The 57,671-nt window shown below is 44.0% G+C and carries 41 protein-coding genes, 2 pseudogenes and 1 CRISPR repeat array (2 of these 44 cut by a window edge); of the genes and pseudogenes, 35 read left to right on the top strand and 8 right to left on the bottom strand.

From position 1 onward, the window contains the following. From ETP43_RS14310 to ETP43_RS14265, 8 genes and pseudogenes are all read left to right on the top strand, one after another. Positions 1-574, top strand: the 3' end of a protein-coding gene (locus ETP43_RS14310) for a galactose/methyl galactoside ABC transporter permease MglC (protein WP_118618764.1). Its footprint begins 1,079 nt before the window's first position; 574 of the gene's 1,653 nt are visible here — the last part of the coding sequence; the start codon falls outside the window, past its left edge; the stop codon is at positions 572-574. A gap of 321 nt (positions 575-895) precedes the next feature. Beyond that, positions 896-2,518, top strand: a complete 1,623-nt coding sequence (locus ETP43_RS14305; protein ID WP_129258854.1) for a response regulator — start codon at positions 896-898, stop codon at positions 2,516-2,518. A gap of 58 nt (positions 2,519-2,576) precedes the next feature. After that, the gene (locus ETP43_RS14300; RefSeq protein WP_129258852.1) at positions 2,577-4,421 is read left to right on the top strand and encodes a cache domain-containing sensor histidine kinase; all 1,845 of its coding nucleotides are present in this window, start codon (positions 2,577-2,579) and stop codon (positions 4,419-4,421) included. After that, complete coding sequence (locus ETP43_RS14295; protein WP_129258850.1) at positions 4,408-5,358, top strand: substrate-binding domain-containing protein; 951 nt, start codon at positions 4,408-4,410, stop codon at positions 5,356-5,358. The genes ETP43_RS14300 and ETP43_RS14295 overlap by 14 nt, the downstream gene beginning before the upstream one ends. Beyond that, on the top strand, positions 5,351-6,421 hold the full coding sequence (locus tag ETP43_RS14290) for a galactose ABC transporter substrate-binding protein (RefSeq protein WP_129258848.1): 1,071 nt from the start codon (positions 5,351-5,353) through the stop codon (positions 6,419-6,421). Before ETP43_RS14295 ends, ETP43_RS14290 begins: the two co-directional genes overlap by 8 nt. Positions 6,422-6,434: 13 nt before the next feature. Continuing rightward, the gene (locus ETP43_RS14285; RefSeq protein WP_243114305.1) at positions 6,435-7,067 is read left to right on the top strand and encodes a DUF6553 family protein; all 633 of its coding nucleotides are present in this window, start codon (positions 6,435-6,437) and stop codon (positions 7,065-7,067) included. 460 nt (positions 7,068-7,527) lie between these two features. Beyond that, a complete protein-coding gene (locus ETP43_RS14280) occupies positions 7,528-8,721 on the top strand; it encodes an ATP-binding protein (protein WP_129258846.1) in 1,194 nt (397 codons plus the stop codon). A gap of 416 nt (positions 8,722-9,137) precedes the next feature. Further along, positions 9,138-9,350: pseudogene (locus tag ETP43_RS14265) on the top strand (MATE family efflux transporter); the annotation flags it as partial. A 4-nt stretch (positions 9,351-9,354) separates the two neighbouring features. Here ETP43_RS14265 and ETP43_RS14260 read toward each other — a convergent pair. Further along, positions 9,355-10,011: a GntR family transcriptional regulator gene (locus ETP43_RS14260; RefSeq protein ID WP_129258844.1), complete on the bottom strand. Its 657-nt coding sequence runs from the start codon at positions 10,009-10,011 to the stop codon at positions 9,355-9,357. A 457-nt stretch (positions 10,012-10,468) separates the two neighbouring features. Here ETP43_RS14260 and ETP43_RS14255 point away from each other — a divergent pair, with 457 nt between their 5' ends. The 18 genes from ETP43_RS14255 (at position 10,469) to ETP43_RS14175 (ending at position 36,521) form a co-directional block, all read left to right on the top strand. Next, positions 10,469-12,409, top strand: a complete 1,941-nt coding sequence (locus ETP43_RS14255) for an FAD-dependent oxidoreductase (RefSeq protein WP_117525576.1) — start codon at positions 10,469-10,471, stop codon at positions 12,407-12,409. Further along, a complete protein-coding gene (locus ETP43_RS14250) occupies positions 12,406-12,687 on the top strand; it encodes an NADH-quinone oxidoreductase subunit I (protein ID WP_106493138.1) in 282 nt (93 codons plus the stop codon). The genes ETP43_RS14255 and ETP43_RS14250 overlap by 4 nt, the downstream gene beginning before the upstream one ends. A 175-nt stretch (positions 12,688-12,862) precedes the next feature. Continuing rightward, positions 12,863-14,254: an APC family permease gene (locus tag ETP43_RS14245; protein ID WP_164979732.1), complete on the top strand. Its 1,392-nt coding sequence runs from the start codon at positions 12,863-12,865 to the stop codon at positions 14,252-14,254. A 310-nt stretch (positions 14,255-14,564) separates the two neighbouring features. Beyond that, the gene (cas6, locus tag ETP43_RS14240) at positions 14,565-15,287 is read left to right on the top strand and encodes a CRISPR-associated endoribonuclease Cas6 (RefSeq protein WP_129258840.1); all 723 of its coding nucleotides are present in this window, start codon (positions 14,565-14,567) and stop codon (positions 15,285-15,287) included. A 16-nt stretch (positions 15,288-15,303) separates the two neighbouring features. Next, on the top strand, positions 15,304-16,983 hold the full coding sequence (locus ETP43_RS14235) for a Cas8a1 family CRISPR/Cas system-associated protein (RefSeq protein WP_129258838.1): 1,680 nt from the start codon (positions 15,304-15,306) through the stop codon (positions 16,981-16,983). Next, complete coding sequence (cas7i, locus tag ETP43_RS14230) at positions 16,980-17,855, top strand: type I-B CRISPR-associated protein Cas7/Cst2/DevR (RefSeq protein ID WP_129258836.1); 876 nt, start codon at positions 16,980-16,982, stop codon at positions 17,853-17,855. Before ETP43_RS14235 ends, cas7i begins: the two co-directional genes overlap by 4 nt. Continuing rightward, positions 17,839-18,552 (top strand): CRISPR-associated protein Cas5, encoded by a 714-nt coding sequence (gene cas5, locus ETP43_RS14225; RefSeq protein WP_129258834.1) that lies wholly within the window; start codon positions 17,839-17,841, stop codon positions 18,550-18,552. The genes cas7i and cas5 overlap by 17 nt, the downstream gene beginning before the upstream one ends. Before the next feature lie 22 nt (positions 18,553-18,574). Then, positions 18,575-20,821 carry a CRISPR-associated helicase Cas3' gene (cas3, locus tag ETP43_RS14220; protein ID WP_129258832.1) on the top strand — a complete coding sequence of 749 codons (2,247 nt, stop codon included), beginning with the start codon at positions 18,575-18,577 and terminating at the stop codon, positions 20,819-20,821. Between the two features lie 10 nt (positions 20,822-20,831). Then, the gene (locus tag ETP43_RS14215) at positions 20,832-21,326 is read left to right on the top strand and encodes a CRISPR-associated protein Cas4 (RefSeq protein WP_129258830.1); all 495 of its coding nucleotides are present in this window, start codon (positions 20,832-20,834) and stop codon (positions 21,324-21,326) included. A 15-nt stretch (positions 21,327-21,341) separates the two neighbouring features. Further along, positions 21,342-22,334 (top strand): type I-B CRISPR-associated endonuclease Cas1b, encoded by a 993-nt coding sequence (gene cas1b, locus ETP43_RS14210; RefSeq protein ID WP_129258828.1) that lies wholly within the window; start codon positions 21,342-21,344, stop codon positions 22,332-22,334. Positions 22,335-22,337: 3 nt separating this feature from the next. After that, entirely contained in the window at positions 22,338-22,616 is a 279-nt protein-coding gene (cas2, locus tag ETP43_RS14205; RefSeq protein ID WP_022172985.1) for a CRISPR-associated endonuclease Cas2, read from the top strand. 176 nt (positions 22,617-22,792) lie between these two features. After that, a CRISPR array of direct repeats spans positions 22,793-28,341; the repeat unit is 30 nt; unit sequence GTATTAATAGAAACATATTGGAATGTAAAG. Positions 28,342-28,459: 118 nt separating this feature from the next. After that, entirely contained in the window at positions 28,460-28,807 is a 348-nt protein-coding gene (locus ETP43_RS17775) for a transposase (RefSeq protein WP_071143926.1), read from the top strand. Then, positions 28,758-29,618: an IS3 family transposase gene (locus tag ETP43_RS14200; protein WP_330546545.1), complete on the top strand. Its 861-nt coding sequence runs from the start codon at positions 28,758-28,760 to the stop codon at positions 29,616-29,618. The genes ETP43_RS17775 and ETP43_RS14200 overlap by 50 nt, the downstream gene beginning before the upstream one ends. A 91-nt stretch (positions 29,619-29,709) precedes the next feature. Beyond that, positions 29,710-30,330 (top strand): amino acid permease, encoded by a 621-nt coding sequence (locus ETP43_RS14195; protein WP_129258825.1) that lies wholly within the window; start codon positions 29,710-29,712, stop codon positions 30,328-30,330. A gap of 306 nt (positions 30,331-30,636) precedes the next feature. Continuing rightward, positions 30,637-30,909 (top strand): hypothetical protein, encoded by a 273-nt coding sequence (locus tag ETP43_RS14190; RefSeq protein ID WP_118618776.1) that lies wholly within the window; start codon positions 30,637-30,639, stop codon positions 30,907-30,909. A 10-nt stretch (positions 30,910-30,919) separates the two neighbouring features. Further along, entirely contained in the window at positions 30,920-31,885 is a 966-nt protein-coding gene (locus ETP43_RS14185) for a hypothetical protein (RefSeq protein WP_129258823.1), read from the top strand. A gap of 290 nt (positions 31,886-32,175) precedes the next feature. Further along, positions 32,176-35,595, top strand: a complete 3,420-nt coding sequence (locus tag ETP43_RS14180) for an InlB B-repeat-containing protein (protein ID WP_181951951.1) — start codon at positions 32,176-32,178, stop codon at positions 35,593-35,595. Between the two features lie 230 nt (positions 35,596-35,825). Continuing rightward, a complete protein-coding gene (locus ETP43_RS14175) occupies positions 35,826-36,521 on the top strand; it encodes an N-acetylmannosamine-6-phosphate 2-epimerase (RefSeq protein ID WP_129258821.1) in 696 nt (231 codons plus the stop codon). A gap of 23 nt (positions 36,522-36,544) precedes the next feature. Here ETP43_RS14175 and ETP43_RS14170 read toward each other — a convergent pair whose 3' ends face one another. Next, positions 36,545-36,913, bottom strand: a complete 369-nt coding sequence (locus ETP43_RS14170) for a hypothetical protein (RefSeq protein WP_129258819.1) — start codon at positions 36,911-36,913, stop codon at positions 36,545-36,547. Between the two features lie 192 nt (positions 36,914-37,105). After that, positions 37,106-38,305: a Gfo/Idh/MocA family protein gene (locus ETP43_RS14165; protein WP_129258817.1), complete on the bottom strand. Its 1,200-nt coding sequence runs from the start codon at positions 38,303-38,305 to the stop codon at positions 37,106-37,108. A 332-nt stretch (positions 38,306-38,637) separates the two neighbouring features. On the opposite strand from ETP43_RS14165, the gene yicI reads away from it, so the two are divergent. Then, a complete protein-coding gene (yicI, locus tag ETP43_RS14160; RefSeq protein WP_129258815.1) occupies positions 38,638-40,887 on the top strand; it encodes an alpha-xylosidase in 2,250 nt (749 codons plus the stop codon). Positions 40,888-41,164: 277 nt separating this feature from the next. Here the strand turns inward: yicI and ETP43_RS14155 are convergent, their stop codons facing one another. Next, a complete protein-coding gene (locus ETP43_RS14155) occupies positions 41,165-41,620 on the bottom strand; it encodes a threonine/serine exporter family protein (protein ID WP_129258813.1) in 456 nt (151 codons plus the stop codon). 137 nt (positions 41,621-41,757) lie between these two features. Beyond that, the gene (locus tag ETP43_RS14150) at positions 41,758-42,552 is read right to left on the bottom strand and encodes a threonine/serine exporter family protein (protein WP_330546544.1); all 795 of its coding nucleotides are present in this window, start codon (positions 42,550-42,552) and stop codon (positions 41,758-41,760) included. Between the two features lie 453 nt (positions 42,553-43,005). On the opposite strand from ETP43_RS14150, the gene ETP43_RS14145 reads away from it, so the two are divergent. From ETP43_RS14145 to ETP43_RS14130, 4 genes are all read left to right on the top strand, one after another. After that, entirely contained in the window at positions 43,006-44,097 is a 1,092-nt protein-coding gene (locus ETP43_RS14145; RefSeq protein ID WP_129258809.1) for a hypothetical protein, read from the top strand. A gap of 58 nt (positions 44,098-44,155) precedes the next feature. After that, positions 44,156-45,403: a cytosine permease gene (gene codB / locus ETP43_RS14140; RefSeq protein WP_129258807.1), complete on the top strand. Its 1,248-nt coding sequence runs from the start codon at positions 44,156-44,158 to the stop codon at positions 45,401-45,403. A 221-nt stretch (positions 45,404-45,624) separates the two neighbouring features. Then, positions 45,625-46,809, top strand: a complete 1,185-nt coding sequence (locus ETP43_RS14135) for a serine hydrolase domain-containing protein (protein WP_129258805.1) — start codon at positions 45,625-45,627, stop codon at positions 46,807-46,809. A 29-nt stretch (positions 46,810-46,838) separates the two neighbouring features. Next, a complete protein-coding gene (locus ETP43_RS14130; RefSeq protein WP_181951950.1) occupies positions 46,839-48,161 on the top strand; it encodes a sodium-dependent transporter in 1,323 nt (440 codons plus the stop codon). A gap of 102 nt (positions 48,162-48,263) precedes the next feature. On the opposite strand, the gene ETP43_RS14125 is transcribed toward ETP43_RS14130, so the two are convergent. Then, positions 48,264-49,133 carry an AraC family transcriptional regulator gene (locus ETP43_RS14125; protein ID WP_129258801.1) on the bottom strand — a complete coding sequence of 290 codons (870 nt, stop codon included), beginning with the start codon at positions 49,131-49,133 and terminating at the stop codon, positions 48,264-48,266. Positions 49,134-49,500: 367 nt separating this feature from the next. Here ETP43_RS14125 and ETP43_RS14115 point away from each other — a divergent pair, with 367 nt between their 5' ends. The 4 genes and pseudogenes from ETP43_RS14115 to tnpC all read left to right on the top strand — a co-directional run. Further along, on the top strand, positions 49,501-51,690 hold the full coding sequence (locus ETP43_RS14115) for a leucine-rich repeat protein (protein WP_129258797.1): 2,190 nt from the start codon (positions 49,501-49,503) through the stop codon (positions 51,688-51,690). Next, positions 51,645-55,157 carry an InlB B-repeat-containing protein gene (locus ETP43_RS14110; RefSeq protein ID WP_129258794.1) on the top strand — a complete coding sequence of 1,171 codons (3,513 nt, stop codon included), beginning with the start codon at positions 51,645-51,647 and terminating at the stop codon, positions 55,155-55,157. The genes ETP43_RS14115 and ETP43_RS14110 overlap by 46 nt, the downstream gene beginning before the upstream one ends. Before the next feature lie 225 nt (positions 55,158-55,382). After that, positions 55,383-55,790: an IS66 family insertion sequence element accessory protein TnpA gene (gene tnpA / locus ETP43_RS14105; RefSeq protein WP_129258792.1), complete on the top strand. Its 408-nt coding sequence runs from the start codon at positions 55,383-55,385 to the stop codon at positions 55,788-55,790. Beyond that, positions 55,786-57,000 (top strand): annotated as a pseudogene (gene tnpC, locus ETP43_RS14100) (IS66 family transposase); the annotation flags it as partial. The gene tnpA and the pseudogene tnpC, both read left to right, overlap by 5 nt. Positions 57,001-57,049: 49 nt before the next feature. Here tnpC and ETP43_RS14095 read toward each other — a convergent pair. Next, positions 57,050-57,289 (bottom strand): hypothetical protein, encoded by a 240-nt coding sequence (locus tag ETP43_RS14095; protein ID WP_129258790.1) that lies wholly within the window; start codon positions 57,287-57,289, stop codon positions 57,050-57,052. Between the two features lie 3 nt (positions 57,290-57,292). Further along, on the bottom strand, positions 57,293-57,671 hold the 3' end of the coding sequence (locus tag ETP43_RS14090; RefSeq protein WP_129258787.1) for a hypothetical protein. The gene runs 776 nt beyond the window's last position; 379 of the gene's 1,155 nt are visible here — the last part of the coding sequence; its start codon lies beyond the right edge, outside the window; the stop codon is at positions 57,293-57,295.

Raw genomic sequence — 57,671 nt, 5'->3', positions numbered from 1 at the left:
TAACATGCTGATCATCTTTGGTCTGGTTACTTATGCTACTAAGGGTGTATCTTTCGGTGCAATTGATTCTGCGATCCCGAATACCTTCATCCCGCAGATCGGCAAATTCCCGACCATCATTCTGTGGGCAGTTGCAGCAGTTATCATTGTATGGTTTATCTGGAACAAAACAACATTTGGTAAAAACCTGTATGCGGTAGGTGGAAACCCGGAAGCTGCAGCAGTATCTGGTATCTCTGTATTCAAAGTAACTATGGGAGCATTTATTCTGGCAGGTATCCTGTACGGATTTGGTTCCTGGCTGGAATGTAACCGTATGGTTGGTTCCGGTAGTGCAGCTTATGGACAGGGATGGGATATGGATGCTATCGCAGCCTGCGTAGTTGGTGGTGTATCCTTTACCGGTGGTATCGGTAAGATCTCCGGAGTAGTAACCGGTGTATTGATCTTTACCTCCCTTACATACTCCCTGACGATTCTGGGTATTGATACCAACCTTCAGTTCATCTTTGAAGGTATCATCATCCTGGCAGCCGTAACACTTGACTGTCTGAAATATGTACAGAAAAAATAATAAAATATATTGAAACAGACAGAATATAAGACAGCCCGGTCATCCGATGGATGACATGGGCGGTCTTTTATTCTGTTTTGGCAAATTTGTAACTATTCAGAGCCATGCGAAATGGAAGAAAAATTGCGAATCATGTTTACATGAATGAGCTATTTTTCTGAAATTTCATATGGCGAGAAGCAACATCGAGATGCAGCGTAAGCGGAATCGAGATGGGGCTCTGAATAGTTACAAAATTTTTGTAACTATTCATTCAGCAGAGAGCAATCTTCTGCTATAATGAAAGAACAATAATATGCTCCGGAAAACAGGAGGATAAGGATGGAACAATATAAAGTGATTCTTGTCGATGATGAAGTAGAGGTCATCGATGTTATGAAAAAAAAGATCCGTTGGAATGATCTGGGATTTGACGTAGTGGGAAGTGCCACCAACGGCGTGAAGGCTTTGGAGCTGGTGGAAAAACTTCAGCCGGATGTGGTACTGACGGACATTAAAATGCCTTACATGGATGGACTGGAGCTGGCAAGAAAACTGAACCGGGACTATCCCAATATTTATATTATGCTTTGCACCGGCTTTGACGAATTTGAATATGCGAAAGAGGCCGTCCATCTGGAGATCAAGGAATATATGCTGAAACCCATCAGCGCCACCGAGCTGTCAGAAAGCCTGATGAAGCTGAAAACCACACTGGACAGGGAACGGGAAGAAAAGTTAAATGTAAAAAAACTGGAAGACTATTTCCAGGAGGTATTACCAAAGCTGCAGTCCAATTTCTTTATTTCCCTGATCGAGGGGAGAGTCAGAGAAGAGGAGTATGAACGATTTCTTTTGGACTATCGGGTGGATATGAAGGGACCTTTGTTTTGCTGCATCATTTTTCATACGTCGGAAAATGATGTGCCGGATGGCATGAATCCCTTATTGTTATCCATGTCCGTGGAGCGGGAGATCAAACAGCGGCTGATGGAGAACTGTAATTGCCAGGAATTCATCTATATGGGTAATACCATTCTGATTATGGAACTTCATTCAGAAGATGAGATAGCTCAATTGACGGACAAGTGTGACCGGTTCTGCCGCTGGGCATGGAGAATTATGGGGGCGGCGGTTACCGCAGGGATCGGAACTGTCTGCAACAATCTGTACGATATCAGTATTTCCTACGAGGGAGCCAGAGAGGCGGTGTCCTACCGTGTCCTGTACGGAACAAAACGAGCCATCAATATCGCAGAGATCGTTCCCAAAGAGTCAAAAAAGGCGGTTCCCTTAGAAGAAACAAGGATGCAGGAGCTGTTTCGAGCCATCCATGTAGGGAATCAGGAGAAGATCCGGAAAGAAGCCATCAAAGAGACAGAAAAGCTCCATAAGAATGCAGCCACCATCAGCCAGTACAATCTGGCTACCATGGAGATCGTCAGCGGATTTTTCAAGTTTTGTGCCAATAATTCCATGGACTTCAATGAAATTTCCGGCAATGTACAGAATCTTTATGAAAGAGTCACCCAGTTCGATGAAAACTCCATGACAAACTGGATTATCAATATGTCTACTGCCATCAGCGAAAAACTGAGAAGCACCAGAAACAGTACCTCCAGGCGTATCATCACCGATGCACAGAACATCGTAAAAGACAGATATATGGAGCCGGATCTCTCGCTGGATGATGTGTGTGCAGATCTTGGTGTATCAAACTCCTACTTTTCCTCCAGCTTTAAAAAGGAGACTGGCCAGTCCTTTGTCTCCTATCTTACCGATTATCGGATGGACAGGGCAGAAGAGCTGGTGCTGAACACCGATAAAAAAAGCTATAAGATCGCAGAAAAAGTCGGATATCAGGATGCCAACTATTTCAGTTATGTATTCAAAAAGAAGTTCGGTGTTTCTCCTTCCAAATACAGAGCTTCCGGGAAACAACAAAGCGAAAAGCGGAAAGAATGAAGACATAAAAAAGGTACGAAATATATAGAGACAAGGGAATAGATGAAGAGGAACATGTATGAAATATAGGAAAAGAGGGTTGGATTCCCGGAAAAATATCGTATTTAACATACAGTCGATCATTCTGTCTGTCCTTATGGCGATTTCGCTGGTTACGATCATTGTCATGGGATTGTTGCTTTACCATCGATTCAAGCTGGCATTGGAAAAGACAGCAGTGGACAACACGGAAGCTACCGTGGAGGCTACCGTGGACCGGTTAAATGCAGACCTGCTGGATATCCGCCAGATCCTCAATGGGGCAAACTATAACGTAGTCCAGCAGTTTGATATATCCAGCCGGGAATTTTCGGAGCAGTTCAGTCTGCTCTATGAGACCAACTCTGATAAGATTCAGAGTGTGGCGCTGTATGATCAAAAAGGAAATCTGATCGCATCGGAGCCGGTGGCAGCAGAAAAGAAAAATGTAAGGGTACAGACGCAGGAATGGTTTAAAAATGCGGAAGATGTCATTGAAAATATACACTTTTCCACACCGCATATCCAGGAACTGTTTGAGGATGGATCCTATCGGTATCAATGGGTAGTTTCCCTGAGCAGGTATGTAGATGTTAACAAGGGAGAGATACCGGAAACCGGTATCCTTTTGCTGGATATGAAATATTCTGTGATCAGGGACGTAATGAAACAGATCAATGATTGCTCCGGCGGAATCTACTATTATTTGATCAGTCAGGACGGAGAGATGATCTATCATCCAAGAGGAACGGAATTAAACCGCGGATTATTTGAAGAAAATAGCCTGGAAGCGGAAAAATATGAGGACGGAACCTATGAGATCCGTTCTAATGGTCAGAATGAGACCGTGATCGTTAGAAGCGTAGCCTATACAGGCTGGAAGATGATCGGTGTTGTGCCGGAGAGCGTACAGGTGGCAAACTATAAGAACTTTCGCTACTATGTATTTGCCACCATTTTGGTACTTCTGGTCATGCTCTTGGAGGGAAACCAGCTTGTGTCCCGAAAGATATCCAAGCCTATCCGGGAGCTGGATGCTTCTGTCAAGACCTATGAGGCAGGAGGAAAGCCGGATATCTATATCGGCGGCTCATCCGAGATCCGCCATCTGGGACATTCGGTACAGAAGTCTTATGAGCAGATCGAAGAACTGATGGATGAGATCATCCAACAGCAAAATGAACGAAGAAAAAGCGAACTGGACGCTCTGCAAAGCCAGATCAATCCACATTTTCTGTACAATACACTGGAGTCGATCACGTGGATGGTGGAAGCCCAGGAAAATGAAGCAGCGGTTCGCATGATCTCTGAACTGGCCAAATTACTTCGTGTCAGCCTGTCCCGGGGCAAGACCATCATTCCCATCAAGGATGAACTGCAGCATAGCAGAAGCTATATGAATATCCAGCTGGCCAGGTATAAAGAGCGGTTCAAAACAGAATTCCGGATTGATAAAGAGATCGAAAATTACTGCATCGTTAAGTTGGTGATTCAGCCCATCCTGGAGAATGCCATTTATTATGGTGTTGGCAACATGGATGAGGATGATGACGGTATGATCATTGTCACCGGAGAAAAGAGGGACGAGGACATCCTGATCACTATCGAAGACAATGGCATGGGCATGCGGGAAGAAGTTCTGGAAAATATTCTGACGGATAGCAGCAAGGTTCCGAAGCATGGCTCCGGTGTGGGTGTGATCAATGTACATTCCAGAATCCGGTTGATGTTTGGGGAAGAATATGGACTTTTCATAGAAAGCGAACCGGACGAAGGAACAAAAGTCACGATTCGTATCCCTGCAATCCCATACACGCCGGAAAATGCAGAAACACTGGAATTACAAAAATATATACAGAGGAGACAGGCAGATGAAAAAGAATAGAATAAAATTTCTTATGATTGAGTTTCTTTTGCTGATGCTGGCAGTATTCTTTGTATGGAAGATTTTTGATCAGAACGTAGCAGAGACCAGGATCGCCGTGATTCTTCCGGAATCCGGTGACAAACGCTGGGATGCCCTGATCAATGGTATGAAACAGTCTGCAGCAGAGAACAACGTCCATATGATCATCTGTAACACGGAAGAGATCGACGGACCGGAGGTGGAAAGGGAATTTATCAGAGAACAGAAGGACAACGACATCGATGGCTTTATTATATATCCCGCACCTGGTCATGAGACCGAAAATATGCTGAAAAAAGAATGTGGAAATAAACCCTATTTACTGATCGCAGACAGTCTGGCGGTAAAAGAAGGAGAAACTGCAAGTCCCACGATCCAGCCGGATCATCGGGAAATCGGAAGACGGCTGGGAGAACAGCTGAAAAAAAAAGAGCAGAAGATCGGAATCATAGCCGACTGGAAAATGTCCGAGGCTGTACAGGCGGAGATCAGCGGATTGACTGAGGCGCTGGAAGGCAGCGGAAGTGAGATCAGTTGGTGTATTTACCGGAGAAAAGAGCAGAACATTACGGAGCGGATGAAGGAGGAAACAAAGGCGGATGCCCTTGTCATACTGGATCCCGGGGTACTGGAAGAGTTCGGAGAACAGGCAGAACATGGGAAATACAAGGGTGCGGAACTCTATGGAGTAGGTTACAGTCTGAAGACAGTCGCGCTTTTGGATAAAGGAAACATCCAGGGCCTTGTTGTGCCGGACGGATATGAGATCGGCTATAAAAGTGTGAAAGAAATAGCCGGAAAGACAGAACATAAGTTTTATAAAATGAAAGGTTACACAACAGAATATCAGATATTCAGTAAGAAAGATTTCTCTATGGATGATGATTTAGAAAGGTTTTTATATTCCTATGAATAAAAAGAAAAGAAGGCTGGCAGTAGTATTAGCTACTGTTACAGGGAGTGCGGTGCTCGTGCTGTCCGGGTGTTCCGGGAAGTCAGAACAGACAGAGAAAACCCTGCGGGTCGGAGTGATAACCTACAGTCAGGATGACCCCTTTATCAATGGACTGACCGATGAGCTGAAAGTACAGCTGAAAGCCATGGAAAACAAGCAGCGACGGATTATCGTATCAACAAAAAGTGGAAATGACGATCAACAGGAACAGAATGAAAAGGTAGAAGAGATGATCGATGCAGGCTGTGATGTGCTCTGTATCAATCTTGTGGATCGGACAGCTCCGTCCAGGATCGTCAGGATGGCAAGAAACGAAGATATTCCGGTGATCTTCTTTAACCGGGAACCGGTAAGGGAAGACCTGATGCAGTGGGAAAAGCTGTATTATGTGGGCTGCGATGCAGAACAGTCCGGGATTATGCAGGGCGAGATTGCCGCAGAATACATCAACAGTCATCCGGAAGTCGATAAAAATCAGGATGGAAAGATCCAATATGTGCTTCTGGAAGGAGAAGCAGGCCATCAGGACGCCATCAGCAGAACAGAGTATTCCGTAAAGACACTGATGAAGAATGATGTTGTACTGGAAAAGCTAAGCTATCAGTTAGCGGACTGGAACCGTGGACAGGCGGAGAACCGTATGAATCGTCTGATCAGCCAGTACGGAAAAGAGATCGAACTCGTCATATCTAACAACGATGAGATGGCACTGGGGGCTGTGGAAGCCTATCGGACAGTAGGTTATGCCCGTGAAGACTGGCCGGTGATCTTCGGAATCGATGGTCTGGAAGATGCACTGAAAGCCGTAAAGGCAGGAGAGATGCAGGGCAGCATCCTCAATGACAGAGTAGATCAGGCAAAGGAAATGGCAAAAATGGCGGTGAAACTGTTCGAGGGAGAGGATTTTGATCAGGAAAACCTGAAAGAAGGCCGGTATTATTTTTCAGAATATCAGAAGGTAGACAGCAGCAATATAGATGAATATCTGAGTGCAGAAGAGGCAATTGCCCACTCAGAAATGTAAGCGGGAAGACTGCATGTACAGACAGAAAGAAAAAGTGGATGATGCATATCCACTTCACAGAATGAGGAAAAAACAGATGGAACATACATGGACCAAAGAATTTTATCAGGAAATAGATCCGGCGAAACGGCAGCAGATTTTAAAGGAACATATCGGAGAGGAGGAAGCCTGGGAAGAAGAATACAGAACCCGGCTCTGGACAGCCCGATACGGACAGCGCAGGCTCCAGAAGGATGAGTTTGTCAGATGTCTGATGGAACTGAAATATCTGGCGGAAGGAACCTCTCTGGATCCCGGTGGCGACAGAAGGAGGATGGGAGCCAGGATCCTCTCCACGTTGTGCCTGGCAGAAGCCATGCAGTCAGAGAAGGGATACCAGAAGATTCTTGAGGATGAACTGTACAATGTATTCCTGAAGTTTATTCAGGTCAGCAGGGGAGGCAGAGGATTCACCTCCATGGTATTCGGCATGGGACAATTATCCGAAGAAGGAATCGCGAAAAAGATCGCCGAACAGATCAGCGCGATCGCTTTCAGGGCGCCCCGCCTGCTTCGTATGGAAAAAGAATTCACACTGCTCCGGGAAGCCGCCCTCCGGGCATATCGGCAGGAGTATCCGAACAGGGAGCACTTCCTGAACAAATAGTAAAGAGAGGGGATCAAGTTACGTTTCCGGTAAAAAGGAAAGCGCATATGCAAGAGAGTCGTTGAGATGAGATTTCATCATCTCGACGGCTTTTTCGATTCGTAATAACCGGGTGGCTGATCAGCGGGATTGGTTACCAGATAGGAAAAATCTACCGGAAATCATGACAATTTTACCAGAAAATATAACAGCTATTAAATCACTTAGAACAGGTGAAATCTCAATCGAAATTTAAGTAACAGACTGTATAGATGAAAAGGGAAGTTTTTTTACAGCCCCTTTTTCCATTAAAAAGTGTGGGAAATGTCTAGAAGATCAAAATTAATACCAAAAAATGAATAATTTTAAAAAAGTGGGAATAGAATAATGACAGAAGGCACAGAGTGTGATAATATCAGTCTATAAAATATATTACCGAAAAATAAAAATAATTCTAAAAGTGGGAATAGGAGATAGTAGCATGCAGCTTATCGTAAGAAAAGAGTATTTAAACGAACTGATTGAATTGTATGGGACACCGGATATAAAAGTAATTACGGGCATCAGACGAAGCGGTAAATCAGTATTGCTGCAAGAGTTTGTCTCTTATCTGCAGTCATTAGAGGAAGCGGTAAATATTGTTATGATAAACCTTCAGGAATTAGAGTTTGATCATTTGTTGGAGTATCATGCATTGCATAAGTACATCCTGGATCAGTACAAAGAGGGAATGACGAATGTTTTACTGATTGATGAGGTTCAGCTATGCCCGCAGTTTGAACTTGCAATTAATAGTATTTATACAAAAGGAATTTATGATATTTATATTACCGGTTCAAACGCATTTTTGTTAAGTTCAGATTTAGCAACACTTTTTACCGGAAGAACGATGGAAATAAAAGTATATCCATTTTCTTTCGTGGAATATCTAACTTATTATGGAATTACAGATAGATATGATGAAGCTTTTGATCAGTATGTCCGAACTGGTGGTATGCCTGGCGCTTATGTGTATAAGACTGAGGACAGACAGTATAATTATGTTAGGGATGTACATTCAACCATTCTTATCAGAGATTTGGTTGAAAAGTATAAGATAAGAAATAAATCAGAGTTCACTAACATATCTGAATTCATGATGGATAACATCGGTAATTTACTTTCGCCTAATAATATCAGCAAAACTTTAAAAAATGACCAGAGTGAGATAACCAGAAAGACGGTGTCAAAATACATTGGTTATTTGGAAAATGCCTTTCTGTTCTATGAGGCAAAACGGTATGATTTAAAAGGGAAAAAATATCTGGCAAATAATAGTAAATATTATCTTTGTGATACATCATTCCGTTATGCAGTCAATGGTACACGAAACATGGACTTTGGAAGAGTTTACGAAAATATTGTTTATCTGGAGTTGCGTAGAAGAGGATATGAGGTATATGTGGGAAAACTCTATAAAAAGGAAGTGGATTTTGTAGCTAAGAAACGTGAGGCTCAAATATATATTCAGGTAAGCGACAATATTTCAGATGAAAAAACATTTGAAAGAGAATATTCGCCTTTGCTTGCAATAAGAGATGCATATCCTAAGATGATAATTGCAAGAACACATCATGAAACTTATGATTATAAAGGAGTGCAAGTGGTTGATATCTGTAGATGGTTACGAGAATAGTACCAATTACTGAGCACATTAACAATGTACAATTTGACTGAACTTAGTGATTATGAATTCCTATGGAGAACAGATAGAGAAGCAGGTTTTATGTATAGCATTCTCTGCTACATGTGAAAAGAGAAAGTCTATTTTTAGTAAGGAGGATATAGAACCTACATTACATTTGTTATCTAATGATTTACATATGGCAGAGCAGACCTGGAGTGTTAGAACTTTACAACGGAATATTTCATCTCAGTATTACTATCGTATGCTCAAAACGCAGAAGGCAATGTTTTATCTTCAACAGCAGGAAACAGAGCCCTGAACAGTCTGCGAACAGCCAGAGAGAACCTGAATAGCGCAAAGAACTGGGGACTGGTGGATATGTTTGGTGGTAGATTTTCCACTACGATGCTGAAACATTCCAAGATGGATCAGGCAATGCATCGATTCCGATGATCGTCATGCTTTGCGTCTGGTGTCTGTTCCGGGTAAGTTATATCACCGTCGGTGTTCATTTTATTCCGGATGTCCGTGTGGTATTCTGGGCCTACCCGCTGACCTGGAGCATCAGTTCCGGCATTTTCCTGTATCTGTTTTTGTGGGGAAAATGGGTGTATGGGTTTGAAAAAAGAAAAAAATAGGATATTAAAAAGTTTTCGGTAAAAACCGGAGGGCATAATTCAGGGAGTCGTTCAGATGTGTTTTCATCATCTGGACGACTTTTTCAATATCGCCATCTTTGTAAGCCTGAAAAATAGCCAGATGTTCCTCATCGATCCGAGTCTGGATCACGGTTTCCCGGCAGTACTGGTTGGAAAAAATAGAAATCCCGCTTCGGAGCCGTTCGGCGGACTCTGCAAGTCTGGAGTTGTTGCAGTAACGGTAAAAAACGAGATGGAATTCGTCGGAATACCGGTTCCAGGTTTGCACATCAGCGGCTTTGGCAGCTGCACATTCCTTTTCCAGAATCTCTGTGACCTCTGCCTGTAATTTTTCCTGATCCGGAGAGGCAGAAGCATAACGGATCGCCAGCCCGTCAAGATCCCCCATAAAAGTATAGATTTCCCGGAGATCATCGGCAGTAAAGCTGATCACCCGGACGCCTACATTAGAATAATAAGAAACCAGCTGATCCTGGGTCAGCCGGGTCAGAGCTTCCCGGATCGGGGTAGAACTTACCTGAAAGCGTTCCTGGAGAACCTTCAGGGTGAGCTTTTCTCCACATGGTATCTTTTGTGTCAAAATATCATTTCTCAAAATCTGATAAATCTGTTCTGATAAAGTTGATTTATTTAATCCCATCAATAAAAATCTCCTGTTATTCCTGTGTCTATGATAGCAGCCGGATCTTCCCGGAAGCTCGCACGTAGATATTATGTGAAACATTTTAACATAGTACATAACGGTCAATCAAGAGTCTGTATTCAAACAAGATCTAGCTGTATTCCGGATTTTTATGTACGAATATGTTGCAGCTATTTGATTGTTCTGTTCTGAGCATCGAGTCCTAAATCATGTAGAGTTGTTGTAAATAACAGAAATCTATATGAGAAATGTTATTCTTTTGTGGTTTTTGCCTTAAAAATACGTTTCTCTTGTTGACATTAACGCGTTGAAGTGTTATAGTCTGATTTAATATATGACATTTTGCAAAATGCAAAATAAGATAAAGGTGAATGGTTGATCAGAAGATACGAAAGATGATGATACAGGTATCACAGAGTCAGCAAAGAAGGGATGAAAGGAAGGACGATAGAAGATGGCAGAATATAACTGGCCTTATCCGGATGAGTTCGGACAGACGGAAACAGTAGATTCCGATATTCTGGTTTTAGGTGGAGGACTTGCAGGATGTTTTGCGGCGATCGCGGCAGCAAGAAAAGGGAAAAAAGTAGTACTGGTAGAGAAAGGGGCAACCAAGAGAAGCGGAGCGGCAGGAACAGGATTTGACCACTGGGAGTCAGCCTGTACCAATCCGTGTTCTCAGGTAACACCGGAAGAAATTGCCAATGCTTATGTGGATGAGCAGGATCACTACAGCAACGGTATCGCACATTATATTGAGTGCAGAGAAGGGTATGACCGTATGCTGGATCTGGAAAGTTTCGGTGGCAAGATCCGTGATACGGAAGATGAGTTTAAGGGTGCGGAATTCCGGGATGATGAGACGAAGCTGATGTTTGCTTATGATTATAAGAACCGTTTTACGTTGCGTGTCTGGGGTTCTACGTTCAAACCGGCGCTTTATGAAGAACTGAAACGTCTCGGTGTCACGATTTATGACAGAACAGAAGCAACCGCACTTCTTACAACCATAGAAAATGGAAAGAAACGAGGCATCGGTGCCATCGGTATGAACGTACACACCGGAAAACTGTTGGTATTCCGGGCAAAAGCTACTTTGCTGACGATGTCCAGACCGGCCCGCGTGTGGTTATTTAATCCGGATCTTACCGGACTTTGCGAATTCCGGCCGATGCAGTCCATCGGAAGCGGTCATGCCATGGGATGGAGAGCCGGTATGGAGTTTACCATGATGGAAAAATCGGTGAAAGGTGAATTCTCCGCAGCCGGACGAAGCTTCCCTCCTTACGGAACCGGAAACAATCATAATACCTGGTATGCAGCGACGATGGTGGATGCCAGAGGCGTGGAAATTCCGTATCTGGATCGTGACGGCAATGTGCTGAAGACTGTATCTGAGCGTTATTATCCGGTAAAGGGTCAGAAGTTTTTCTTAAAAGGCGGCGTGATCGATGAACCGAAGTACGAGTACCGCGGACCGGAGACGATGCCTTTTGACGAACTGATCAAGAGGGGATATAAACTGCCGTTTTATGCGGATCTGAGCAGAATGCCGGAGATGGAGCGGAAAGTCATCTGGGGCATGATGGTCGGAGAGGAAGGAAAGACCAAGATTCCGATCCTTCAATATTATACAGAACGTGGATTTGATCCGGAGAAACATATGCTGCAAAGCTATGGCAATGGCTGGCAGTCCGCAGCCTTCCTGGATCAGGAGAGACAGCTGTTCGGGGCGCCGGGCGGAATTATGCATGACTGGGATTTGAAGACCAATATTGACGGTATCTATGCGGCCGGCGATCAGCTGTTTGCATCCGACTGTGCCGGATTTGCATGTTCCACAGGATACTATGCGGGAAGAAAAGCGGCAGATTACAGTGATACGATCGAAGAACTGGCTGAGATCGACCAGGCAGAAGTGGATGCGGAGAGAGAACGTCTGTATGCACCGATGAACCGTACAGAAGGCGTCACCTGGAAAGAACTGAATATGGCGATCTCCAAGGCGATGCAGAATTATTGCGGTGGCGTGAAGAATGATGATCTTCTGATCCAGGGAATCGATCTGCTGAAGTCTTACAGAGAAGAGATCGTTCCGCAGCTGTACTGTAACAACCCGCATGAACTGATGCGTACCCATGAGGTGCTGGACATTCTGGATGTTTCCGAGATGATCCTTCAGGCCTGTCTGATGCGAAAATCCAGTTCCAAACAGCTGTGTTTCTATCGAAGCGATTATCCGCAGATGGATCCGAAAGAAGACCACTGCTTCATCACGATCCGCCAGGAAAATGGCGTTCCGGTACGGGGAACCGTTCCGGGGGATTATTTCGGTGATCTGAAAACAGAGTATGAGAAGAGAAACCAGGATTATATCGGAGGTGAGGCAAGATGAGTAAGATGAAAGTTGAAGTGATTCCGTGCAGTGCCACACCACTGATCTACGATGAAGAAAAATGTATCGGCTGCAACGCCTGTGCAGAGATCTGCCAGTGCGATATTATTCTGCCGAATCCGGAAAAAGGGAAACCTCCGATCGTGATGTTTCCGGGAGAATGTTATTACTGTGGAGCCTGCGTGATGGTATGTCCGAAAAAAGGCGCACTCCGTCTGCAACATCCGGTGATGAACCGTGCAAAATTCGTCCCGGTAAAGCCGGAACCAGAAAATTAGAAGGGGATTGAAAATGTTCTTTGCAAAATGAGCCATGCAGATCAATCGATGATCCGATGGATTGACTTTGCGTTTTGAAACAGAATTTTAAAAGAGAAAGATCAAAAGAACGGCCCGGAATGCTGGCAGGAATCCAACAGAGGATCAGATTCCGGGCAGAACCAGGAGGAAAAACGTGGAAACAAATACAAAAAAGAAGATCGGTCTTCTGGGCTGTATCGGAACGGGAATCGGTGCGATCATCGGTTCCGGAATTTTCGGTTCACTGCCCACAGTGATCAATGATATTGGAACCGGAATTGTACTGGCACTGCTGGCGACGATTGTATACACTTTAGCCAAGACGATTCCAAATGTTTATCTGTCGTCGGTAGCACCGGCATCCGGAAGCTTTTTTATCGCACCGACGAAGCTGATCCATCCGGCGGTTGGTGTATTTATGGCGGCACAGAATCTGTTACAGCCGGTATTGATCTCTGTGTTTGCGGTGTTGTTTGGCGATTATTTTGTGGCGCTGTTCCCGGCGCTGGAAGGATATAAAACGCTGATCAGCATTGTGATTCTGCTGATCTATACGGGAATCGCATGGCAGGGCAATCATACCTTTGCGTTTGTCAATAATATCATGGTAGTAGTATTGATGGTGGCTATGGGCTGTTATATTTTTGTCGGTATGCCAAGCATTGATACCTCCAGACTGACACTGGGCGAAATCTTCAATCCGGGCGTGAAACTGACCAGCTTTGCGGCAGCAGTCGGTGTGCTGGCATCTTCGCTGTCCGGTGGAAGCGCGGTTTCCCAGATCGCGGATGATGTGAAGAATCCGAACCGGAATATTCCACTGGCATTACTCCTGTCCCCAACGATTGTTGCATTTATCTATATCGGTATGGGTATTGTTACCATCGGCTGCATGCCGGCAGGAGAACTGACCACACTTTCAGAGGTGGGAAAAATATTCCTGCCTTCCGGTCTTCTGACATTTTTTATCGTAGGAGGTCCGCTGTTCGGTGTTCTGACTTCAATGGTTCCGGTTATTATGTTAACCTGCGCCCAGATTCAGGCGGCGGCAGATAATGATCTGTTTCCGGCTTTTGTCGGAAAGAAAAATAAGAATGGAGTATCACCGGTGATTCTTTGCTTCGTTATGCTCTTTTCTATCTGCTGTGTGGCGACCGGATCCAGTTTTGGAGTGTTAATGACTGTATTTTCTTTCGTCAATGCACTGTCGGATATCGCTCTTTGTCTGGTACCGTTCTTCCTGAAAAAGAAATATCCGCATGCCTGCAATCATTCTACCTTCAAGATGGCCATCGGTCTGGTATATGCACTGTCAGCCTTTGCGTTTGTAGTCGCAGCCTATCTGGCATATGCGATGATCAGTACGCTGGGAATGACCGTATGGCTGATGATCCTTGGTGCAATTGTACTGTTTGTGATCTATATTCTGATCCGTATCTCTTATCTGAAGAAACACGGCCGGGATCTGATCGCAGAACTGAAACAGCCATATGAACCATGGGAAGCCCGCGAGCGTGAGTGCAAAGCGATGGATGAAGGAAAATGATATACTATTGATTATAGATGATATAAAAAGTGCGTAAGCTTGGTGAGAACAATCCGGGGCTTACGCACTTTTTATGTATTGCTTTTTGAGATGTATTGGGAAAGCAATGAAAAAAATATTCCAATATGGGACTATTAAAGGTATTTTGCAGGTGTTAAAAACTGCTTCAAATTTACATTCCAAAATGTACGTAAAATATTATAATGAAATACAGGCGAAAAGTAAATGAGAAAAATAAATGCAAAATTAAATTAATCCATTGAAACAGTTTTTAAAAAATGTTATAGTGGGATCAGAAGGAGGGATTGATATGACAGAGCTAAAATTAGAGTTTCTGTTAGAAGAACCGGAAATCCCGGCAGAGGTGGATCGTTTGTTACTAAGTTTTTTAAAGGCATCTGTAGAAAAATATTCTCCGGAACTTTTCGAAAAACTTTATACAAAAAAGCAATCCGTCATGAAAACATATTGCTGGTCATGCTATCTGCCGGGAGCACGATTCGCAGCAGACAAGATTTATCTGAAAGAAAATCGGTTTATGGTAACATTTTCCGATGCGGACATGGGAGAACTATTTGAATTCTTTAATGCATTTCAGTTAATGCGGAATATAGAGTATCCCATGGGAGGAAACTCGATGAAACTGCGTGAAGTGAAAGCAAAAAAGATTCCGGAGATTAAAGAATCGGAGCTTATCATAAAAATGCAGAGTTCCTTACTGGCAAGAAAACATGATCCGGAAAATAATACGGATATCTATTATACCTGTGAGGATCCTGAGCTTTCGGATACATTAAAAGACAATCTGAAGTTCTTCTTGAACAAGATCGGATGGGACGAAGATGTGGATTGTTTTTCGATTGTTCCGGTGAAAGGAAAAAAGATTGTTGCGAAAGTATGGGGAAGACCAACAAATGCCAGTATTGGGATATACAAACTACGGGGAACGCCCCGGCTTTTAGATTTCCTGTACTCTGCAGGACTTGGAAGCCGCAGATCGGAAGGCCATGGGAAATGGGAAATCGTCTGGTAGAGAGAGGTGATATTTTATGGAAAAATATGCAATTACGCCAGGTGATTTTCTGAAAAACGCCGGAATCGTCGGGATGAAATATATACTGGATTGCGCAAAGGCGCAGGAAGGTGTTGACTTTGGCATATCGGAAGACGGTCAGGAGATGTGGCTGAACTGCGAGTTTATTCAAAATGCGGACTGGACCAGTCTGTATTTCCAGGCATGTGTGCAAAATTTTGGAAGGTTTACTGTTTACCAGGGCGTAATGGAGAAAATCAAGTGCTGTATCGGGAAAATTCAGAATGAAAAATGGAATCCGGGAAAGAACGAAAAGGATGATTTGAAATTTATCAATGACAAACTGCTCTCGAACAGTTACCAGGCCGGCTTTGAAAATATCAAAGATCAGATCGAACATCCGGAAGTTTATATAACACTGAAAAAAGAAAAACTGATTGATAAAATGACAGCGGAAGAATTACTGGAAAGGCTTTCGAAATTACAGGTGTTTCTGGAGCAGGAGAAATGCAAAGAGACGTTTATTATGAAAAGTGTAGTCTACAACTATATCAATCGTTTCTGGGATGGAAAAAGTTTTCTGCTTCGCTCGAATGCAAAAAAAGATATGAGGGAACAGTTTGAAAAAGATTTTTCAGAACCATTCCGAAAATACTTTATGACAGATCATACAAAAGCAAAGGATCTGTGTATTGACTGTGGAGAACCTGTAACCACAAAAGAGAAAGTATCCATCGCATTTATGAAGGAAGTCGGGGACGATTTTACAAGAAAACGGTCTGCGTTCTGGAATTGTAATGTGGATGCGTTCCTGTGTCCGGTCTGTACGTTTCTGTATGCAGCAAGTCCGCTTGGGTTCCGACTGTTTGCCAATAAATTTGTGTTTGTCAATAATAACAGTGATATGTTCACTCTGCTGGCAGCAAATTCCAAAAACAGGAAAAGCAGTATGGAAGGAGAAAAAGAAGAGAATCAGAGATATTCCCAGTGGTTTGCGGAAACTCTGAATATCATATTGAATGAGAAAAGACAGGAACTTTCCAATATTCAGGTGATCCTGCGTGGAACCGGGGATAAGGACAGATATAAACTTTCTATTATCAACAAGGATATACTGAATATCCTGAAAAGGGAAGATGTAGAAAAAGCATTGAAAAATCTTGGTCAGTATCCGTTCACAAAGATCAGAAATGATTTTGTAAATGTGCATGAACAGGCTGTTATGAACCTGTTGGACCATCAGAATCAGTATATTTTGTTAGATTCCCTGCTGAGAGAAGCCATCGCAGGGAATGCTGCATCAAACTTTCATATACATTGGGTATATGAGATTCAGAAGGGAACAGAGATCAGTTACAAAAAAGAAGAAGAGAAGGAGGTTCTTATGTATTGCATCAGTATGAAAAAGAGCGGTTCGGAATTACGAAAAGCGATCATGACCGCAAAAAAAGACACGACCGGAGATAGTCTGCGTGGTATCGAGTATCAGCTGCTTAATGCGCTGTCGGTAAAAAATACAGAGAAATTTATGGATATCGTTGCGAGACTGTACAGTTCCTATGGATCGGAAAAACTCCTGATACCGAATGGGATGATTCGGATGTTACAGGACAAAGAAAAATTCTCGGAGTATGGATACGCATTTGTTTTAGGACTGATCGGATGTTATGAAGGAAAGAAAGAGGTAGAACAATGAGAAGAGAAGGATTGACAGTAACTATGGTTTTTCTTGCGGAAAGTGCCAATTACGGAGAGGGAATCGGAAATATTTCTACATTAAAGAAAATGTCAAGAGGAAACCACGAGCAGTATTCGTATATTTCCAGACAGGCGATGCGTTATAACATTGTCCGGCAGGCAGACTGGGATCAGACTCCGGTGGATGGAAAAAGCGGTGTGGTTCAGTTTGCACCGTCTGCAACGATTGCGGAATATCCGGAAATCGATCTGTTCGGCTATATGAAGACAGCGGCAAAGGATGGCGATCAGAAAGGCGGAGCGTCTACAAGAAGCGCTGTAGTGAGACTGAGTAATGCTATTGCACTGGAGCCGTTTTTGGGTAATCTGGAGTTCTTAACTAACATGGGACTGGCAGCAAGAGGAAAGCTGGAGAATGGAATTGCACAGAGCGAAATTCAGCGGTCATTTTATACTTATACCATAACGGTCGATCTGGACCGGGTAGGGATTGACGGAGAAGTGCAGATCACAGGAGAAGAAAAAGCAGATCGTGTGAAAACACTTCTGGATACCGTGCAGTATTTGTATCGGGATATCAAAGGCAGAAGGGAAAATCTGAGTCCGTTGTTTGTGATCGGTGGCAGATATGAACGGAGAAATCCATTCTTTGAAAACAGGATCCGGATAGAAAATGATCAGATCAATGTAGAAACTCTGGCAGAACTGTTAGAGGATGACACGATTCGTACCCACACATTTACCGGTGTCGTAACAGGAACTTTTGACAATGAAAATGAGATCCGGGGAAAATTATCTGGAGAATCTGTAGGTGCAGCATTCAGACATTTAAAAGAGGAAGTGGAACAGTATTATGGAGAAAGCAATTAGAGTTCAGTGTTTTCAGAATCTGGTAAATTATCGAAAACCGAGCAGCTTTATCATAAAAGAGACATTCCCGCTTCCTCCGTATTCTACGGTGCTTGGAATGATCCATGCGGCCTGCGGATACCGGGAATTTCATCCGATGAAACTGTGTATTCAGGGAACAAACAGCGGAATGATGTCGGAACTGTATACGAGATATTCCTTTTCTTCCGGTACGAAGTATGAAGAGGGAAGACATCAGCTGTGTGTGGATGGAAAATATGGTGTGTTTAAGGGGATCGCGAATGTAGAACTGGTCTGTGATAATCACATGGTGATTCATATTATTCCGGCAGAGGAAGATTTTGCACATGTATATCAATCCCTTCTATATCCGGGCAGGTATTTATCCCTGGGAAGATATGAGGATCTCCTGGATATCGAACGGGTTGACATTGTGAAAATTCATCAGGAAGAGGAAGTAGATCTCAAGCGGGATATGTACATACCGGTAGCGATGGCAGAGACACTGGGGATTGAGAACAGTCGTATGACGGTGTACCATCTGACAAAGGAATATGAGATTACCAAACAGGGTCTGCGGCGGTGGAAAAAGGAAAATGGAAGAGTCAATGCTTTTTATTATCCTGCAGGAAATACACTGGGGCAGGGTGCCTACGTGGACGATTTCGAGGAAGATGCAGCGTTAGTGTTCTGTTAAAGAAGGTCAGAAAGGCGTGGGAATGAAATACTATGCAAAATCGAAGAAAAAGGGATTATCTGATAAAGAGCGGGGGAAACAGATAAAAGAACCGGAAGAAGAACAAAAAACACTGAACAGCCATCAGGAAGATATTGTGCGGTGTGCTGAAGCGTTTTTTGAAGAATATGGCCGGTATTTTTCTGAAAAAGAGAAACGGCTGGTCATAGAAGCCTGCCGCATTCATGATTGGGGGAAGGCGAATCTGGTCTTTCAGACAATGATAAATCCGGAACTTGCCGGAGAACGGAAGTTAAATGTGAAATCTATCAGTCAGATCCCTCATGGACATCTTAGCGCAGTTACTCTGTCACAAAACGAATTCTTTGCAATGGACGATAGTTTTACGAAAGATGATTTTGGGGCTTTTGTCACGGCAGTCTATCATCACCATACGAGAAAAGACCAGGAAGACAGTTCGGAGCTTCGTACATATGGAAAGAAATATTATCTGGAAGAGATCAGTGATTATCTTGGACAGATCAGAACAAAACTGTACTGCAGCAACTTGAACCAGCTTCTGTTTCACAATAACGGATATAGTGGGAAGTTCCTATGTGATCCTGCAGTCTGGAATGAATATCTTCTCATAAAAGGATTGCTGAATAAGTTTGATTATACGGTCAGTGCCGGATATGAGAGTGCGGAACTGGCGTGTGATATCAGGGAAAAAAGGCTGAAAAAAGAAGTGGAGAGTTTTCTGGAAGGAAAGGATTTACGGTCTGCCCAACAGTTCATGAAAGAGCATACGGATGATAACCTTGTTGTTATTGCGCCCACCGGATCCGGAAAAACAGAAGCCGCTTTGTTATGGCTTGACGGGGAGAAAGGATTTTATACGCTGCCTTTGAAAGTTTCTTCAAATGCAATTTATTCCAGAATAAAAAGCGGATATGGTTATGAACATGCGGCGATTCTGCATTCGGACAGCATGGCGATGTATCTGAAAGAAAATCCGGGATCTGCCTGGGAAAAACAGGAACAGGCAAAGTTGTTAGCGAATCCTGTTACTGTGTGTACGATCGACCAGTTGTTTACGTTTGTTTACAGGGCGCTGGGGACAGAGATTTTTGCAGCAACTTTGAAGTATTCCAAGCTGATCATAGATGAAATACAGTCTTATGATCCAAGAAGTATTGCTACGATCTTATACGGTCTGAAAACCATCCAGCAAATGGGCGGCAGATATGCGATTATTACGGCAACTTTTCCACCTGTACTGAAAGATTTTATGGAACAATACGGGTTGGCAGATCAGTGTTTGTTTGCAGACTTTACAGACAATCCGGATATTCTCATTCGTCATAAGGTAAGCATCCAGTATTCGGAAATGTATCTGGAAGAGATTGCAAAGCAGGGGAAAACCAAAAAAGTACTGGTGATTTGTAATACCGTTTCCAGGGCGCAGGAGGTTTATGAAAAACTGCGGGAAAGGAACGATTCTGTGTGGCTGTTACATTCCCGTTTTATTCGCAGAGACCGTAATTTACTGGAACAAAAGATTATGGAGTTTTCAGAATCGGATGAAGTGGGGATCTGGGTCACCACGCAGATCGTTGAAGCCAGTCTGGATATCGATTTTGATATTCTGCACACGGAAATGTGTACAGCAGACAGCTTGTTGCAGCGTATGGGAAGATGTAATCGGAAGGGAAGAAGGATTCCTGAACTTTCCAATATTTTTGTATATGATAACAAAAATGGAAGCGGAAGTATTTACGAGGAGAACTTGTATCAGCGATCGCTGGAAAAACTGAAAAAGTATGAAGATATCCTTTTTTCAGAAAAACAGAAGACGAAATATATGAATGAAGTGTATCGGACAGAAGCGATACGGAATACAGAATATTACAGGAAAATTCAAGACTGTATGGAGAAATTCTCGGAGATCCATCCGGCGGAATATACTCTATCGGAAGCGAAGGTGCGCGATATCAAGAGCATTACGGTCATTCCGGATACCATCTATGAAGAAAATCAAGAACTGTTTGAAGAAGTAGAAGACAGATATCTATCAAAAGAGAGAAAGCAGGAGATTCGGACAAAGTTGCAGGATTTAACCATGGGAATCAATCTGAGGACCTGTTTTGGACATCCGGATGGAATAGATAAGGCAGCAATTGGCTCGACAGACATCCATCGAACACAGTTTGTTTATGAGTTTGATTGTGAAACACTGCAAGGACGAGGTCTTTTGCTTGGAGAGAAGGCAGATAGTATCTTTTTATAGGAGGTACGACGTGAAAGAAAATATAACTGGTATGATGGTATATTATTACTTCGTCTGCAAACGAAAACTCTGGTACTTCTGTCATGAAATCACAATGGAGACGGAGAACGAAGATGTGTTACTCGGAAAACTGTTGGACGAGAGCAGTTACAAAAAGAATGACAAACACATTTCTATTGATCAGATAATCAACATTGATTTTATGAAAGAATGCGGAGAGCTGCATGAGGTGAAAAAGAGTAAGTCTGTAGAAGAAGCAGGGATTTGGCAGATGAAATACTATCTGTATTACCTGCAGCAGCGTGGTGTGACCGGAATGAAAGGAAAAATCGATTACCCATTATTAAAAAAGACAATGAGTGTGGAGCTTACAGATGAAGACTGCGGGGAAATAGAAAAAATCATCTGTGAAATTACACAGATAAAAAAGAGGAATATACCACCGGATGATTGTAATAAGAAAATATGCAAGAAATGTGCGTATTATGATTTGTGCTTTATATAATACGAGGTGAGTGATATGAAACAAAGTTTTTATGTTTATAATAACGGGGACTTAAAACGAAAAGATAACACACTTCAGTTTACGAATCACGATGGAGAAAAGAGAGATATACCGGTTGAACGGATTTCTGATATTTATGTGATGTCGGAAATGTCTTTCAATACAGCTTTTATCAATTATATTTCACAATATGGGATTCCGATGCATTTTTTCAATTACTATAATTTTTATACGGGGAGTTATTATCCGAGGGAAACGCTGCTGGCAGGGAGATTGCTGGTAAGACAGGTTGAACATTACACGGATTATGAGAAAAGGATTGTGTTGGCGAGGAAATTTATCGAGGCTGCGGCGGATAATATTTATCGTAATCTCAGATATTATAATGGAAGAGGGAAAGATGTTTCTGTTTATATGAAAGAAGTGGATTCGCTTCGAAAACAGATTGGCGGTACGACTACAATCGAATCGTTGATGGGTGTGGAAGGTAATATCCGAAAACAATATTATGCTGCGTGGAATATTATCATTAATCAGGAAATATCGTTTGAAAAGCGGGTGATGCATCCCCCGGATAATATGATCAATTCATTGATCTCTTTCGTAAATACGCTGATCTATACCAAGGTACTGGGAGAACTCTACCGCACTCAGCTAAATCCCACCATTAGTTACCTGCATGAACCGGGGGAGAGAAGATTTTCTTTAAGTCTTGATCTTGCAGAAGTGTTTAAGCCGCTGATTGGTGATCGGCTGATTTTTTCCCTGTTGAATCGGAATCAGATCACGGAAAACAGTTTTACGAAAGAACTGAATTTTCTTCATCTGAAAAAAGATGCCTCCAAACTTATCGTGTCGGAACTGGAAAGTCGGCTCAAAAAAACGGTGATGCATAAAGAACTGGGAAGACAGGTCTCCTATCAGTACCTGATTCGTCTGGAAGCGTATAAATTAATTAAGCATCTGATTGGCGAAAAAGAGTATGAGGGATTTCGAATATGGTGGTGAAGTATGTATATCGTATTAGTATATGATGTAAGTCAGGAAGACCATGGAACTAAGCGATGGTCAAAAATATTCAAGACATGTAAAAGATATTTAACACACATCCAGAACTCTGTATTTGAAGGGGAGATAAGCAGAGCGCAGCTGGCAAGCCTGCAGCAGGAACTGAAACAGTATATCGATCCGGAGTTGGATTCTGTTATTCTCTTCAAATCACGTCAGGAAAAATGGATGGACAAGGAATTCTGGGGCAGAAAAGATGACCTGACCAGTTTCATCTTGTGATTGTCGACCTGAGATAGAGATAAAATTACGAGAGGTCGACAAACGTGAAAAACATAAGCAAAATAGTGCTTCCGGTGAACCGTGTTATATCGAAATAAATAAAAAGATAAAAAAATACCATGGTCGACAAAATATGGTATAATATGGAAGAATTAATCGGTGGTTCAGAGGAGCGGGTATTAATAGAAACATATTGGAATGTAAATGCTCTAACAGAAGTCTTTTATTTACCTCTGTCAAATCGTATTAATAGAAACATATTGGAATGTAAATAAAAAACAGTTGTACGCGCTACGCGGACAACTCAAGTATTAATAGAAACATATTGGAATGTAAATAAGGGAGTAGTATTACTCTCACTCTGCTGTACAATCGTATTAATAGAAACATATTGGAATGTAAATATTCTTACGAGACCACATACGTTGCAAACCTTGCTGTATTAATAGAAACATATTGGAATGTAAATGTAAACCACCTTTTTTGTAAAAAAAGGAAGTTGAGTATTAATAGAAACATATTGGAATGTAAATATGGATGACTTGTTTTTGGACATTTACTATTTCTTGTATTAATAGAAACATATTGGAATGTAAATTGTGGAAAATGCAGGACTTATGGGATTACCACTTCCGTATTAATAGAAACATATTGGAATGTAAATGACAGAAACCGGTTGGTTATGCCGAAACGGAAGAAGTATTAATAGAAACATATTGGAATGTAAATACAAACGATGCTATCATCAATGCAATCCAGCCGATGTATTAATAGAAACATATTGGAATGTAAATATGATAATTCGAACGGAGAAAACTATCATAAGGCATAGTATTAATAGAAACATATTGGAATGTAAATGATGATCCTAAACCTGATGATCCTAAATCTGATTCTAGTATTAATAGAAACATATTGGAATGTAAATAACTCTGTCGCCTCGATGTCGTCGGTGTCGCAGTAGTATTAATAGAAACATATTGGAATGTAAATTTCTATAAGTCGCTTGCCGATTAATGCTTATAATCTGTATTAATAGAAACATATTGGAATGTAAATAATAAAGAACTGATAGTAACATCCTGACCTTTCTGGTATTAATAGAAACATATTGGAATGTAAATGATTTTAATGGATATCGGACTTAATGTTTACAGTCGTATTAATAGAAACATATTGGAATGTAAATACATAATCAAGAAGAACATCGCAAAAATTAATCCAGTATTAATAGAAACATATTGGAATGTAAATTACAGAGAATCGAGCCACAACAGGAAAATATCTGCAAGTATTAATAGAAACATATTGGAATGTAAATATCTATGTGTTGTCAGAAGAACCTATGTCGTTGGATGGTATTAATAGAAACATATTGGAATGTAAATATTCCTGATTACAGTAATCCAAAAATGCTGAGATCGGTATTAATAGAAACATATTGGAATGTAAATTTGCACTTCGCATCCGGGATTCTCTGGACCGCCTTGTATTAATAGAAACATATTGGAATGTAAATGAAGATGTTCAACTCTTCCTCAAGAGGTTGAGAAAGTATTAATAGAAACATATTGGAATGTAAATGACAAGAACTGCCTTTCCCCATCGTTTCCTATGCAGTATTAATAGAAACATATTGGAATGTAAATTAGCATTGCCGTACACCCAAGCATTGCCGGACACCTGTATTAATAGAAACATATTGGAATGTAAATAAAATCTGGTCAGCAAGTTTGCTAGTGACCGCAAGGTATTAATAGAAACATATTGGAATGTAAATGGCGATTGACCTCTGCCTGCACTGTTGCATAGTCAGTATTAATAGAAACATATTGGAATGTAAATGAAAGCAAGACTGAAAGAGATCGGCACACAGGCACGTATTAATAGAAACATATTGGAATGTAAATGTCGATTTACTAACGGCAAAACAATATGATGTAATGTATTAATAGAAACATATTGGAATGTAAATATATTAGCGAGGATCGGAAAATAGTAATCAAGTCGATGTATTAATAGAAACATATTGGAATGTAAATACAGAAAGTTTAAATTCCTCACGAGTACAAGTTCCGTATTAATAGAAACATATTGGAATGTAAATGTTTTATCTCGATGAAGTGCTCCCCGGTGATACATTCGTATTAATAGAAACATATTGGAATGTAAATGACGGATCCGCAACTAGGTTGGACGGATACCATGTAGTATTAATAGAAACATATTGGAATGTAAATACAGACATCAGCAACAACGTTATAACCATACTTCCGTATTAATAGAAACATATTGGAATGTAAATGCAAGCACTGGCTGTCCGGTCTGCTCAGGTGCTCTGTGGTATTAATAGAGACATATTGGAATGTAAATGCAGACAATACAGGATTAAGTCCTGCTTTCTGCAGTATTAATAGAAACATATTGGAATGTAAATAGCTTCCTGATAACCAAAAACTTCATCAAGTGAGCCGTATTAATAGAAACATATTGGAATGTAAATGTATTTATTGACTACCTGGTAATCCTTCTGCTCTCCCGTATTAATAGAAACATATTGGAATGTAAATTATTTCAGGATCAACAAGCGGTTCGAAGACACCTTGTATTAATAGAAACATATTGGAATGTAAATGACTTTTCTCCGGAAGGTTCCGGCTGAGATCTTCTGTATTAATAGAAACATATTGGAATGTAAATTAATGACCGGAATCCATTTGTCAGGGATTTTCTCAGTATTAATAGAAACATATTGGAATGTAAAGTCTACCAGGTCTTCAAATATTACCGCCCTTACTTCTGGTATTAATAGAAACATATTGGAATGTAAAGGTGCCTACCTTATCTGCATACCCTTTTGCGTTTATTGTATTAATAGAAACATATTGGAATGTAAAGTCATCCACACAAAGCGACCGTTTACCGTCTTTACCGTATTAATAGAAACATATTGGAATGTAAAGTGCTGTACCTTTTCCATCACACATGGCGGCTTTGAGTATTAATAGAAACATATTGGAATGTAAAGTTATTCTTGGCAAGTCTTTTGACTGCAGGCAGAGCCGTATTAATAGAAACATATTGGAATGTAAAGTTGTTTCAGCAAATCTTCCATGTTTGCCACTGACGGTATTAATAGAAACATATTGGAATGTAAAGACGTGTGTTGGAAGTCATGTGCTTATGTTGCTCGATGTATTAATAGAAACATATTGGAATGTAAAGTTGCTGGAAGTCCTGGTATTCTCATCAGGCACTGTGAGTATTAATAGAAACATATTGGAATGTAAAGGTTTTCGGGTTGATGCCTTCGTAGATCCGGGCGATGGTATTAATAGAAACATATTGGAATGTAAAGAGAGAATGAACCTCCCAGACGGTTCCAGCGAGATCAAGTATTAATAGAAACATATTGGAATGTAAAGAGAAAGGAAAGGACGTCAGAGCTGCGATTGTTTCTGCGTATTAATAGAAACATATTGGAATGTAAAGTTTTTGTGAGCACGATCCGCACCATCGGCATTTCTTGTATTAATAGAAACATATTGGAATGTAAAGGACTTTGACGAGAAGAACTGCGTTGATCTGTCTATGTATTAATAGAAACATATTGGAATGTAAAGATGTGTACTCTTTGGTTGGTGAGACATCCAGGCATGTATTAATAGAAACATATTGGAATGTAAAGATTAATGCGTATAACCTTATCTGGAATGAGTGGTTTGTATTAATAGAAACATATTGGAATGTAAAGATGACTCCAGCAGAGACGAGCCGGAACGAAGAAATAGGTATTAATAGAAACATATTGGAATGTAAAGATCAATCATCATTCTTTTCCTACAGGGCTAAAGTCAGTATTAATAGAAACATATTGGAATGTAAAGAAATTAAAAAGATTCAAAGAAGTAACGGGAATAAGGGTATTAATAGAAACATATTGGAATGTAAAGGGTGATACGTTTGACGTCGAGACGTCTTTCGTTACCGTATTAATAGAAACATATTGGAATGTAAAGTTTGCAGAATTAGTCTTGTCAAACTTGACATTTCCGTATTAATAGAAACATATTGGAATGTAAAGGCATCTGTATGAATCGGACGGAGTGATCGGAAAAACGTATTAATAGAAACATATTGGAATGTAAAGGCTGCCGGAATCCCGCTGCATTATGGTACAATTAGTATTAATAGAAACATATTGGAATGTAAAGACGGTTGCCCCACCATTTTTCAATGTAGAACACTTTGAGTATTAATAGAAACATATTGGAATGTAAAGGCTATACAGGAAAGTGCCAAAAACGCCCTGGAATCCGGTATTAATAGAAACATATTGGAATGTAAAGTAATTCTGTGCCCAACCCAACGTGCATGTTTTTTCGTATTAATAGAAACATATTGGAATGTAAAGATATTCGCTGTGATTTCCGTTCCGTTTACTGTCAGCGTATCAATAGAAACATATTGGAATGTAAAGATGAGAAGACGGCAGATTGCCGGACTTACATCATTGTATTAATAGAAACATATTGGAATGTAAAGTTTTTTCGGCGTCCCCTTTTTCGACGTAACCGAGATCGTATTAATAGAAACATATTGGAATGTAAAGTCAGTAGCTTTGATTTCCATCGCTGGCTGCTTGCCGTATTAATAGAAACATATTGGAATGTAAAGGCAGAAAGAACAGGATTAAGTCCTGCCTTCTGAAGGTATTAATAGAAACATATTGGAATGTAAAGCGTGAGCGTTAGCTTGCGGATGATGTGCTAAAGAAGTATTAATAGAAACATATTGGAATGTAAAGAAGTATATGCAACCTTAGAGCCACGTTTGACATGGGTATTAATAGAAACATATTGGAATGTAAAGGAAATCTCTGGCGGCTGACTGTTCTTTCGCATAACGGTATTAATAGAAACATATTGGAATGTAAAGGTGTGATCCCTTATTCTATTTTATTTTCTTATTTCTGTATTAATAGAAACATATTGGAATGTAAAGACTAAAAGTCTGGAGGAGATCGAAGTAGATCTTGGTATTAATAGAAACATATTGGAATGTAAAGATGATATATGCAATCACGGAAGCGCCTGCCATAATCGTATTAATAGAAACATATTGGAATGTAAAGGCCCACTCCCAGCGGCTTATCCGGCATCCCTGTCACCGTATTAATAGAAACATATTGGAATGTAAAGCAGAAAACCGTGTCGGCACAACGAAAGACGGCGTAACGTATTAATAGAAACATATTGGAATGTAAAGCATAAGCGAAGCGGTAGAAGAAGCAGGAAGAATTTAGTATTAATAGAAACATATTGGAATGTAAAGAGAGCCGGAGCGAGCATCTGTCTCTAACATCTGCGTATTAATAGAAACATATTGGAATGTAAAGCCCATCAACAATTACTGGTTTTGGTAATATATATTTGTATTAATAGAAACATATTGGAATGTAAAGGACCTAACAATGACGGTCTTTTCAATTTCACAAAAGTATTAATAGAAACATATTGGAATGTAAAAGAGACAGCTAAGTTATTTAATGCAAGAAATACAAGTATTAATAGAAACATATTGGAATGTAAAAAAGTTCTGTCAACGTTAGTCTTATCTTCCTGAATCCGTATTAATAGAAACATATTGGAATGTAAAGTCAGACTTGCCATACGCATCGGAAGTAGCCTTGCTCGTATTAATAGAAACATATTGGAATGTAAAGGTGCTTTCCGCTGGTGGTTCCGGCGCTCTATAATGGTATCGTAATTTAAGACACTTCAAGAGACATTTCTTAATGAATCTGATATACTGTAAACACTACAGAAAGAAGGATTTTTATTATGTCTCGAACAAGAAGAAATTTCTCAGCCAAATTCAAATCAGAATTAGTGATTGAACTGCTCAAAGGAGAAAAAGACTTAAATACAATCGCAACCGAAAACAATATTCAGCCGAATCTTCTTCGCAACTGGAAGAAGGAGTTCCTCGATAAAGCATCCGTGGTTTTTGATGACACCCGAGAGGATAATCTAAAAGAAAAACTTGCTTTAGAGCGCAAGGAAAAAGCTGAATATGCGAAAAAAGTTGGCCAGCTCACCATGCAGGTGGATTGGTTGAAAAAAAAATCTGAAGAAACACTTGGACCTGACTACGAGAGTAAATTTAGTCCAAAACCTTTTGAAGACTAAAGAACTTCCGGTTAAAACAGGAGCTGCGCTTCTTGATATCAACCGTACCAGTGTGTATTACAAGGGCACGCCCATATCTCAGGAGGAGTTAGATTGCAAATCAATCATAGATCGTTTACACATGGATAACCCGGCCTGGAGAGCACGACAATTGTCTGCCCAACTGAAGAAACGTGGGTATCAGGTTGGCCGCCGGAAAACGCGCCGTTATATGAATGAAATGGGGATCGATCCAATCTATCCAAAAATGAACCTTTCTAAACGTATGCAACAGGCTAAAGTCTGCCCGTATCTGCTACGTAACGCCGTTATCGACCGTCCAAATCAGGCATGGTCAATCGACATTACATACATCCCCATTAAGCGTGGATTCCTGTATCTGACCGCTGTGATTGACTGGTACAGCCGCTGTATCGTTGGCTGGGAAGTCGATGATACTCTGGATACCAGAATGGTCATAACTGCGTTAAAAAAGGCGTTTATGGTGGCAAAACCTGTTATCCTGAATTCGGATCAGGGCTGTCAGTTTACAAGCAATGAGTACATGAATTTCCGCAAAGAGAACCAGATCCGTCAAAGCATGGATGGTAAAAGCCGGTGGGCTGACAATATCATGATCGAACGATGGTTCCGGAGTTTCAAGTACGAGGAAGCATATCTGACTCAATACAACAATATCCGAGAAGCAAGGAAGGCTATTGGGAAATATGTGCATACATACAACTTTGAACGTTGTCATTCCGCACTCAATAATCAGACACCGGCATCCTGCTATTATCCAATCCTGTTACTGGATGATCACGCAGCCTAAGGGGGATTTTCTCCCCTACCCAGTTACATATATCAGTTCATTATAAAAAGCTTGGATTTTTGTCTTGACAACTGAACCACTATATTCAGAGGTGGGAAAAATATTCCTGCCTTCCGGTCTTCTGACATTTTTTATCGTAGGAGGTCCGCTGTTCGGTGTTCTGACTTCGATGGTTCCGGTTATTATGTTAACTTGTGCGCAGATCCAGGCGGCAGCAGACAATGATCTGTTCCCTGCATTTGTAGCGAAAAAGAATAAAAACGGTGTCTCACCGGTGATTCTTTGTTTCGTTATGCTGTTTTCGATTGCATGTGTTGCCACCGGTTCCAGTTTTGGTGTGCTGATGACGGTATTTTCCTTTGTCAATGCCCTGTCTGATATCGTGCTTTGTATGGTGCCGTTCTTCCTGAAGAAGAAATATCCTCATGCATGTAATCACTCTACCTTTAAGATGGCGATCGGACTGGTGTATGTGCTGTCTGCCTTTGCTTTTATCGTTGCGGCTTATCTGGCATATGCGATGATCAGTACGCTTGGTATGACGGTATGGCTGATGATCCTGGGGGCAATTGTACTGTTTGTGATCTATATTCTGATCCGTATCTCTTATCTGAAGAAACACGGCCGGGATCTGATCGCAGAACTGAAGCAGCCATATGAACCATGGGAAGCCCGCGAGCGTGAGTGCAAAGCGCTGGATGAAGTAAAATAGCCGTTGCTATTCACGGATACAAATGAATAAGAAACCGGTCGGGAAAGGCCGGTGTTGCGACAGCGTACGGATAGTATTCCGTACGCTGTTGTCGTATCCGGGGAAATCCGGAATATGAATAGAGGATGAGAGAGGAAAGTGAATTCACTGACAATATCCGGCGAAGCGTGTTGCGAGGATGGAGTGAGCAGCAACAGAAGGGTTGTGTGAAATAAATTAAGTATCGAATCGATGTGGAATATGTTATACTGAGAAAAAATGTGAAACCCTATGTTTGTGAGGGCGGTTTACACAGAAAGGACAGATATGGAAAAAGCAAGAACAGATGCATTATATTACGCGTTGAAAGAAAAAGGCTACCCCGATGATTTCTGCCGGGAGATCGCATATAAGCAGATGAATACGGATTATACCGCAACAAGGATGCTGGGATATCTGTACCGCGTATCGAACCCACGCCCGGAAGATGTGGTGGATGAGATGCTGGCAATCTTAAGTGACCGGAACGCGATCATTCAGAAAAAAGAACTGGAACATGCACAGGCAACGATCAACCGGATCTACAGAGAGGGGCTGTAACAGTCAGAATATGGACAAAAGAAAAATTGCAGTAAATACAGGATGTGTCTGTCTTATAATTCTGTTTATCTTCGGCTTTTATCAATTGATCCAGTGGGATAATACGAGCAGAAGAGGGCAGGAAGAAGCAAAAAAACAGAAGGAACTGGACGAGGCAGAGGCGGAAGAGAAGGCGTATGAGCGGGCAAAAGAATATATGGAAAATTACCGGATCAGCCTGCAGGAAAGTATGCAGGCTGCCGGAATTGAGGATATCAGAGTATCTTATGAGCAATACAATCAGAGCACGTATTCCAGCGTTTACAATTACTGGGACGATGATCCTGACTATCAGTATTTTTATTATGAACTGAGTTATTACTGTGACTCGATAGATTCTATATTTGAAGAAGCTACGCAAGATGGAAATTATGATTCTTTTATAGAACTGATGGAACGGGAGTGCAAGATCAAAGATCAGCGGCCGGTGGAAGTGGATGGGTTTTATAAAATATTTGTTGGAGATAGAAAATACGCCGTAAAGATCAATGAAAGAGATCCGGAAGGAGAACTGACAATTTCCCGGGAGTATGGAGTGTATTACAGACTGGTGCAGGGAGAAGACGGGTATGAGCTTTATACGAACAGAGGAAAGATTTATCCGAAAGAAGACATGGAAGAGGATAATGAATCGAAAAACAATGCCGGTTCGAACAGCAATTCAGGCAGTACTAACAGTTCCGGAAGTTCCTATGGGCATGCCGGCGGATACGGTTCAGGCAGCTTTTACGGAAATGCCAGTGGATCCGGTTCTGGCAGCACTTCCGGGCATTCCAGTGGTTCCGGTTCTCTGAAAAAGACAGATCCCTACGATGTGGATGATTACGATGATCCCGATGATTTTGCGGAAGAATGGGCAGAAGATTTTGGAGATGGGGATTATGATGACGGATACGATGATGCTTATGATTACTGGGAAGAAGAGTATGATGATTAATCGAAATACATAGTTTGTGATATTGTGCGTATAAATATAAGTATATAATAGGTAGATAAAAAAAATAAGCTGGGGTAACAGCGTGCTCCAGGAGAGTAAGCAGTCCTGTGATGGGGCTGCTTTTTTCTGCTTAAAGACCAAAAAATGAAAAAAAATATCAATAAAAAATCTAACTGATGAATTTTTTCAATAGTCCTTTGCATTGTTGACAGGAAAAAATTTCCTTGTTATTATGCTGATACTGTCGTTAGAATACGCTAACGAGAAATAGTTAACAAGGAGAGGAAAAGATGAAAAGAACATGGAAAAAAGTCGTATCACTGCTTATGTCCGTCATGGTTGTTTTCTCTATGATGGGAGTTCCTGTTATGGCAGAAGAAGCAAAAGCAGCGCCGACAGAGGTGGCTTCCTGTACAGCCAGCGGACTCTGGACGACAGTCCTGAACTTTGCATTCAAGGACACTGCCTGGATGAATGCGATCAACAGTGTGACCGTCAATGGTACAGTGTATACGAACAAAACGATCAGCAGCTTTGGAAGTGATACCAATATCTGGGATATAGGAAGTGCAACAGGAGCTTATGGAAGCTACACAGCGCTTAGAATTGTCAGTCCGGATACCTATCCGCTGACTGTTGATATCACAGCAGCCGGTTATCAGAAGCTGACCATGCAGGTGACAAAAACAACTGTAAGCTATCAGGATGTTTATACAGCAACCGTAGTACCGCAGCAGCCGGTAGAAAAGACTTACAAAGCAACTGCAGCAGCTGCAACACACGGCAAAGTTACTCTGAGCAAGAGCGAAGGCATCAAAGAAGGCGAGACAGTAACTGCAACCGCAACACCGGACGAGGGATATGAACTGGATAACCTTACCGTTGCCGCTGCAGACAGCAAAGCAGTAGCAACACAGGCTACCAAAACAGGCTGTACATTTGCCATGCCTGCTTCTGATGTGACAGTTACTGCAACCTTCAAAGAAGAAGCACCGAAAACGATCGATCTGAGCCAGGTAAGCATCGCAACAGATACATTCGGAAATGACTGGGAAGTAACTTTTAAAGATGCGAACGGCTATGTAAAAGCGATCACAGAAGTGAAAGTAAACGGAACAACATGGGAAGAAAAATCCTACGGTATTTCTTCCGGTGGTGCATATAAGAAACATACAGACGATAACAAACTGGTATTTGCAGCAAAAGATTACAGCTCTGCACCGGTGATCCCGGTATTAAAGAGCGGTGATGTGATCACCATTTCCGCAAAAGGTTATGAAGATTTTACAGCAAAACTGGTTATCGACCTTGACGGAAAAGCATCTCTGGTAGCAGATGACGGAAAGGGAGATCCTTATGAACTGCATGTAAAGATCGAAGGTACTTTCGATTCTGCCCTGGTAGGACAGGACAATTACGATGCAGTATCCAGCGCCAGTGTCGGTGGCGCTTCCAGCAACAAAAACAGTGATGTAACGGTATACGGAGCAATGCTGGAAAAAGGCAAAGAACCGACCGACAGCGACTGGAAAGAACTGGACAATATGTCCCAGATCAAACTGGACGGTAAAAAATGCAGCGTAAGTATCGTACCGGATACTGCAAGCGGAACACCGGCTGACAGCGACAGCGGAATGCAGGGTGTCTATATGACCATCAGCAGTGCCCTGACACTGAGCGGTACACCGAAGGATGCCGGTAACTATCTGATCTCTGTAAAGATTACCGATCAGCAGGGAAGAGAAGCAGTCAGCAATACCTTACCGTTCCATGTATACACCGGAGAGGAAACTCTGGCAGACAGACTGGTAACAGATAACTTCAAACAGTATGAAAGCGGTCTGTATGCATGGGATATCATGGAACCATGGGCAATCAAAAACTTTGGAAGCAATGTGGATGGTGAAACAGAAAGCGTTCGTGTTCCGAAAGACCTGGAAGCATGGTTCGGATCTCATGTGAGCGGAACTTACGGATATCTGGGTTATGATCTTCCGTGGAAACAGGTAGTGAGTGGAGACATTCCGCAGACCCTGTATATTCCGGAAGGATGCAACCTGACACTGACCAATATGGAGATTCTGAGCAGCGTTCGCATCGTCATTGAAAATGGCGGAAAACTGACATTGGATGATTCTGTGGTACAGGGTATCATCGATGTACAGAGTGGCGGTACTTTCTCCATGAACTACAGCAGCTACAACAACGAATTTACCACAGGTGCATCTCTGTGTGGACAGCTTCGTCTGGCAGATGGCGCAATCCTGGAAAATGCAGCTATCTACTCTCATGCAAACTATCTTGCAAATGGAAACCTGACAGACCGTACCACTTCCGAGCCGGTAGTAACCGCAACCGGAAATGTTACGATCAAAGGCAAAGTATTTATCAAGGGCGATGACGGCGGAAGCGATATCGGACAGATGGCCCTGCGCGTATCCAACGGAACTCTGACACTAGAAGACGGTGCGGAACTGGTAGCTTACGGTGGAAGCGGCAAGACACTGCTGTATACCGAAGGAGGAACAGCAATTGAGCTGGATAATGCAACGATCACAGGAAACGGAAAAGTAACAGCAATCGGAGGAGATGTACTCTGGGGCAATGGCGGAACAGGTGCAACCGGAAACGGAATCATTTCCACAAAAGAAGCATTCCTTCAGGGAGCAACTGCAAACACTTCCAACAAAGCCGTACCTGGAAAAGCAACCGACGGTAATGTAAAAGTGACAAGCACAAGCAAACACATCGAAGACGGAACCGAGATCTCCGGCGCAGACAACGATCCACTGGCAGATCTGTACTGGAAGACTGGAATTAACCCAACTCCGCCGCTGGATAAATTTGTAACAACTCCGGCACTGTCTATCAGTGATGTGGAAGTTGCAAATACAACCTATACCGGAAGTGCACTGGATCTGGTTGTAACAGCAAAAGACGGAGAAACCGTACTGACAGAAGGAACCGATTACTTCCTTACGTTCAAAGATGCAGACGGAAATGAGATTTCCGCAGATTCCATTGTACAGGCAGATACTTATACCGTAGTAGTAAATGGTATCGGAAGTTATGGGGGAATACAGGAAATCCAGTTTACCGTGGAACCAAAACAGACCACTCTGAGCGTGACTACAGATCCGGCTTCTGCAACATACGATGGAACAAGCAAAACTCCGACCGTGGAAGTAAAAGACGGTGACCAGACACTGGTTGCAGGAACGGATTACGAAATCACTTACATTTACGGGGAAGAAACAACTGCGAAAGATTTTGCAGGCGCAGAATTTGTAGAAGCAGGCAGTTATAAGCTGGTCATCACCGGAATCGGCAATTATGCAGGTTCCACCGGAGAAGCTGTTTTTGAGATCAAAAAAGATTCCACCGGAACCGATGACACCAACAAAGGTAATGATAAGAAAGACGATACCAACAAAGGTAACGACAATACTTCCACCATCGATAAAAACGACGGAAATACAACAACCGATAACAACAAAACAACAGGAAAAGATAACCAGACGGTATTAAAAGCTGACACAACAACCAGCAATACAAACAACACAAATACTACCGCCAAGATATCCACCAGAACAAACAGCGTGAAAACCGGAGATACCAACAACCTGTATATCTGGATCACACTGCTGGCAGTTTCCTGTGTTGCACTGGCAGGTTTTGTAGTATATACAAGAAGACGCAGAGCAAAATAAAAATATGAAATGAAAAAGATGTGGGCATCATGCATTATCTGGCATGATGTCCACGTTTTATGTTGCATTGCATATCAATAATTGGTCCAGTGGACCAATTTTGATTACGGGCAAAGGGCGAACGTTGACATGGCTGTATTGCTCTGGTAGAGTAATAAAAACAGAAGGCATCCGGCAGGGTGTGGTTGGGTTATCAAAAATTCTGAAAAAAGGAAAGGCGAGACAGAAAAATGGAAAAGCAGAAAATACTGGATCAGATCAAAGGGGGACTCATCGTCTCCTGTCAGGCGCTGGAACATGAGCCGCTGTATACGAAAGAGGGCGGTATTATGCCACTGATGGCGAAGGCTGCCGCACAGTCGGGCGCTGTGGGAATCCGTGCAAATACGGTGCGGGATATCACGCAGATCAAAGAGGTGGTAGCCCTTCCGGTAATCGGGATTATCAAGAAAGATTATGAAGGAACACCGATGTATATCACGGTGACGATGAAAGAAGTGGATGCCCTGGTCGCATGTGGTGTGGATATCGTGGCGGTACAGGGAACCGGTGCCAGACGCCCGGACGGAAGCAGTGCACCGGAATTTATCCGTGCGATCAAAGAAAAATACCCCCAGCAGCTGGTAATGGCAGACTGTGCGACGTTGGAAGAAGGAATCGCATGTGCCGAGGCGGGGGCTGATTTTGTGGGTACTACGATGCGTGGCTACACACCGGAGACAAAAGGATGCGACGATATCGATTATGCATTTATCCATGAACTTTCCGAAAAATGCCCTGCAAAGATCATTGCAGAGGGACATATCCATTACCCGGAACAGGCAAAAAAAGCGTTGGAAGCGGGTGCATTTGCCCTGGTAGTCGGTGGCGCGATCACACGACCGGCGGAGATCACGGCACGATTTGTCTCCGCAATTGCGGAATAAGAGAACGGGAAGAACGAGATAAACTAAGAAACCAGTACAGAGCCATCGGAAAAATGGTCTGTACTGGTTTTCTTTTTATCGAGCAGCGTGTTTTGCTTTTTTGATATTGTACATTTCTTCATCCGCCAGATTGATATAAATTTGCGATACAGCGGTTTTGCCAACTGATCGTACGCCATCCGGTTGTAAAGTCTGGTGAGGGAATCACGGATGTAGAGCTGGGAGAGCCGCTTGTTCATTTTCTTGAGGGTCAGTCTTGCATACAGAGACTCCACCGCGTTCTGAAACGAAGTCTTCCAGACGCGGGAGATTGTAGATGTTGTATTCTCCCTGGTTGTACTTTTCGTCTTTGCTGAAGTTACCGAAGCTGTGGAAGACATACAGGCTTGCATCGAGATGAGAGTCTTCGAGATAGCGTCGGTAACCGATGATCCAGGCGGCGGTAACGTAGCGCTGCCAGCCGTCAGTAATAAGTGCTATTTTTTCATTGTAAAATCCCCTGACATTACAAAAACGTTATAAAATAGTGCTGATTTCTATTACAATAGATAATGTGAAATGATTCCAGGGGTTTTTCTGTTATTTTACCAGCCCAATACCCATTTTCCGTTGGTGAAATCCGGAATATCAACGACAGCACCGCCTCTGGCTACAGACATCTCGGACAGGGCTGTGATCGCCATCCAGGAAGCTGCATCGTAGACATCTACCGGCATCGGGCTGTCTTCACGCAGACACTGGAAGAACTGTTCGAATTCGAGCCAGTCCATGCCGCCGTGGCTGCCCTGTACGCCTTCTTCGAGGAATTTTTTCCAGATCGGATGCTCATAGGTTTCGGCGTAGGTGTCCGCGTTGCCGCTGCATTCTTTTCTCCAGTCAAAATCATGGTCGCGGTCTGCTTTGCGGTCGATAAATACGGAATCGGTGGCTTCTTCGTACATGCCTTTGGTTCCGCGGACGGTAAAGTTACGGCTGTAGTATCTCGGCAGGGTGGTGTCGAGTGTCAGCTGGATGGTTTCTCCGTTTGCACAGCGGATCATCGTGGTGATGATATCACCCTGAGCAAAATGCGCCTGTTTCAGTTCCTCGTCATCGCTCTTATTCTGCAGGATGAACTCGTGGAGTCCTGCAGATTTGGAAGCAAAGGAAGACAGGGTCAGCATCCGGTTTCCGTGGTTGATGTTCAGGATCTTGGCGATCGGTCCCAGATCGTGGGTTGGATAGTTTTCACAGTTTCTGGACAGATAGTTTCTAAGGCGGTAATGTCTGTTTTCTTTTCCGAATGCGATTTCGTCTCTCAGATCATGCTGATATCCACCGGCGCAGTGAACTACCTCGCCGAGAACACCCTGATCTACCATATTTAACACCATCAGTTCGCGGCGGCCGAAGCAGCAGTTCTCCAGGAACATGAACGGTGTTTTAGTTTTTTCATAAGCATCGACCAGTTTGTAGCAGTCTTCCAGAGAGTAAGCGCCACCGACTTCCATGGCTACGGCTTTTCCGGCATACATGGCAGCAAGGGCGATCTCTACATGAGATTCCCAGGCGGTTGCGATGATGATCGTATTTACCTCTTCATTTGCGATAATATCTTTATAATCGGTAGATACAAAAGGTGTCGGCTGTCCGGCAGCTTCCACTACTTTCGCTCCTTCCCGGGCGCGATCTTCATAAACATCGCAGACAGCGACAACCTGTTCTTTCTGAGCCAGAACGATATTTTCCAACAGATCTTTTCCACGGCATCCAAGGCCGATATATCCGATTTTAATATTTTCCATTAGAGTCTCTCCTTTATGTGTCTTTTTATAACCATTTAGTAGATAGAGTTCTGCGAGGTTTTCTACTCTCGTAACTGCAAATATGCCGAATGATTATATTCTGAGGTTTATTATACACAGATACCGGGATTTGACAAGGAAAGTAAAATCTAAATATTATGAAAAATCGGCTTGTAACTGTGAAGGTACTGAACAGTTACGAAAAATCAAAGAAAAGTGAGTGAGAATCTTGTGTTTCATGTGGGAAATTTCTATAATAAAAAAAGAATCGTTTGAAAAAAATGAGAAGATTTCTGAGGGCTACAAACATAATGTAAAGGAGACAGGAAATTATGAAATTTACCAATGGTTACTGGCTGCTTCGTGATGAGATGAAAGCTGCCTATGCAGTAGAGTACGGAAGTCACCGGGTATACGGGCAGGAACTGACGATGTATCTGCCGTGTTCCCATATCGTGGATCGGGGAAGCTGTCTGAATATCCCGCTTCTGACGGTGACACTGTCCAGTCCGATGGACGGTGTGATCAAAGTGTCTGCGGTGCATCATGACGGAGCCGTATATAACGGACCTTTTGCAAAGATTTATACCGGCGATGCGCATGTGCGGATCGAGGAGAATGAGGAGCAGCTGATCTATCAGACGGGCTCTCTGAAAGCGGTGATCGATAAAGCACCGAATGGATACAAGATGGCATTTTATGAGGAAGATACTTTCCTCACAGAGTCGAGTTTCCGGAATCTTGCCTATATGCAGAATACAAAAACCGGGAAAAACTATATGCTGGAGCAGATGTTCCTCGATGTGGATGAATATGTCTACGGACTCGGGGAACGTTTCACGCCGTTCGTAAAAAACGGACAGGTAGTGGAGATGTGGAACGAGGATGGCGGAACTGCCAGTGAGATTGCCTATAAAAATATCCCGTTCTATGTGACAAATAAAGGCTACGGTATCCTGGTGGACAACGAGGGCGATGTGGCGTATGAGATCGCCAGTGAGAAGGTAGAACGGGTCCAGTTTTCCGTGGAGGGGGAACGTCTGGATTATTATGTGATCAGCGGAAAAACTCCAATGGGAACCGTAGAAAAATACACGGATCTGACCGGAAAACCGGCGCTCCCTCCGGCATGGTCGTTCGGACTGTGGCTGACGACTTCTTTTACCACGAACTACGATGAGGCAACGACTTCCAGCTTTATCCAGGGAATGGCAGACCGGGAGATTCCGCTGCATGTCTTCCATTTTGACTGCTATTGGATGGATGCCTATGAGTGGTGTAACTTCGAGTGGGATCCTGCGACATTTCCGGATCCGAAGGGGATGTTGAAACGGTATCACGACCGCGGACTTCACATCTGTGTATGGATCAACCCGTACATCGGACAGAAATCCTGCCTGTTCAAAGAAGGAAAAGAGCAGGGTTATCTGGTAAAGAAAACAGACGGAAGCGTATGGCAGACCGATCTGTGGCAGCCGGGCATGGCATTGGTGGACTTTACGAATCCGGATGCTAAGGCATGGTATCAGGGCAAGTTAAAGACGCTGCTGGATATGGGTGTAGACTGCTTCAAAACCGACTTTGGTGAGAGAATCCCGGTGAAAGATATCGCGTATTTTGACCATTCCGATCCGGTTAAAATGCATAATTATTATACCTATCTGTACAATCAGGCAGTTTTTGAATTGCTGGAGCGTGAGCGAGGAACCGGAGAAGCCGTATTGTTCGCGCGTTCTGCGACCGTCGGCGGACAGCAGTTCCCGGCACACTGGGGCGGCGATTGTTCCGCAAGCTATGTCTCCATGGCAGAGACGCTTCGCGGAGGACTTTCCCTGTCTCTGGGCGGATTTGGTTTCTGGAGTCATGATATCAGTGGTTTCGAGAGCACCGCACCGGCGGATATCTACAAACGGTGGTGTCAGTTCGGCTTGCTGAGTTCCCACAGCCGTCTGCATGGTTCTTCTTCCTACCGCGTGCCGTGGCTGTTTGATGAGGAAGCCTGCGATATTCTGCGGGAATTTGTCAATCTGAAATGCCGTCTGATGCCGTATCTGTACGGACAGGCAGTGCGCTCCCACAAAGAAGGCCGTCCGGTGCTGCGTCCGATGTTCCTGGATTTCCCGGAGAATCGCGCGTGTGATACGTTGGATCGCCAGTATATGTTCGGTGATTCCCTGCTGGTGGCTCCGATCTTTAAGGAGAGCGGTGAGGTACAGTATTATCTGCCGGAGGGAACCTGGTATAATCTAATCACCGGGGTAGATGTGAGCGGAGGAAAATGGCAGAAAGAGACGCATGATTATCACAGTCTGCCACTGATGATCCGTCCAAATACAGTGCTTGCTTTGGGCAATAATGACCAGAAACCGGATTATGATTATGCGGATGGTGTTAGCCTTCTGGTATCCGCGTTTGATGAGGGAGCCGAAGCGAAAACTGAGATACCGGATCTGAAAGGAGAGACGGTGATGACGGTGACTGCGAAACGTGTGGGAGATGAGATTCACCTGTATGTGGAAGGCGGAAACGGAAATTATACGGTGAAGAGCCTTTCGGGTTGCAAGGTAGTTGGGGAAGCGTAAGAATCTGCGGGGACAGAGAAGAAATACTGAAGCATACCCGTAGAAATGTCAGAAAAGCCATAATGTGAAAATAAAATTGTACAATTATATCACCACAAAGAAAAAGCATGCATACAGAAGCGAAAAATCCTGTATGCATGCTTTTTTGATGCATTGCATATTAAAAATTGATCTGGTGAATCAATTTGCTTACATAAGATGCGTAGAACACTGCTGGATATATCTGGATTCTGTGTTAGTCGTGGGAGATTGCAGTTGAAAAAGTCCTGTGTGCGGATCAGTTGCCGGCAGCCGTACCGCGCTCCGCCCAGCGAAACCACTTTTGTGGGAATTCAAAGACAAACAGGATGCCAAGCACGATCGCCACCGCGATCTTCAAAGTCTGGAATCCACGGTCGGAAGCTTTGGCCAACTGATCCGTCACGACATAATAGGCAGTCCAGTAGATCCCTGCTCCCGGAACCAGCGGGAAGATGCCTGCAACGAGAAAGATCGTCACCGGACAGTGGCGCCGGACCGCACTGAGCCTAGAGAGAAAAACGACAAGAACCGTGGCAAAAAAGGTGGAACCGAAGAGCCCGCAGCCAGCCAGCAGTAACTTGTAGCAGATCCAGCCACAGCCACCGGCCAGACCACAGTTTACATAATATTCATTTGGTACCTGAAAGAGCAGGGCGAAAGCGATCGTACCGACAAAAGCGGTAAGAAATTCGAAAATCAGATGTACGGACATAAAGATAACCTCCTGAGAGATAGATAAATATATTTGATTTACGCAAGCAATAAGTAAGCTTCGCAAAGCGTATGTTATCTCGTTTTATAAAATCCGCCGGGACGAAAGAAACCCATGCATTCATAGAACCCCATGAATCACGGCAGAATCGCACCGCCCACAAAATGGTGATACCCGATCATTACAAGACCGACGCCCATTGCGATACTGAACGTGACAAGCAGTGCGTCCAGCATGCGGACCGCACCGGCAATATAGTCCTGGTCGGCGATATCGCGGATGCCATTCGTAAACGCCACACCGGGAACCAGCGGGATGATGGAACCGATGATAATCTCACTCAGATGATGTCCCAGTCCCAGCTGATAGATCAGCACAGCGATGAAAGTCACAAACATGCCGCCGGATATATTCGTTGCGATCTTGGAAAGCTGTCCTTTCACCACGCACAGCAGATAGACATACAGCAGAAGCCCCGCGATAAAAGCCACGATACAGTCCACCGGATCGCCGCCGAAGAGATAACAGAAGCATCCGCTGCCCACGCCGGAAGCAAGGATCTGGCAGAGATTCCGCTTGGCAGGCATCTGCTGGATTTCCTGAAGTTTCTGATAGGCTTCCTCCGGGGTATAAGATCCGTGTTCGATCTCCCGGGAAAGCTGGTTGACCGCAGTGACACGGTCGAGCCGGGTAGCACTCAACGGGATGTGGCGTACCCAGGCAAAGTTTTGATCCGAGTTGCTGTCAGCGGTGAGAAAGAATCCACTGCTCAACACAAACGGATCACACGATTCGATGCCGTAAGCGTGGGCGATCCGGTCAATGGTCTCTTCCACACGGAAGATTTCCGCCCCGCTGGCCAGTAAAATATCCCCGGCCAGCGCCGCCACATTCAACGCCATACGGTTATGTTCTTTTTCTATAGTTTCCAAAATAAAATTCCCCATTTAGTAAAAAGTATTTTCGGAGTCTTGTCTGTCGCAAAATCAGATACCAAAAGATTCCGAGGATACATCAGAATACGCAAAAAGATACGGATACAGAAACGGAGAAAATCCGGAATGTATCCGTGTACAGTATGACTCTATCACATTTCCGAAAGAAAACAAAGGGAAACTGATATATTTTCAGCAGAAAATCAGGAGGTATTTTACCATGTGGATGAAGAAAACAGCCGGAATCGCTGGAAACGTATGGAAACGGTGGGATTTTTTGCTTGTTTTGAAATAGGTCTTGACGGGTGTGAGGAATATCTGTAATATATTCAAGAAGTACGCCCATCTGGTTGAAAAAGTTGGTGGGTGAGAAATGGAAAATAGAAAAGAAGTAACCGGCGGATTGTGGGTTGACTGTGGGATGGCGGTTATGAAAAAGAGGATAAGTATATGAAGAAAGATTGGGAAAACGTGACACTGATGCCGGAGTTTGACGAGCAGGGTGTTGCCTGCTATCGGCTGGATGGCGGAGATTATCTGAATGAGTATTATGTGGTTTCGGAGGCGGAGACGAGAAAGCTTCTGAACACGCCGGAGATTGTCGGGTATGAGGTTTATAACTGCCTGATTCCGTCGACTTCTCAGATGTTATATTATCTGAAAGAACAGAAGAAAGTGACAACAGCGAATATCTTATCGATTCTTCGCGGTGCGCTGAATTATCCGCTGGAGGAGAGCTGCTACCGGGAGCACATTCGTGTGCATGATATCAGTTTCTTATCCAGTGAGCGTGTATTTCAGGAGGAAGAGATTGCGGGACTGGAGATCAAATACAATAAGCTGACGATGGTACCGGACAGCACGTTGATGATCGGAGATATCATTGCCAGTGGAGAGACGTTGATCCACTGTCTGCGTTATGTGACCGATTTTTACCGGAATCACGGGGCAAAACTTCGGAATATTATCATCTTTACGATTGGTGGAACGAAGGGTATCGAGATCCTGGAGGATCTGACCCGGGATATTCGGGAGTTCTGGCCGGAATTTGAAGGATTTATCACGGTATATTATGAAGGAATCTTCGGTATGTATGAAGATAAGGGTGTATCCGGTATCAATCTTCCGAATGTGGACTTTTACTGGAAGGGTGGTATCGTGGCTCCGGAATTCCGTCGGGAGACACTTTCCATGTGCAGCCCTCTGTTTGAAAAATGTATTATCTATGATGGAGGTGCGAGACGTTACGAGATCCATGAGCATGTAGAAGAAGTGCTGGAGTTCTGGAACGGGATCAAAGAGCGCGCCGGTCAGATTGATTTTGGAACTTTACTGGAAGAAAAACTCGGTTATGAACTTCCGATCAGTTACGAAGACTGGATCCATGCAAACCATTATGAAAAGATCCGTCCGGCAGATACGAAATGGCTGTATCGCCAGGAACAGGGTTATGTGGAGAGCATGAAGAACATTACATTAGAAGAACTGGCGCAGCAGCGGATCGATGAATTTACCGGTGCACTGCGTAAATATATTCTGTAATGGAATCAGCCGAAAGACAAATAAGGTTATGGAAACAAACTGAGACGGGAGAAAACAAATGAAAAAAGAGACAGAACAGAAAGTAGATATTGATTATGCGGATCGCGTCGTACCGGAGGAGGGAAAGAAGGGCTTTGTGACCATGTTTATGATCATGCTTGGATTTACCTTCTTCTCCGCGAGTATGTGGGCAGGTCAGCAGCTGGCAGCAGGACTGGATTTCTGGGGATTCTTAAAATCTCTGCTGTTTGGTGGAGCGATCCTTGGTCTGTACACCGGACTTCTTGGTTATGTCGGAGCGAAGACAGGTATGAGCATGGATCTGCTGGCGCAGAAAGCCTTCGGAGAGAAAGGTTCCTATCTTTCCTCTGCAATGATCAGTTTTACACAGATCGGCTGGTTTGGTGTAGGTATCGCGATGTTCGCGATTCCGGTAGCAGGAGAATTGTTTGGAGACAGTAAGACCGCCATGTGGGCACTGGTTATTGTAGCCGGCGTGTGTATGACAGCTTCCGCTTACTTCGGTATCGATTCCCTGACTGTCATCAGTTATATCGCAGTGCCGCTGGTAGCAGTACTCGGTACAGTGGCTATGATCATGGCGATCCGTCAGGGCAACGGAACCATCGTGGATCAGTTTGCCGTATCAAGCGGTTCCCTTACCGTTGTCGGCGGTGCAGGTCTGGTTGTGGGATCCTTCGTATCCGGTGGAACCGCAACCCCGAACTTTACCCGATTTGCGAAAGATGCGAAGACGGGAACGATCGCAACGGTCGTAGCATTTTTTATCGGAAACTCCCTGATGTTCTTCTTCGGAGCGATTGCCTATATTTTTGTCGGTGGAAATGATATCTTCGAGGTTATGATCCGTCTGAATCTGTTCTACATGGCAGTTCTGGTACTGGGTCTGAACATCTGGACAACCAACGACAATGCCCTGTATACCGCAGGTCTTGGTCTGGCAAATATTTTCCATCAGAAGAAGAAACCGATGGTTCTGGTATCCGGTATCATCGGAACGGTACTTTCGGTATGGCTGTATTATAACTTCACAAAATGGCTGAACATCCTGAACTGTACGCTGCCGCCGGTAGGTATCATCCTGGTACTTTCTTACTTTATGAATAAGAAAGATTATGAAGATCCGGTCGCAGAGACACAGGTCGTCAACTGGTTTGCAGTAGGAGGTGTGATCCTCGGTGCTGTGGTAGCAAACCTGGTATCATGGGGAATCGCTTCGATCAATGGTATGGTAGTGGCAGCAGTATGTTACCTGGTCGGACAGACAGTGAGAAAGAAAAAATAATCATAAGAAAACCGTTGTGTTATACAAAAAAATGTATGCATGGCGGTTTTTTTGGTATACAATAGACAATAAGTGATTCAGAGATGCAAGAGCGGTATATATGGCAGGTTTTATAAGAAAGTCTGAAGATATGGGGAAAACGAGAACTTCTAATGAAAGACAACAATCCAATGAAAAACAAAAATCGTGTGAATCAGTAAAAATAGGGAGGGTTACATAAGATGGAAAAGACAAAAACAGAACGTCTGCAGTGGATTATGGATGATGCGGTAGCAAGAGGAGAAATCCCGGGAGCTACCCTGCTGGTGCGAAAAGACGGAAAAGAAGAAGTGTATCTGGAGAGTGGATATGCGGATATCGAGGCGAAAAAGCCGGTGGCGAGAGACAGTATCTACCGGTTATATTCCATGTCCAAACCGATTACTGCTGTGGCTGTGATGCTTCTGGCAGAACGTGGGCAGATCGATCTGGCCGATCCGGTATGTAGATATCTGCCGGGATTTTGTGGACAACTGGTGGCTTATGCGGATGGACGTGTGGAAAAACCATGGCGCGATGTGAACATTCAGGACCTCCTGAATATGACTTCCGGTCTGGTGTATGAGGGCAATCATCCGGCCGGCCGTCAGACGGAAGCTCTGTTTGAGGAGATCACACAGAGACTGGATGAGGGAGAAGGCGGCCGATACGGCACCGTGGAGATCGCCAACCGGCTGGGACGGATCCCGCTGGCATTTCAGCCGGAGCGTTCCTGGTGTTACGGAACTTCGGCGGATGTGGCCGGAGCAGTCGTTGAGGTGGTATCCGGTATGCGTTTTGGAGATTTCCTGGAAAAAGAGTTGTTTGCTCCGCTGGAGATGTGTGATACCGGTTTCTGGGTACCGGAAGAGAAAAAGGATCGCCTGGTGAAAACATATGTGTGCACAGAAGGAGAGACACCGGCGCTGTATACAAAAAATCATCTGGATATCTGCAATCGGATGGATCGTCGTCCGGCCTTTGAGTCCGGAGGTGCCGGACTGGTTTCTACGATTGATGATTATTCTCATTTTGCCCAGATGCTTCTGAACGGAGGAAGCTATAAGGGAAAACAGATTCTTGGATCCTCTGTGGTGAAATTCCTGACCGGTCACGTGTTAAGCGAGTGTCAGCAGAAAGTGTTTGAACGGGAGGGAATGCCGTGGCTAGAAGGATTTTCCTATGGAAACTTTATGCGTGTCATGACAGATCCGCGAAGAGCCTGCACGCTGGGAAGCCAGGGAGAATATGGCTGGGACGGATGGCTTGGCTGTTACTTTGCCAATGCACCAAAAGACCGGATGACCGTGCTGATGATGACCCAGAAGACAGATGCCGGAACATTCCGGATGACCAGACTGCTCAGAAATGTGATCTATAATCTGTAAGAAAATAAAAGAAAACGGAGAAAAATGTGATGAAAAAGAGAGAATCATTTAATACCCGGTGGGGATTTATTATGGCCTGCATCGGTTCGGCGGTGGGCATGGGAAATATCTGGATGTTTTCCACCAGAGTATCGTTATATGGAGGCGGAGCATTTCTGATTCCGTACGTTATCTTTGTGGCACTGATTGGATTTACCGGGGTAATCGGAGAGATGACGTTTGGACGCGCGACGAGATCGGGTCCGGTGGATGCATTTGGACTTGCCTGCGAGAAAAAAGGAAAACGAAAATTCGGAGAAGCACTGGGACTGATTCCGGTGGTCGGTTCGCTGGCGATGGCGATCGGTTACACGGTCGTTATGGGCTGGATCTTAAAATATACCGTCGGTGCATTTACCGGAGTAACACTGGCGCCGGTCGATGTGGATGAATTTGCAGCAGCATTTGGTTCGATGGCATCTGCGTTCGGCAACACCGGCTGGCAGGTGGTAATTTTGCTGGTAGCGATGGGAATTCTGATGTTCGGTGTCGGCAGAGGCATCGAGAAAGTCAATAAAGTGCTAATGCCCGTATTTTTCCTGTTGTTTGTAGCACTTGGTATTTATGTGGCGTTTCAGCCGGGGGCTGTGGACGGCTATCACTATATTTTCGGCGTGGATAAACAGGCGCTTGTCGACCCGAAAACATGGATCTTCGCACTGGGACAGGCATTTTTCTCTCTGTCGGTGGCGGGAAACGGAACACTGATCTATGGCTCGTACCTGCCGGATGAAGAAAATATTCCGGCAGCTGCTGGAAGAGTGGCATTTTTTGATACACTGGCTGCGATGCTGGCAGCTCTGGTCATCATCCCGGCGATGGCAACCACTGGCGCACAGCTTGACCAGGGCGGTCCGGGACTTTTATTTATCTTCCTGCCAAACCTGATCAAAAATATGCCGGGAGGAAAGATCATCGTGATCATTTTCTTTGTCGCTGTGTTATTCGCGGGACTGACCTCCCTGATCAACCTGTACGAAGCACCAATCGCAACAGTACAGGAGAAATTTCATCTAGAGCGAAAACCGGCGTGTGCGGTGATCGCGGTGGTCGGTGTGATCGTCTCTATCTTGATTCAGGGTATCGTATCCGGCTGGATGGATGTACTCTCCATCTATATCTGCCCGCTGGGCGCCGGGCTGGCAGGCATCATGCTGTTTTGGGTATGCGGAAAAGACTATGTGGAAACACAGGTAAACAAAGGGAGAAACAGCCGTTTTACCTCCTGGTTTTATCCGATCTGTAAATATGTATATGTGCCGGTATGTATGCTGGTGCTGATTCTGGGAATCGCTCTGGGTGGAATCGGGTGAGGATATCTTTGCTGATAATCGGGGAACCAGTGGGGACGGAGAAAAGTGGCTTTTCAAAGCCACTTTTCTCCGTCCCCACTGCTCCCCGCCCACCGCGCTTTTTCACCTGCCTGCACTGTTATTTTTCCGATATGCCCCCGGCGTCGTATGCACTTCTTTCCGAAACACCTGTGAAAAATAAGACTGAGAAGAGAAGCCGACAGATTGTGCGATCTTGGCGATCGGGAGATTGCTGCATGTCAACAGTTCTTTTGCCTCATCGATTCTCCGGTTGATCAGATAATTGATCGGGGAGATTCCCTTATAGCGCGTGAAAACGTGAACCATATAATATTTATTCATATACGTCAGTTCGCTCAACGTATCCAGATTGATATCCTCCGCAAAATGCTCATCCAGATACTGCTCAATAAAATGACACTCCCGGGAAAGTTTGTCTGTTGTGGAAAGTTTGTCTGTTGTGGAAAGTTTCGGGGTGGCGATGGTGTTGCGGTCTACGAGCTGGATCAGGATTTCGAGAAGGTTCTGGCAGATGTTGATATAATTTTCTTTCTTCTCTCGCAGTTCCTGGATCAGGGTCTGGGTGTAAAAAAGCATTTCTTTTCGGTTGGAACGGAGATTACAGATTGTGTATGGTAAAAACGTATTGTTGGAGGAACGAAAAGAGATTCCGTCCAGACCAAGAACGATATATTCCAGGGCATTTTCCCCGTGGCTGAACTCCGTATGTGTTACGTTCGGGTTAATCAGTACCAGATCGTCCTCTGCAACCGGGAACGAATCATTTTCTGTCTGAAAAACACCGGTTCCGTGAATGACATAAAAAAGTTCGGCGAAAGCATGGGAATGAAGGATGCTCTGCCAGTTCCGATCATAGCGCGATTTGCTGATATAGAGAAGCCGGATGTCCAGCCGTTCGTTGGATAAGGCTTCTTTTTCAGGTTCGGTAAATATGTAGCGGTGATATGCCATGCGTTCCGTTCCTCCTTTTTATGTGATGTACTCCCGGAGTCTTTCTGCACTTGCTTTTGCGGCTGATTTTTCGCCAGTCGCACCCGAATTTCATCAACGTACGCACCGCGTACGTTGATGAAATTTGGGCACAACTGATAAAAAATCATCTCACAAAATCAGGCACAGAAAGATTCCGAGAGCACATTGTGCAAAATGCGAAAAAGTATAGAAAAAGTATAAAATGTGTTATATAAATTTACAAGAAATTATTTAGGATAAAGCAAGAAACCTAAAAAAATAGACAACATAGAGATATAGAAACCAGCAGAAGTGTGTTACGATAAAGATAGAACCAATAACCAGACAAAACGATAAGGAGGAAATCATGAAGGAGAGAACAAAGAGATTGCAGGCACTTTTCTGTGCACTTGCAGTAACGGCGACTTCTGTTGGCTCACCGCTGGTATCGATCCCCGTATATGCGGAGGATACACAGGGAGCAGAAGATACTTCTGAACAGCCGGAAACAGAGAGCGGAAAAACAACAGATGCATCAGACAACGCGATATCAGAAAGTCCGGATCAGGCAGAGGAACCAGTGGAACTGATACCGGAGAATCCGAATCAGGAACCAGCGGCAGAGGACGAAGAGGACAGCGGTCAGGAAACAACAGTGGAGGCAGAAACGGCACAGATGCCGCAGGCAGCAGCGGTGCAGGAAGCACAGACACAGGAAGCTGAAACCGTAACGCCGAAAGAGGGCACGCTGACAGTGAAAATCAACGGAACCGCAGCGAGCGGAGAAAGTCTGGAAACAGCAGTCACCGCCAGCGGAACGGAAGCTGCCGCAGTGACCCGTCTCGAACTGGTATCCGGTACGATCACACAGGCAGATCTGGCATACATCACAACCCTGACCAATCTGCAGGATTTTCATATGCAGCTGGGAAGCGGACTGAAACTGATCGGAAAGACCGGAAGTGCAACGACCGTGCTCGGAAAAAATACGGCAGTACTGAATTTTGCACCGAAAGCATCCGGAAGCAGCAAGGGAGAACTGAGAGAAGTACACCTGGAAGGTGTGACGGAGATTCAGAAGGGTGGAATTGTAAGTGATTCCGTAGAAATCGTAGACCTGCCGGATGCAACCGAAGTAGGAGATGATGCATTTAACGGATTTGGATGGCTGGAGAAAGTTTCCCTGCCGAAAGCTGAGACGATCGGAATGCGTGCGTTCTATAAATGTACCAGACTGACGGATGTAACTCTGGAAGCAGTAAAAACACTGAAAAAGGATTCCTTCTATTATACAAACAGTCTGAAACGCCTGACTCTCCCGGCAACACTGGAGACGATTGAAAATATCCAGTTTGGAAGGGTTGGACAGGGAAATAAAGCGGGAACGCGCGTGGTGATGAAAGGAATGACTCCTCCAACCGTAGCGTCAGGAGCATTTACCGGAGTTTCCCAGACTACAATCTCTACGGTAACTGTACCGGCGGGTGCGCTGGATGCGTATCTGGCACAGATCAATGCAGAAAACAGTTCTGCAGGACTGATCAGAAAAAAAGAGACGATGTGGAACAATCTGTACTTGAGAGAAGAGGGCAGTTATGCAGTAGAATATTACAGCGAGTATGTCACCGGCGTGAAAGTGGCATATGTGAAAGCCGGAGAGGGAGTCACCGCAGAAAAGGTGGCATCTGCGACGAAAGCAGGAAATATTTTCAAAGGCTGGAATACAAAGAAAAACGGAACGGGAGAAGCCTTTGGAGAGGGAAGCGTGCCGACCAGAGATCTTACGGTATACCCTGTATTTGCAGCATCCTGTACCGTACAGATCCATCAGGAAGACGGAACGACAACGACCCTGGAAGTAGAGAAAGACCAGGCAATCGGAGAAAAACTGCCGACTGCACCGGAAAAAGAGGGTTATGTATTCAAAGAGTGGAATACCAGTGAAGACGGAACAGGAGAAACTGTGACTGCGAACACCGTCATTACAGCCAATATGGATATTTATCCGATTTATGAAGAAAATCAGCCGGATGTGATCAAAGTTCTGGTAAATGGCATCAGCGTGGACGGCTCCAGCCTGGAAGATGCGATCAAAGACAGTAAGGTGGCAGTAGCCGATGTGACAAGCATCGAACTGGTATCCGGGGAAATCACACAGAATGATCTGGCATATCTTGCACAGATAACGAACCTGGAGAAATTCACGATGCATCTGGGAGAAGACCTGATCCTGCACGGAAAAGACGGCAATCCGACAACCGTACTGGGACCAAACACGGCGGTACTGAACTTTGCACCGAAGGCATCCGGAAGCAGCAAGGGAGAACTGAGAGAAATACACCTGGAAGGTGTGACGGAGATTCAGAAGGGTGGAATTGTAAGTGATTCCGTAGAAACCGTAGACCTGCCGGATGCGACCGAAGTAGGGGATGATGCATTTAACGGATTTGGCTGGCTGGAGAAAGTTTCCCTGCCGAAAGCTGAGACGATCGGAATGCGTGCATTCTATAAATGTACCAGACTGACAGATGTCACACTGGAAGCAGTAAAACGCTGAAAAAAGATTCCTTCTATTATACAAACAGCCTGAAACGCCTGACGCTTCCGGCAACACTGGAGACGATTGAAAATATCCAGTTCGGAAGGGTTGGACAGGGAAATAAAGCGGGAACGCGCGTGGTGATGAAAGGAATGACCCCTCCAACCGTAGCGTCGGGAGCATTTACCGGAGTTTCCCAGACTACAATTTCTACGGTAACTGTACCGGCTGGTGCGCTGGATGCGTATCTGGCACAGATCAATGCAGAAAACAGCTCTGCGGGACTGATCCGCAAAAAAGAGACGATGTGGAACAATCTGTACCTGAGAGAAGGGGGCAGTTATGCAGTAGAATATTATAGCGAGTATGTCACCGGCGTGAAAGTGGCATATGTGAAAGCAGGAGAGGGAGTCACCGCAGAAAAGGTGGCATCTGCGACGAAAGCAGGAAATATTTTCAAAGGCTGGAATACAAAGAAAAACGGAACGGGAGAAGCCTTTGGAGAGGGAAGCGTACCGACCAGAGATCTGACGGTATACCCTGTATTTGCAGCATCCTGTACCGTACAGATCCATCAGGAAGACGGAACGACAACGACCCTGGAAGTAGAAAAAGACCAGGCAATCGGAGAAAAACTGCCGACTGCACCGGAAAAAGAGGGGTATGTATTTAAAGAATGGAACACCAGCGCCGACGGAACCGGAACGACGGTGACTGCGGATACGATCATTACAGCCAATATGGATATTTATCCGGTTTACGAAGAAAATCTGCCGGATGTTATTAAAGTTCTGGTAAATGGCATCAGCGTGGACGGTTCAAGCCTGGAAGACGCGATCAAAGACAGTAAGGTAGCAGTAGCCGATGTGACAAGCATCGAACTGGTATCCGGGGAGATCACACAGAACGATCTGGCATATCTTGCACAGATAACGAACCTGAAAAAATTCACGATGCATCTGGGTGAAGACCTGATCCTGCACGGAAAAGACGGCAATCCGACAACGGTACTGGGACCGAACAGTGCGGTACTGAACTTTGCACCGAAGGCAGCAGGAAGTAGCAAGGGAGAACTGAGAGAAGTGCACCTGGAAGGTGTGACGGAGATTCAGAAGGGCGGAATCGTAAGTGATTCTGTAGAAATCGTAGACCTGCCGGATGCAACCGAAGTAGGGGATGATGCATTTAACGGATTTGGATGGCTGGAGAAAGTTTCCCTGCCGAAAGCTGAGACGATCGGAATGCGTGCGTTCTATAAATGTACCAGACTGACGGATGTCACACTGGAAGCAGTAAAAACGCTGAAAAAAGATTCTTTCTATTATACAAACAGCCTGAAACGCCTGACTCTCCCGGCAACACTGGAGACGATTGAAAATATCCAGTTCGGAAGGGTTGGACAGGGAAATAAAGCGGGAACGCGCGTGGTGATGAAAGGAATGACTCCTCCAACCGTAGCGTCAGGAGCATTTACCGGAGTTTCCCAGACTACAATCTCTACGGTAACCGTACCGGCTGGTGCGCTGGATGCGTATCTGGCACAGATCAATGCAGAAAACAGTTCTGCGGGACTGATCAGAAAAAAAGAGACGATGTGGAACAATCTGTACCTGAGAGAAGAGGGCAGTTATGCAGTAGAATATTACAGCGAGTATGTCACCGGCGTGAAAGTGGCATATGTGAAAGCTGGAGAGGGAGTCACCGCAGAAAAGGTGGCATCTGCGACGAAAGCAGGAAATATTTTCAAAGGCTGGAATACAAAGAAAAACGGAACGGGAGAAGCCTTTGGAGAGGGAAGCGTACCGACCGATGATATCACCGTGTACCCGGTATTTGCAGCAGCATGCACGATCCAGATACATCAGGAAGATGGAACCACAACAAAACTGGAAGTAGAGAAAGGTCAGGCGATCAGAGAAAACCTGCCTGCAGCACCGACAAAAGAAGGATATCTCTTCAAAGGCTGGAACACCAGCGCCGACGGAACTGGAACGACGGTGACTGCGGACACGGTGATTACTGAAAATATGGATCTTTACCCGATCTTCGAAGAGGACATTCCTCCGGTAGTGGAAGTAAGAGTGGTCTTTGATGTAGACGGACAGAAGAGTGAAGTGAAGGTAGTGAAAGGAGAGGCAATTGGAAGTAACCTTCCGGCGGACCCAGAGAAAGACGGATATACTTTCAAAGGCTGGAATACCAAAGCAGACGGAACTGGAGAAACCGTGACTGCGGAAACTGTAGTGACGGATGAGATGGAAGTATACGCCGTATTCGAACAGAACCCAGCACCGATTGAAGAAGTCAAAGTTGTGATTGACGTAGATGGTGTGAAGACTGAAGTGAAAGTCATCAAAGGAGAAGCGATCGGAAGTAACCTTCCAGCGGATCCGACGAAAGACGGCTACACATTCAAAGGCTGGAATACAAAAGCCGATGGAACGGGAGAAACCGTGACTGCGGAAACTGTAGTGACAGACGAGATGGAAGTGTACGCTGTATTCGAACAGAACCCAGCACCAATTGAAGAAGTCAAAGTTGTTTTTGACGTAGACGGTGTGAAGACGGAAGTGAAAGTTATTAAAGGAGAAGCAATCGGAAGTAATTTGCTAGCAGATCCGACAAAAGATGGCTATACCTTTAAGGGGTGGAATACAAAAGCCGATGGAACGGGAGAAGCTGTGACCGCGGAAACCGTAGTAACAGACGAGATGGAAGTATACGCCGTATTCGAACAGAACCCAGCACCAATTGAAGAAGTCAAAGTTGTTTTTGATGTAGACGGTGTGAAGACGGAAGTGAAAGTCATTAAAGGAGAAGCGATCGGAAGTAACCTTCCGGCAGATCCGACGAAAGACGGCTACACCTTCAAAGGCTGGAACACCAAAGCGGATGGAACGGGAGAAGCTGTGACCGCGGAAACTGTAGTAACGGATGAGATGGAAGTATACGCCGTATTCGAACAGAATCCAGCACCGATTGAAGAAGTCAAAGTTGTGATCGACGTAGACGGTGTGAAGAGTGAAGTAAAAGTCATCAAAGGAGAAGCGATCGGAAGTAACCTTCCGGCAGATCCGACGAAAGAGGGCTACACCTTCAAAGGATGGAATACAAAGGCAGACGGAACCGGAGAAACGGTGACGGCAGATACGCTGGTAAGTGACGATCTGGAAGTATATGCAATCTTCGAGAAGACCGAAACCCCGAAAGATCCGGAGAAACCGGATCCGGGAAAAGGCGATGATACGAAGAAACCGGAGACCCCAAGACCGACACCGACCACGACTCCAACCAACACCAACACAACCAAAAAGAACAACACAACAACAGGTACCACAACACCTGCATCCAAAACAACCACAACAGCGCAGACAGCCAAATCGGTGAAAACAGCCGATGCTACACCACTGGCATCCACCGCAGCCGCAGGAGGACTCTCTCTGCTCGGTATACTGGCAGCCCTGTTTGGAAAAAAGAAAAAATAATCTGATACTCAACACTCCTGGAGTATAAAAAGAACCCCGCCCCGGATAAGAAGCGAAGCGATTCGCGGAAGACCCGGGGCGGGGTTTTGTAAAGCATTTATAATTGGAATGTAATCGTCAAATAAAAAGGTGTACAGACATTTCAACAGTTTTCCCTTAAAATCATAATTAGAGTTTTGGGAGTCAGCTCTAAAAACTCTAATTATGATACGCAAGGAGAAAAGTATGGATTTTTCACTTCTTACCCCGTATAAACAAGTGAAATACCAATACTGGTTAAATGTAATCCACGAATGCCGATCCTCTGGATTGACAAATCAGAAGTGGTGTGAACAGAATGGTATTTCGCTAAAAAGTTACTATTACTGGATATCAAAATTCCGCAAACTTGCAGTCGTAGACCTTCCGAGAAAAGAATACGTTTCATCTGGTTCATCAGTTTCTTCGCAGAAACAATCTGACCTGACGGAAGCTAGGTTTGTCGAACTTCCTGTACCTGCAAAGAGGGAACATGTGGATTCTCATAAACCCGAAGCTGTTTTAAAAACTGGAAATATCTCCGTGGAATTATATGAGACAGCTACAGAATCTTTTTTACAGATGCTCGTAAAGGTGAAGCGACCGTACTTGTGAAAGGTGCGGAAGTACTATGGTACGTATAGGGGAAGAGTTTATCCGGACAGAAGTCCAGTTCATCCCTGCAAAACTGAAAGTGATCGATCATTACCGTGAAACATACGAATGCAGGACATGCCGAAAAAAAGGCATGCCATATATGGAGAAAGCTCCCATTCCTGCAGCGCCAGTCATGCATTCCCTGGCATCCGCGTCTACGATTGCCTGGCTGATCTATCAGAAATTTGAACTTGGGATTCCTTTATAACGTCAGGAAAAAGAATGGGCAGATATGGGATTAGCCTTAAGCCGTGTTACCATGTCCAACTGGCTGTTAGTTGTGTATAGAGAATGGTTAAGCCATGTGGTGGAACGTCTAAAGCAGGAATTATTAAAGCAGAAATACCTGCACATAGACGAAACCCATGTTCAGGTGCTGAAAGAGCCAGGGAGAAAAAATACTACTGACTCTTATATGTGGGTCTACTGCAGCATCAAAGATGCCAAGAACCCTATACGGTATTTCGAATACCGGCCAGGAAGAGGTGGAAAATATCCGGAAACATTTCTGAAAGACTATACAGGCTATATCCATACAGATGTCTATTCCGGGTACAATGGAGTATCAGGTGTGATAAGATGCATGTGTTACACACATCTGCGCCGTGCATTTGTGGATGCGCTGCCAAAAGATGTTCATGATCCGGCAGCAACAAAATCAGCTGAAGCAATCCTGCGCCTGAATAAGCTCTTTGCCATAGAGGAAGAGCTGGCAGATTTAACACCTGAAGAGAGGAAAAGACAGCGAATCATCCGCGAGAAAAAACAGCTCGAGGACTTTTGGTCGTGGGCCGAAAAAAGTGCCCTGGGTGAACTGCCAAAATCAAAACTCTCAAAGGCTTTTGGATATGCCCTGAATAACCGGGATGAATTTTTCAATTATCTGAAAGATGGAAACTGTGTGATCAGTAATTCATTAGCTGAGAACTGTATCCGCCCGTTTGTGATTGGTCGAAAGAACTGGTTATTTTCTGGAAGCCCACAAGGGGCACAGGCAAGTGCCGGTATCTATACACTGGTAGAAACAGCAAAAGCAAATGGGCTTTCGCCAATGAAGTACATAAAATATATCCTGTCTGACATGCCAGGCAGTGCATTTCTGGAATTTCCTGAATATCTCGATGACTATCTGCCATGGAATCCATACGTGAAAGAAATCTGTAAATGATCGCAACCCTAATTATACAAGAGTTACGATCATTTTTTAATACACCTTTTTATTGGACGCTTACATACCATCGCAAGTCTTTCTTGATAAAAACGAATGTTTTATATGAGTATTCCCAGTCATCATCGTCATCGCATTTACAGATGTAACGAATGGTATCTTCTTCGACAATCTCCTGTAAAACATGCAAATCCAGTATCTGGGAACCCATGTGGCATCTGGACGGTCGGAATCCACCTTTGTGGTCAAACCAAACAGAAACATCAACAGCTTTTAAAATCTTATCCATATTTTAAATCTCCTTTCCAAACTTTGAACAGGTGCCAGAATGGTCGGATTTAAGCTGCTGTTTGTGAAGTTGACTGACTTGATAGTGTTTTATGAAGTCTGTAAAAGCATCTGTTTCAGATACGACTTCCTGAGCAGGGTAAAGACTGTTTTTGCGTAATTGGAGAAGAATACGTGTTCGCTCTTTACTGTCGGGCAGGGTAAAGGAGTCTCGCAATACGGCTTCGTTATATGCGTAATATCGTTTGGGACTTTTGCCTTCTGATAATAACTTGCGCATAACATCATCTTCTTCCAGTCTGGCAATGGTATCTTCATCAAGAAGCAGTGGGGAAGAATTAAGAGCGAGAATACCCCGGAGCACTTCTGCGTTTTTTTCGTCC

It is taken from the genome of Blautia faecicola (assembly GCF_004123145.1).
In the GTDB taxonomy this organism is placed as follows: domain Bacteria; phylum Bacillota; class Clostridia; order Lachnospirales; family Lachnospiraceae; genus Oliverpabstia; species Oliverpabstia faecicola.
Note: the sequence above shows the minus strand (reverse complement) of the source record. Positions and strands in the feature narration are given on the sequence as shown.

Bases quoted from the DNA above. Each gene is read 5' to 3' on its own strand.
- ETP43_RS14305 (WP_129258854.1), top strand. From the start codon at position 896: ATGGAACAATATAAAGTGATTCTTGTCGATGATGAAGTAGAGGTCATC.
- ETP43_RS14300 (WP_129258852.1), top strand. From the start codon at position 2,577: ATGAAATATAGGAAAAGAGGGTTGGATTCCCGGAAAAATATCGTATTT.
- ETP43_RS14295 (WP_129258850.1), top strand. From the start codon at position 4,408: ATGAAAAAGAATAGAATAAAATTTCTTATGATTGAGTTTCTTTTGCTG.
- ETP43_RS14290 (WP_129258848.1), top strand. From the start codon at position 5,351: ATGAATAAAAAGAAAAGAAGGCTGGCAGTAGTATTAGCTACTGTTACA.
- ETP43_RS14285 (WP_243114305.1), top strand. From the start codon at position 6,435: ATGTACAGACAGAAAGAAAAAGTGGATGATGCATATCCACTTCACAGA.
- ETP43_RS14280 (WP_129258846.1), top strand. From the start codon at position 7,528: ATGCAGCTTATCGTAAGAAAAGAGTATTTAAACGAACTGATTGAATTG.
- ETP43_RS14260 (WP_129258844.1), bottom strand. From the start codon at position 10,011: ATGGGATTAAATAAATCAACTTTATCAGAACAGATTTATCAGATTTTG.
- ETP43_RS14255 (WP_117525576.1), top strand. From the start codon at position 10,469: ATGGCAGAATATAACTGGCCTTATCCGGATGAGTTCGGACAGACGGAA.
- ETP43_RS14250 (WP_106493138.1), top strand. From the start codon at position 12,406: ATGAGTAAGATGAAAGTTGAAGTGATTCCGTGCAGTGCCACACCACTG.
- cas6 (WP_129258840.1), top strand. From the start codon at position 14,565: ATGACAGAGCTAAAATTAGAGTTTCTGTTAGAAGAACCGGAAATCCCG.
- ETP43_RS14235 (WP_129258838.1), top strand. From the start codon at position 15,304: ATGGAAAAATATGCAATTACGCCAGGTGATTTTCTGAAAAACGCCGGA.
- cas7i (WP_129258836.1), top strand. From the start codon at position 16,980: ATGAGAAGAGAAGGATTGACAGTAACTATGGTTTTTCTTGCGGAAAGT.
- cas5 (WP_129258834.1), top strand. From the start codon at position 17,839: ATGGAGAAAGCAATTAGAGTTCAGTGTTTTCAGAATCTGGTAAATTAT.
- cas3 (WP_129258832.1), top strand. From the start codon at position 18,575: ATGAAATACTATGCAAAATCGAAGAAAAAGGGATTATCTGATAAAGAG.
- cas1b (WP_129258828.1), top strand. From the start codon at position 21,342: ATGAAACAAAGTTTTTATGTTTATAATAACGGGGACTTAAAACGAAAA.
- cas2 (WP_022172985.1), top strand. From the start codon at position 22,338: ATGTATATCGTATTAGTATATGATGTAAGTCAGGAAGACCATGGAACT.
- ETP43_RS17775 (WP_071143926.1), top strand. From the start codon at position 28,460: ATGTCTCGAACAAGAAGAAATTTCTCAGCCAAATTCAAATCAGAATTA.
- ETP43_RS14190 (WP_118618776.1), top strand. From the start codon at position 30,637: ATGGAAAAAGCAAGAACAGATGCATTATATTACGCGTTGAAAGAAAAA.
- ETP43_RS14185 (WP_129258823.1), top strand. From the start codon at position 30,920: ATGGACAAAAGAAAAATTGCAGTAAATACAGGATGTGTCTGTCTTATA.
- ETP43_RS14180 (WP_181951951.1), top strand. From the start codon at position 32,176: ATGAAAAGAACATGGAAAAAAGTCGTATCACTGCTTATGTCCGTCATG.
- ETP43_RS14175 (WP_129258821.1), top strand. From the start codon at position 35,826: ATGGAAAAGCAGAAAATACTGGATCAGATCAAAGGGGGACTCATCGTC.
- ETP43_RS14170 (WP_129258819.1), bottom strand. From the start codon at position 36,913: ATGCAAGCCTGTATGTCTTCCACAGCTTCGGTAACTTCAGCAAAGACG.
- ETP43_RS14165 (WP_129258817.1), bottom strand. From the start codon at position 38,305: ATGGAAAATATTAAAATCGGATATATCGGCCTTGGATGCCGTGGAAAA.
- yicI (WP_129258815.1), top strand. From the start codon at position 38,638: ATGAAATTTACCAATGGTTACTGGCTGCTTCGTGATGAGATGAAAGCT.
- ETP43_RS14155 (WP_129258813.1), bottom strand. From the start codon at position 41,620: ATGTCCGTACATCTGATTTTCGAATTTCTTACCGCTTTTGTCGGTACG.
- ETP43_RS14145 (WP_129258809.1), top strand. From the start codon at position 43,006: ATGAAGAAAGATTGGGAAAACGTGACACTGATGCCGGAGTTTGACGAG.
- codB (WP_129258807.1), top strand. From the start codon at position 44,156: ATGAAAAAAGAGACAGAACAGAAAGTAGATATTGATTATGCGGATCGC.
- ETP43_RS14135 (WP_129258805.1), top strand. From the start codon at position 45,625: ATGGAAAAGACAAAAACAGAACGTCTGCAGTGGATTATGGATGATGCG.
- ETP43_RS14130 (WP_181951950.1), top strand. From the start codon at position 46,839: ATGAAAAAGAGAGAATCATTTAATACCCGGTGGGGATTTATTATGGCC.
- ETP43_RS14125 (WP_129258801.1), bottom strand. From the start codon at position 49,133: ATGGCATATCACCGCTACATATTTACCGAACCTGAAAAAGAAGCCTTA.
- ETP43_RS14115 (WP_129258797.1), top strand. From the start codon at position 49,501: ATGAAGGAGAGAACAAAGAGATTGCAGGCACTTTTCTGTGCACTTGCA.
- ETP43_RS14110 (WP_129258794.1), top strand. From the start codon at position 51,645: ATGTACCAGACTGACAGATGTCACACTGGAAGCAGTAAAACGCTGAAA.
- tnpA (WP_129258792.1), top strand. From the start codon at position 55,383: ATGGATTTTTCACTTCTTACCCCGTATAAACAAGTGAAATACCAATAC.
- ETP43_RS14095 (WP_129258790.1), bottom strand. From the start codon at position 57,289: ATGGATAAGATTTTAAAAGCTGTTGATGTTTCTGTTTGGTTTGACCAC.